General features: G+C 72.1%; 49 protein-coding genes, 1 tRNA gene and 1 pseudogene (1 of these 51 running past the window's edge). 17 read left to right on the top strand and 34 right to left on the bottom strand.

Translation table 11 applies throughout. The features are described from left to right. The 4 genes from ACIQOW_RS07370 to ACIQOW_RS07355 form a co-directional block, all read right to left on the bottom strand. A protein-coding gene (locus tag ACIQOW_RS07370) for an SDR family NAD(P)-dependent oxidoreductase (RefSeq protein ID WP_401080654.1) crosses the window boundary here: on the bottom strand, window positions 1-419 show its 5' end (the start). 574 nt of this gene lie to the left of the window's left edge; only the first 419 of its 993 coding nucleotides appear in the window; its start codon is at window positions 417-419; the stop codon falls past the left edge of the window. Between the two features lie 136 nt (window positions 420-555). Then, on the bottom strand, window positions 556-2088 hold the full coding sequence (locus tag ACIQOW_RS07365; protein ID WP_401080651.1) for a hypothetical protein: 1533 nt from the start codon (window positions 2086-2088) through the stop codon (window positions 556-558). A 177-nt stretch (window positions 2089-2265) separates the two neighbouring features. Further along, entirely contained in the window at window positions 2266-3780 is a 1515-nt protein-coding gene (gene pelF, locus ACIQOW_RS07360) for a GT4 family glycosyltransferase PelF (RefSeq protein ID WP_401080648.1), read from the bottom strand. Between the two features lie 111 nt (window positions 3781-3891). Then, window positions 3892-6246, bottom strand: a complete 2355-nt coding sequence (locus tag ACIQOW_RS07355) for a hypothetical protein (RefSeq protein ID WP_401080645.1) — start codon at window positions 6244-6246, stop codon at window positions 3892-3894. A 355-nt stretch (window positions 6247-6601) separates the two neighbouring features. On the opposite strand from ACIQOW_RS07355, the gene ACIQOW_RS07350 reads away from it, so the two are divergent. Next, window positions 6602-7606 (top strand): tyrosine-protein phosphatase, encoded by a 1005-nt coding sequence (locus ACIQOW_RS07350; RefSeq protein ID WP_401081351.1) that lies wholly within the window; start codon window positions 6602-6604, stop codon window positions 7604-7606. 14 nt (window positions 7607-7620) lie between these two features. On the opposite strand, the gene ACIQOW_RS07345 is transcribed toward ACIQOW_RS07350, so the two are convergent. From ACIQOW_RS07345 to ACIQOW_RS07310, 8 genes are all read right to left on the bottom strand, one after another. Beyond that, a complete protein-coding gene (locus tag ACIQOW_RS07345) occupies window positions 7621-8526 on the bottom strand; it encodes an RNA polymerase sigma factor SigF (protein WP_188301706.1) in 906 nt (301 codons plus the stop codon). Between the two features lie 144 nt (window positions 8527-8670). Then, on the bottom strand, window positions 8671-9516 hold the full coding sequence (locus tag ACIQOW_RS07340; protein WP_317620522.1) for an RNA polymerase sigma factor SigF: 846 nt from the start codon (window positions 9514-9516) through the stop codon (window positions 8671-8673). A 351-nt stretch (window positions 9517-9867) separates the two neighbouring features. Beyond that, window positions 9868-10161 (bottom strand): Dabb family protein, encoded by a 294-nt coding sequence (locus tag ACIQOW_RS07335; RefSeq protein ID WP_401080641.1) that lies wholly within the window; start codon window positions 10159-10161, stop codon window positions 9868-9870. 79 nt (window positions 10162-10240) lie between these two features. After that, the gene (locus tag ACIQOW_RS07330; protein WP_401081387.1) at window positions 10241-10477 is read right to left on the bottom strand and encodes a hypothetical protein; all 237 of its coding nucleotides are present in this window, start codon (window positions 10475-10477) and stop codon (window positions 10241-10243) included. A gap of 404 nt (window positions 10478-10881) precedes the next feature. Further along, window positions 10882-10968 (bottom strand) — tRNA-Ser (locus ACIQOW_RS07325). Between the two features lie 67 nt (window positions 10969-11035). Then, the gene (gene tadA, locus ACIQOW_RS07320; protein WP_188301708.1) at window positions 11036-11563 is read right to left on the bottom strand and encodes a tRNA adenosine(34) deaminase TadA; all 528 of its coding nucleotides are present in this window, start codon (window positions 11561-11563) and stop codon (window positions 11036-11038) included. A 50-nt stretch (window positions 11564-11613) separates the two neighbouring features. Continuing rightward, window positions 11614-12171, bottom strand: a complete 558-nt coding sequence (locus tag ACIQOW_RS07315) for a tRNA adenosine deaminase-associated protein (RefSeq protein ID WP_188301709.1) — start codon at window positions 12169-12171, stop codon at window positions 11614-11616. A 329-nt stretch (window positions 12172-12500) separates the two neighbouring features. Further along, window positions 12501-12737 (bottom strand): hypothetical protein, encoded by a 237-nt coding sequence (locus tag ACIQOW_RS07310; RefSeq protein ID WP_223245586.1) that lies wholly within the window; start codon window positions 12735-12737, stop codon window positions 12501-12503. A gap of 163 nt (window positions 12738-12900) precedes the next feature. On the opposite strand from ACIQOW_RS07310, the gene upp reads away from it, so the two are divergent. Next, window positions 12901-13536, top strand: a complete 636-nt coding sequence (upp, locus tag ACIQOW_RS07305; RefSeq protein ID WP_188301710.1) for a uracil phosphoribosyltransferase — start codon at window positions 12901-12903, stop codon at window positions 13534-13536. Between the two features lie 147 nt (window positions 13537-13683). On the opposite strand, the gene ACIQOW_RS07300 is transcribed toward upp, so the two are convergent. Continuing rightward, window positions 13684-14355, bottom strand: a complete 672-nt coding sequence (locus ACIQOW_RS07300) for a LytR C-terminal domain-containing protein (protein WP_401080635.1) — start codon at window positions 14353-14355, stop codon at window positions 13684-13686. A 274-nt stretch (window positions 14356-14629) separates the two neighbouring features. After that, window positions 14630-14926, bottom strand: a complete 297-nt coding sequence (locus ACIQOW_RS07295; RefSeq protein ID WP_030061387.1) for a type II toxin-antitoxin system VapB family antitoxin — start codon at window positions 14924-14926, stop codon at window positions 14630-14632. Window positions 14927-15119: 193 nt separating this feature from the next. Here ACIQOW_RS07295 and ACIQOW_RS07290 point away from each other — a divergent pair, with 193 nt between their 5' ends. Further along, window positions 15120-16709, top strand: coding sequence for a helicase HerA-like domain-containing protein (locus ACIQOW_RS07290; protein ID WP_401080632.1), 1590 nt, complete (start codon window positions 15120-15122; stop codon window positions 16707-16709). Window positions 16710-16713: 4 nt separating this feature from the next. On the opposite strand, the gene ACIQOW_RS07285 is transcribed toward ACIQOW_RS07290, so the two are convergent. Together ACIQOW_RS07285 and ACIQOW_RS07280 are read right to left on the bottom strand one after the other, a co-directional pair. Then, a complete protein-coding gene (locus ACIQOW_RS07285) occupies window positions 16714-17880 on the bottom strand; it encodes a hypothetical protein (RefSeq protein WP_401080629.1) in 1167 nt (388 codons plus the stop codon). A gap of 119 nt (window positions 17881-17999) precedes the next feature. Then, window positions 18000-18683 carry a rhomboid family intramembrane serine protease gene (locus ACIQOW_RS07280; RefSeq protein ID WP_401080627.1) on the bottom strand — a complete coding sequence of 228 codons (684 nt, stop codon included), beginning with the start codon at window positions 18681-18683 and terminating at the stop codon, window positions 18000-18002. A gap of 95 nt (window positions 18684-18778) precedes the next feature. On the opposite strand from ACIQOW_RS07280, the gene ACIQOW_RS07275 reads away from it, so the two are divergent. Beyond that, window positions 18779-19297, top strand: a complete 519-nt coding sequence (locus tag ACIQOW_RS07275) for a YbhB/YbcL family Raf kinase inhibitor-like protein (RefSeq protein WP_401080625.1) — start codon at window positions 18779-18781, stop codon at window positions 19295-19297. A gap of 48 nt (window positions 19298-19345) precedes the next feature. Here the strand turns inward: ACIQOW_RS07275 and ACIQOW_RS07270 are convergent, their stop codons facing one another. After that, entirely contained in the window at window positions 19346-20311 is a 966-nt protein-coding gene (locus tag ACIQOW_RS07270; RefSeq protein ID WP_188301715.1) for a YafY family protein, read from the bottom strand. A gap of 109 nt (window positions 20312-20420) precedes the next feature. Here ACIQOW_RS07270 and ACIQOW_RS07265 point away from each other — a divergent pair, with 109 nt between their 5' ends. Beyond that, window positions 20421-21899: an MFS transporter gene (locus ACIQOW_RS07265; RefSeq protein WP_401081348.1), complete on the top strand. Its 1479-nt coding sequence runs from the start codon at window positions 20421-20423 to the stop codon at window positions 21897-21899. Between the two features lie 120 nt (window positions 21900-22019). Here ACIQOW_RS07265 and ACIQOW_RS07260 read toward each other — a convergent pair whose 3' ends face one another. Continuing rightward, window positions 22020-22706, bottom strand: a complete 687-nt coding sequence (locus tag ACIQOW_RS07260; protein ID WP_401080622.1) for an HhH-GPD-type base excision DNA repair protein — start codon at window positions 22704-22706, stop codon at window positions 22020-22022. 467 nt (window positions 22707-23173) lie between these two features. Here ACIQOW_RS07260 and ACIQOW_RS07255 point away from each other — a divergent pair, with 467 nt between their 5' ends. From ACIQOW_RS07255 to ACIQOW_RS07245, 3 genes are all read left to right on the top strand, one after another. Beyond that, window positions 23174-25678 (top strand): germacradienol/geosmin synthase, encoded by a 2505-nt coding sequence (locus ACIQOW_RS07255; protein ID WP_401080620.1) that lies wholly within the window; start codon window positions 23174-23176, stop codon window positions 25676-25678. A gap of 148 nt (window positions 25679-25826) precedes the next feature. Further along, window positions 25827-26624 carry a VOC family protein gene (locus tag ACIQOW_RS07250; protein ID WP_401080618.1) on the top strand — a complete coding sequence of 266 codons (798 nt, stop codon included), beginning with the start codon at window positions 25827-25829 and terminating at the stop codon, window positions 26622-26624. A gap of 45 nt (window positions 26625-26669) precedes the next feature. After that, complete coding sequence (locus ACIQOW_RS07245; RefSeq protein WP_401080616.1) at window positions 26670-27179, top strand: DinB family protein; 510 nt, start codon at window positions 26670-26672, stop codon at window positions 27177-27179. Between the two features lie 80 nt (window positions 27180-27259). Here the strand turns inward: ACIQOW_RS07245 and ACIQOW_RS07240 are convergent, their stop codons facing one another. Further along, the gene (locus tag ACIQOW_RS07240; protein ID WP_401080614.1) at window positions 27260-27955 is read right to left on the bottom strand and encodes an ArsR/SmtB family transcription factor; all 696 of its coding nucleotides are present in this window, start codon (window positions 27953-27955) and stop codon (window positions 27260-27262) included. Window positions 27956-28160: 205 nt separating this feature from the next. Here ACIQOW_RS07240 and ACIQOW_RS07235 point away from each other — a divergent pair, with 205 nt between their 5' ends. Next, a complete protein-coding gene (locus ACIQOW_RS07235) occupies window positions 28161-29516 on the top strand; it encodes a hypothetical protein (protein ID WP_401080612.1) in 1356 nt (451 codons plus the stop codon). Next, entirely contained in the window at window positions 29513-30286 is a 774-nt protein-coding gene (locus ACIQOW_RS07230) for an isocitrate lyase/phosphoenolpyruvate mutase family protein (protein ID WP_401080610.1), read from the top strand. The genes ACIQOW_RS07235 and ACIQOW_RS07230 overlap by 4 nt, the downstream gene beginning before the upstream one ends. 72 nt (window positions 30287-30358) lie before the next feature. Here ACIQOW_RS07230 and ACIQOW_RS07225 read toward each other — a convergent pair whose 3' ends face one another. Continuing rightward, entirely contained in the window at window positions 30359-31132 is a 774-nt protein-coding gene (locus ACIQOW_RS07225) for a TetR/AcrR family transcriptional regulator C-terminal domain-containing protein (protein ID WP_401080608.1), read from the bottom strand. 289 nt (window positions 31133-31421) lie between these two features. Here ACIQOW_RS07225 and ACIQOW_RS07220 point away from each other — a divergent pair, with 289 nt between their 5' ends. Together ACIQOW_RS07220 and ACIQOW_RS07215 are read left to right on the top strand one after the other, a co-directional pair. After that, window positions 31422-32936, top strand: coding sequence for an MFS transporter (locus ACIQOW_RS07220; protein ID WP_401080606.1), 1515 nt, complete (start codon window positions 31422-31424; stop codon window positions 32934-32936). A gap of 178 nt (window positions 32937-33114) precedes the next feature. Further along, window positions 33115-33822, top strand: a complete 708-nt coding sequence (locus tag ACIQOW_RS07215) for a helix-turn-helix domain-containing protein (RefSeq protein ID WP_401080604.1) — start codon at window positions 33115-33117, stop codon at window positions 33820-33822. 5 nt (window positions 33823-33827) lie between these two features. Here the strand turns inward: ACIQOW_RS07215 and ACIQOW_RS07210 are convergent, their stop codons facing one another. After that, window positions 33828-34229, bottom strand: a complete 402-nt coding sequence (locus ACIQOW_RS07210; protein WP_401080602.1) for a VOC family protein — start codon at window positions 34227-34229, stop codon at window positions 33828-33830. A gap of 145 nt (window positions 34230-34374) precedes the next feature. Further along, entirely contained in the window at window positions 34375-35703 is a 1329-nt protein-coding gene (locus tag ACIQOW_RS07205; protein ID WP_401080600.1) for a S28 family serine protease, read from the bottom strand. A gap of 370 nt (window positions 35704-36073) precedes the next feature. Here ACIQOW_RS07205 and ACIQOW_RS07200 point away from each other — a divergent pair, with 370 nt between their 5' ends. The 3 genes and pseudogenes from ACIQOW_RS07200 to ACIQOW_RS07190 form a co-directional block, all read left to right on the top strand. Further along, on the top strand, window positions 36074-36934 hold the full coding sequence (locus tag ACIQOW_RS07200; protein ID WP_401080598.1) for a choice-of-anchor K domain-containing protein: 861 nt from the start codon (window positions 36074-36076) through the stop codon (window positions 36932-36934). 577 nt (window positions 36935-37511) lie between these two features. Next, a complete protein-coding gene (locus tag ACIQOW_RS07195; protein ID WP_401080596.1) occupies window positions 37512-39137 on the top strand; it encodes an integrase in 1626 nt (541 codons plus the stop codon). Between the two features lie 2 nt (window positions 39138-39139). Then, window positions 39140-39238: pseudogene (locus ACIQOW_RS07190) on the top strand (integrase); the annotation flags it as partial. 6 nt (window positions 39239-39244) lie between these two features. Here ACIQOW_RS07190 and ACIQOW_RS07185 read toward each other — a convergent pair. Further along, on the bottom strand, window positions 39245-41614 hold the full coding sequence (locus tag ACIQOW_RS07185) for a helicase C-terminal domain-containing protein (RefSeq protein WP_401080594.1): 2370 nt from the start codon (window positions 41612-41614) through the stop codon (window positions 39245-39247). 529 nt (window positions 41615-42143) lie between these two features. Here ACIQOW_RS07185 and ACIQOW_RS07180 point away from each other — a divergent pair. Beyond that, complete coding sequence (locus ACIQOW_RS07180) at window positions 42144-42869, top strand: hypothetical protein (RefSeq protein ID WP_401080592.1); 726 nt, start codon at window positions 42144-42146, stop codon at window positions 42867-42869. A gap of 59 nt (window positions 42870-42928) precedes the next feature. On the opposite strand, the gene ACIQOW_RS07175 is transcribed toward ACIQOW_RS07180, so the two are convergent. From ACIQOW_RS07175 to ACIQOW_RS07125, 11 genes are all read right to left on the bottom strand, one after another. Continuing rightward, window positions 42929-43963 (bottom strand): UDP-N-acetylmuramate dehydrogenase, encoded by a 1035-nt coding sequence (locus ACIQOW_RS07175; protein ID WP_401080590.1) that lies wholly within the window; start codon window positions 43961-43963, stop codon window positions 42929-42931. Between the two features lie 11 nt (window positions 43964-43974). Next, window positions 43975-45018, bottom strand: a complete 1044-nt coding sequence (locus tag ACIQOW_RS07170) for a serine hydrolase domain-containing protein (RefSeq protein ID WP_401080588.1) — start codon at window positions 45016-45018, stop codon at window positions 43975-43977. Window positions 45019-45020: 2 nt separating this feature from the next. Further along, entirely contained in the window at window positions 45021-46325 is a 1305-nt protein-coding gene (locus tag ACIQOW_RS07165; protein WP_401080586.1) for a UDP-N-acetylglucosamine 1-carboxyvinyltransferase, read from the bottom strand. Window positions 46326-46327: 2 nt separating this feature from the next. After that, entirely contained in the window at window positions 46328-47068 is a 741-nt protein-coding gene (locus tag ACIQOW_RS07160) for a hypothetical protein (RefSeq protein ID WP_401080584.1), read from the bottom strand. A gap of 68 nt (window positions 47069-47136) precedes the next feature. After that, the gene (locus tag ACIQOW_RS07155) at window positions 47137-47343 is read right to left on the bottom strand and encodes a hypothetical protein (RefSeq protein ID WP_401080582.1); all 207 of its coding nucleotides are present in this window, start codon (window positions 47341-47343) and stop codon (window positions 47137-47139) included. A gap of 104 nt (window positions 47344-47447) precedes the next feature. Beyond that, window positions 47448-48764, bottom strand: coding sequence for a helix-turn-helix domain-containing protein (locus tag ACIQOW_RS07150; RefSeq protein WP_401080580.1), 1317 nt, complete (start codon window positions 48762-48764; stop codon window positions 47448-47450). A gap of 381 nt (window positions 48765-49145) precedes the next feature. Then, the gene (locus ACIQOW_RS07145; RefSeq protein ID WP_401080578.1) at window positions 49146-49889 is read right to left on the bottom strand and encodes a ParB N-terminal domain-containing protein; all 744 of its coding nucleotides are present in this window, start codon (window positions 49887-49889) and stop codon (window positions 49146-49148) included. A 110-nt stretch (window positions 49890-49999) separates the two neighbouring features. After that, window positions 50000-51751 (bottom strand): relaxase/mobilization nuclease domain-containing protein, encoded by a 1752-nt coding sequence (locus ACIQOW_RS07140; protein WP_401080576.1) that lies wholly within the window; start codon window positions 51749-51751, stop codon window positions 50000-50002. Continuing rightward, window positions 51748-52401, bottom strand: coding sequence for a plasmid mobilization relaxosome protein MobC (gene mobC, locus ACIQOW_RS07135; RefSeq protein ID WP_401080574.1), 654 nt, complete (start codon window positions 52399-52401; stop codon window positions 51748-51750). The genes ACIQOW_RS07140 and mobC overlap by 4 nt, the downstream gene beginning before the upstream one ends. Before the next feature lie 421 nt (window positions 52402-52822). Then, window positions 52823-53620, bottom strand: coding sequence for a DUF2637 domain-containing protein (locus ACIQOW_RS07130; RefSeq protein ID WP_401080572.1), 798 nt, complete (start codon window positions 53618-53620; stop codon window positions 52823-52825). A 442-nt stretch (window positions 53621-54062) separates the two neighbouring features. Further along, complete coding sequence (locus ACIQOW_RS07125; RefSeq protein WP_401080570.1) at window positions 54063-55406, bottom strand: DUF3631 domain-containing protein; 1344 nt, start codon at window positions 55404-55406, stop codon at window positions 54063-54065. A gap of 399 nt (window positions 55407-55805) precedes the next feature. Here ACIQOW_RS07125 and ACIQOW_RS07120 point away from each other — a divergent pair, with 399 nt between their 5' ends. After that, a complete protein-coding gene (locus ACIQOW_RS07120) occupies window positions 55806-56327 on the top strand; it encodes a helix-turn-helix domain-containing protein (RefSeq protein ID WP_401080568.1) in 522 nt (173 codons plus the stop codon). Window positions 56328-56364: the final 37 nt, after the last annotated feature.

Below are 56364 nucleotides of genomic sequence, written 5' to 3'. Positions count from 1 at the left end.
TGGTCCTCGGTGATCGGCACGGTCTGCGCGGTGCCGTAGGTCTCGCTGGTGGAGGTGTGCACCATGCGCGGGATCTCCAGGTGGCGCACCGCCTCCAGCACGTTCAGGGTGCCGGTGACGTTGGTGTCCACGTACGAGTGGGGAGCGCGGTAGGAGTACGGGATCGCGATCAGGGCGGCCAGGTGGTAGACCGCCTCGGTGCCCTTGACCAGGCCGTTGACCGAGCCCGGGTCCCGGACGTCGCCGAGGACGATCTCGACGGACTCCAGCACCTCCTCGGAGAGGGTCTCCAGCCAGCCGAAGGACGAGAACGAGTTGTACTGGACCATCGCGCGGACGTGGTGCCCGTCGGCGACCAGGGTCTCGACGAGGTGGGAGCCGATGAAGCCCTCGGCTCCGGTAACCGCGACGCTGCTCATGCGGATTTTCGCTTTCTCGATCTGCCTGGGCGGACCGACGCTCTGTGGTGGCCGGCCGCCGTGGCCCGGTGGGTGTCTCAGGTGGAGCGGGTACGACGGTGCACGCGGATCGGGGCGTGCGGGATATTCGGTGTGTTCAGCGGTGCTGGGTGGTGCGGCCGAGCGCGGGCCCGGCGATTGAGGTGAGGACGAGGGCGGCCGCCCCGCAGCCGATCAGCTGCAGGGCGATCGGGTCCGCACCCGCCAGCAGCCCGGCGCTCTCGGCGACCGCGGCGGCCAGACAGATGAGGGCGGTGCTCCAGCTGAACCCGAAGGCGTTCAGCAGCAGCGCCAGCCAGAGCGAGCCGCCGAGGAGCAGCATCGCGGCGAGCTGCGGCACACCGAGCGCGGGGGCGCCGGGCCACAGCACGGTCGCGGCGGCGTCCAGCGCGGCCACGGTGGTGAGGTAGATGAACAGGCAGCCGAGCAGGATGCCGCCGGTGCGGCGGGTGAACTGGCCGCTGGTGTGACTGGTGCGCAGCGCGCCCACCGCCATCGCCCGGTAGCGGAAGAGCAGCCACTCGGCGAGGCCCAGGCTGAGCGTCAGCGCGATCATGGCCGGGCCGGTCGGGGTGGTCGAGGCCCCCCGTACGGCGTCGCCGCCGGTCCGCACGGCCTGGTGGATGGTCTCGCCGAGGCCCGCGATCAGCGTGAGCGTGCCGCAGGCCAGGCCGAACAGCAGGTGCGGGACCTCCTGGCGGACCGGCAGCTTCAGGGAGACGGACTCGCGTTCGCCGCCGCGGATGCAGACCAGCAGCTCCCGGACGCAGAGCCCGACCGCCAGCAGCAGCGAGGCGAGCAGCACGACCGTACGGACCACCTGCGGGACGTCGACCGCCAGCACCACGCCCGCGCCGACCGAGGCCGGGGCCAGCGCCAGCAGCAGGAACTTCTCCCGTCCCAGCACCAGCAGCACGGTGGCCGCGGCCAGGTAGCAGGACTGTCCGGCGGCGAAGCACAGCGCGCCGAGCGGCCCGCCGACCAGGTACGCGGTGGCCGCCGCGACCAGGGCGCCGGCCGGGGCGCCGACGGCCAGGCAGATCGCGGCCTCGCGGCGGCGCAGCCGGCCCAGCCAGCGGTAGGAGCGGTGCGCCAGCGCCTGGTTGAAGCCCCAGCTGACCAGCGTGGCGACGGACAGCGCGAGCATGCCCGAGGGCAGGCCGAAGCGCATCCGGGTGGTCGCGAACAGGTTGGCGCCGAGCAGGTAGCCGAGCCCGGGCAGGGCGAACACCAGGCCGCGCACCACGCAGCGCCAGGGGTCGGCCCGCCAGGGGTTGGCGAACTCGGAGCTCGGGCCCGGGTAGCGGCGGGCGACCTTCTCGAACAGCTCCTCGGCGACGGTGAACGCGTCGGGGCGGCCGTACAGCAGGGCGGCCTGCTCGTCCGAGAGGCCGTCGGACTCCAGGAAGGCCGCGATCTCGTACGGGTGGACGGCGTCGGCGCAGACGTCGCGCAGGCGCTCGGCGAGTTCGTCCAGCGGGTCCGCGGAGAGGTGGAGCGACTCCTCCGGCTCCGCCTCCGGCTCGGGCTCCGGCGGGGCGGGCCGGCGGCGCTTGAGCGGCAGCGTGCGCAGCTGCACGGTGTGCTCGGGGCCGGCCTCGTCGGGCACCAGCCGCAGTGGGCCGCTCATGCGCCCACCTCGTTGCACTCGGTGGCCGCTTCGCGGGACGCGCACCTTTCGATGATGTGCTCGCTGCGCTCGCTCATGCGCCCACCCCGCCGCACTCGGTGGCCGCTTCGCGGGACGCGCGCCCTTCGATGACTCTCCCCCGGCCTTCGGCCGGGGGGACCCCCATACTGCGCTCGCTCATGCCCCGACCTCGCTCGGCTCGGGGCGGGCGGCGGCCAACTGCTGGTCCCAGTCGGGGCTGGGGACCTGGTCGGTGACGGCGACCATGCCGCCGGGCATCCAGCGGGCGGTGCCCAGGAGTTCGGTGTAGATGCCGCGGAAGCCGTCGATGTTCTGGCGGAGGGTGAACTGCTCGATCACCCGCAGCCGGGCGCCCTCGCCGAGCCGGGCGCGCCGTTCGGTGTCGCGCAGCAGCTCGATCGCGGCGGCCGCCATCGGCTCGGGCTCGCGCGGGGGGACGACCAGGCCGGTGTCGCCGACCGCCTCGCGCACGCCGCCGACGTCGGTGGAGACGGTCGCGCGGCCGCAGGACATCGCCTCGATCAGGGTGAACGGGAAGCCCTCGCTGATGCTGGAGAGCATGACCACGTTGCCCGCCGCGTAGGCGTCGGTGATGTCGGCGACGCGGCCCTCGAAGGCCACCGAGTCGGCTATGCCGAGCTCGGCGGCCAGGGCTATGCAGCGGTCCCGGTACGCCTCGCCGCCCTTGGGAGTGCCGCCGAAGAGCCGCAGCCGCGCCTCGGGGATCTCACGCTGGACGATGGCGAAGGCCTGGATCAGCGTCTCCAGGTCCTTGATCGGGTCGACCCGGCCGGCCCAGCTGAGGGTCGGCGTCTCGGGCTCGGGGCCGGCCGGCGGGAAGGCCGCCGGGTCCACCCCGTTGTAGACGGTGCGGATGTGCGAGGACGGCGTGCCGCCGCGCTCCTCCCAGCGCCGGTTGTACCGGTTGCCGGGGGTGACCAGCGCGGCCTGCCGGTAGCTCTCCTCGGCGAGCATCCGGTAGAAGCCGAGCAGCAGTGCCTTGACCGGCCAGCGGTACGGGCCAGTGCGGTAGCCGAGGTAGCGCTCGCGCAGGTAGATGCCGTGCTCGGTCAGCAGAAACGGTACGCCGTACTGCTGTGCGGCGATCAGCCCGGGCAGGGTGGCGAGCCCGCCGCTGGCCGCGTGCGCCACGCCGTCCTTGGGCGGCTCGACCGAGAGCGGCCGCAGGGCGTGCTCCAGCAGGTCGGTGGCGTTGAGGGCGTCGTGCAGGGTGGGCCTGGAGACGGCGGTCGGCAGGTAGTCGCGGGTCCAGACGTGCTGGAGGGTGCGCAGCGCCCGCTCGCTGCGCAGCGCCGGGCTGAGCAGCCCGGCCCGGCCGAGGTCGGCGAAGTTGTACAGCTCGGTCCCGAAGTGGGTGGTGTAGACCGGGTCGAGGATGGAGTGCAGGAAGCGCTCGTACGCGTTGAGGAAGCGCCGCATCTCCTTGCCACGGGGCGGCCGGGCATCGGAGGCCGGCCCCCACAGCGGTGCGGTGGTGACCGACCGCATGTTGGCGGGCAGCTCCCAGGCCAGTGGTTCGTGCCCGGTTCCGGTGACGGCGATGACGTCGAAGTCGACGTCGGGCATGCCCTGAACGAGCTGGTCGCACCAGACGCTCACGCCGCCGTGCTGGTGCGGATACGTCCCCTCGGTGAGCAGGGTGACGCGCATTCCTGTCCCCCCTCCTGTTCTTGCGTCGGTTCCGGCCTGGATGACCGGAACGGGAGCCGTGGCGGGGCCGGGCCGGGCGACCGGCCCGGCCCCACCAGCGGGTGTTGCCGGTTACCGGTTGCCGGAGTGTCCGGTGGTGCTGCTCGGCGAGGCCGTCCCCCCAGAGGCCTTGCCGTGCTTCGCCGCGACCCCGTCGCGGTGGCTGTCCTGACCGATGGTGCCAGCGGTCACGTCCTTGCCGGGCACCGGGGTTCCGCTACCCGGGACCAGGGACGGCGCGGGCTGGCGGGTGTTGTCGCTCGGGCCCACCGGGACCGGGGTGGCGACACCCTGCGGCACGACCTTCTTGTCCGTCGGCACCGGGGCCGGGACGGAGCCGGCCGCGACGTTCGGCGCGACGGGGGCCGGGGCGACCGGCGCGGACGGCAGCTGCAGGGTGACGCTGCTCTGCAGCGCGCCCGGGGACACCCAACCCGAGAGCGTACCGGCGTAGGCGGAACCGAACGCGGCCGTTCCGATGGACAGCTTCTGAGCAGTTCCGGTCGGCACGGTGGCCTGGACCTGAACGCCGGCCGGCGCGTTCACCGTGACGGTGTCGCCGACCCGGTAGGCGGTGACCTGGCCGGAGGCGAGAGCCGTGTTCCAGGCTGCCCGGCGCTGGAACTCCAGGCCGACCTCGCGCTGGCTCAGGTTCACGATCGGGGTGTTGTCCGCGTGCAGCGAGCGGTAGGTGCCGAGGATCTTCTCCAGCACCGGGAAGAGGATGCGGTCCTCGGAGATGTTCGACTGGTGCACGAAGTGCGGCCGGGGGTCGTTGCTCAGCACGTGGCCGAGGTCGATCCGGGCCTCCAGCGGCACGATGTACGACTGGTAACCGGTGTTGACGTCCAGCGGCTGGGTCAGGCAGGTCGAGTTGGCGTTGTTCTCGCAGATGCCGCTGCCGCCGTTGGCCGCGCTGGTGTAGATCCAGTTGTACTCGTCGGCCTCTTCCTTCGCCGTGCCGGCGTTGTAGAAGATGTTCATCGGGTACCGCGGCACGGTCAGCACGTTCGAGCCGATGTTCCGCTGGCCGGTCTCCCGGGAGGCGTCGCTGGCCGTGAACTTGATGCCGTTGGCGGCCAGCACCGGCGCCAGGTTCGGGTTGTCGGTGGTCTCCTGCGGTGCGGTCATCAGGCCGGAGTGCTCACCGGTGACCAGGGTCTGCGGGTCGAAGCCGAGGCCGTGTGCGGCGGCCCAGGCGACGTTGTTCGTGATCTCGGTGGAGATCGTGCTCTGGTCGGTCCAGACCGTGTTGCCCGCGCTGTTCTTGGTGCAGCGCCACGGCACCACCGTGACGTCCTGCACGCAGCCCAGGTACGGGTGGGTGTAGGTGTGGTTGACCCACCGGTAGCTGTTCTGGTCGGCGATCATGCGGTCCGCCGTGGGGTCCACGGTGGTCGAGTGGTCGGACTTCCAGTCCTCGCTGCCGGCACCGTTGAACACCATGTCCAGCGTGAAGTTGTTGGCGGTCTGCCACTGCTTCAGGTGGTTGGCGTCGTCGACGGTCATCCGGATCGGGTTGGCCGTCTCCGGGGTGCCGGGCGGGCAGGTGACGTCGCCGGGGGTGCACTTCAGCACGGTGTCCCAGCGGTCGTCGGCCAGGAAGACGTCGTCCACGTGGGTGGCGAAGTAGTTCCGGTCGTAGCCGAGGTGGACGCCCTGGGTGAGCCACTCGACCATGCCGCGGGCCAGCAGGCGGTACTGCTGCTGGTACTGGTTGTAGACGAACGTGACGACAAGTTCCTTGCGGCCGCCGTGGGTGTACTCGCCGACCAGCGAACCGCGGGAGGTCGTGTTGGGTATCGGCGCGTCTACCAGCGGGACGAAGGAGCTGCCGGACGGAAGGCCGGCGTACGGGGTGGCCAGGTAGCCGTAGCTCTCGCTGACGTCGGGAGCGTTGTCCTCGAACGGGACGCTGCCCTTGAGGTACCCGAACGGTCCCGAAGTTCCGGATGCCGTGGTCGCGCCCTGGAATCCGTCGAGGCTGCCGACGAATCCGGGATTCTGGGCGTAGTTCAGACCCACCGCCGGACTGGCCCAGGTGTACGCGTCGATCTGGCGGACGTTGAATGCGGCTTCGTAGCTCGCGATCGCGGTCATCTCGGCGGCACTGCTGGGGAAGGGGTTTTCGTTGGGCAGCACGATGCCCTGGAACTTCCCCCGGGGCTGGCCGTTCACCGTGTCACTCAGGAAAGCCGAGTTGATGACGGGACGGTTGGGGTCATTGAGACTGACGACCTTGAAGGGCGTGCCCTGGCTCTTCAGCTCGGCCGCGATGGCGGCGACGGACGGGCCACCGTCGTCGACGACCAGGACGGTGAGGTCGATCCTGGGCGGCGTGTCGCCGTGGGCCAGGGTGATCTGCAGGCCGCTGGCCAGCAGGACTGCCGCGGCGCACGCGGCGACTCTTCGGGTCGCTCGACCCATGGTGATCCTCCCCTTGGGGCTGGCGCGCCGCTGCTCGGCGCTCGCCTGCCCGTGTCTCTGTTCGCGGGCAGCCGGGCTGCCCGGGCCCATCCTGGTCGAGTGACGGCGGTGCGAGGGACCAATTGGGCGAGAGTGCAGCGAACCTGTTACCAACGTTCATGGTGAGGCCATGAAGGCGCTGATTGTGACCGGAACCGTACCGGCGGCGCAAATAATGAATTGGAAATGAAAAACCGGAAGCCGAGTGCTACGCGCGGTTACTGACGGTGTGGGTCCGTGGGGCGGGCGGGACACCTACACTGTCGTCGTTGCGCATGACACTCTTGCACATCTCGCCGCCCCGTTGGGCAGGTTCATGCAATATCGGGCACGGCTGTGCCATGTGACAGTCCGAATATGCAATGGAGGTGCTCGCGTGGTCGATCAGCATACCGAGTCGGGGGGATTCCGGAACGTACGGAATGCGTCACCGGAGAGCCGCGGAACGTCGCTGGTCGGACGCAGTCTCGGTTTGCGCGGCGCGATCAACGCGCGGGATCTGGGCGGGTACCGTGCGGCTGACGGCCGGATTCTCCGGCGCGGGGTGGCACTGCGCAGCGATGGCCTGAACCATGTCACCGCCGAGGACCTCGCCCCGCTCGGCGCGCTCGGCCTGCGCAGCGTGGTGGACCTGCGGAGCATGGGGGAAGTCCGCCAGGCCGGCCTCGACCGGCTGCCCGGCGGTGTGACGCTCCATCATCTTCCGCTGCTGGCAGCGGACTTCGACATCTTCCTGCTGATCCGCGACGCGCTGGCCGACCACAGTCCGCAGCGCCAGCAGGCCCTGCTCGGCGACGGCAGGGCGGCCGCCCTGATGACCGGCCTCTACCGGTGGTTCGTCACGGATCCGGTGGCGCGCGAGCGCTTCGCCGCCCTGCTCCGCCTGCTGGCCGCCCCGGACGGGCCGCCGTTGCTGTTCCACTGTTCGGCCGGCAAGGACCGCACCGGCTGGGCCGCCGCACTGCTGCTGACCGCCCTCGGGGTGGACCGCGGGACCGTCCTGGCCGACTACCTGCTCACCAACGAGCGCTCAGCCCCGGTCGTGCGCCGGGCGCTGGACGACTTCGGCGCCCGCGGCCTGATGAGCGAGCCCGAGCTGCTCCTGCCGGTCTTCCGGGCCGACCACGGCTACCTGGACGCGGCGTTCGCGGAGGTGGAGACGGGCTGGGGCGGCTTCGGGGCGTTCTGGCGGGAGGGGCTGGGGCTGGACGACGAGGTGCTGGCCGGGCTGCGCGCCAACCTGCTGGACGAGCCCGGGGCCGAGCACGCGGCCGAGCACCCGGCCGGCCCGGCCCGGGCCGACGGGCTCAGCCCGTGTTGATCAGCGCGCGCTGATCAACCCTCGTTGATCAGCCCTTCGCGCAGCTGGGTCAGCGTCCGGGTGAGCAGCCGGGAGACGTGCATCTGGGAGATCCCGATCTCCTCGCCGATCTGTGACTGGGTGAGGTTGCCGAAGAACCGCAGCATGATGATCCGGCGCTCCCGCGGCGGCAGCTTGGCCAGCAGCGGCTTGAGCGACTCCCGGTACTCGACGCCCTCCAGCGCGAGGTCCTCGTAGCCGAGCCGGTCGGCCAGCGGCCCGTCGCTGTCCTCCTCGCCGGTGCCGGAGTCGAGCGAGCTGGCGGTGTACGCGTTGCCGACCGCGAGGCCCTCGACCACGTCCTCCTCGCTGACCCCCAGGCAGACCGCGAGCTCGGCGACGGTGGGGGAGCGGTCCAGCCGCTGGGAGAGCTCGTCGCCGGCCTTGGTGAGCGCCAGCCGCAGCTCCTGGAGCCGGCGGGGCACCCGGACCGACCAGCTGGTGTCCCGGAAGAAGCGCTTGATCTCGCCGACCACGGTGGGCATCGCGAAGGTGGGGAACTCGACCCCGCGCTCCGGGTCGAACCGGTCGATCGCCTTGATCAGGCCGATCGTGCCGACCTGGACGATGTCCTCCATCGGCTCGTTGCGGCTGCGGAAGCGCGCCGAGGCGTACCGGACCAGCGGCAGGTTGAGCTCGATCAGGGTGTCGCGGACGTAGGTGTGCTCCGTGCTGCCGGGGTCCAGCGCGGCCAGCCGCAGGAACAGCGAGCGGGAGAGCGTCCGGGTGTCGATCCCGGCGCCGGGCGGCGTCTCGGATCCCGCGACGGGGCCGGGCGGCGCGACCGGTTCGGCCCGCTGCCGCGGGACGAGGTCCTCGGCGACGGCCGTGCCGTTGGCCTGACCAGCGTGGATCTCCGCAGTGCCCAGCTCTCCGGACATGCACCCACCCCCTCGTGACTGACAGTTGAACGGGGGCCTTCGCGCGGAGGTTCCCGGCGAGGGCCTTCCCCCTGCATACCGGAACACGGTCCACGGCAAACCCGAACGTCGCAAGATGTCACGCACGGGTAACTCGCTGCAATCTCACTCTTCCCAGGAGTTGCCGGTCCGAAGCCTGGTCAGGATCCGCGAGAGCAGCCGGGAGACGTGCATCTGGGACATCCCCAGCTCGGTGCTGATCTGGGACTGGGTCAGGTTGGCGAAGAACCGCAGCATCACGATCCGGCGCTCCCGCTCGGGGAGTTGGACCAGCAGGTGGCGGACCATGTCGCGGTGTTCGACCTCGGCCAGCGCCGAGTCCTCGTAGCCGAGCCGGTCGAGCAGGGCGAGCCCGCCCTCGTGCTCCTGCGCGGCCTCCAGGGACGCCGCGTTGTAGGCCCGTCCGGCGTCCAGGCAGGCCCGCACGTCCTCCTCGGGGATCCGCAGGCTGGCGGCGATCTCGGGCACCTTGGGAGCCCTCCCGTGCAGCACCGTCAGCTCCTCCATCGCGCCGCTGACCTGGACCCACAGCTCCTGGAGCCGGCGCGGGACGTGCATGGTGCGGACGTTGTCCCGGAAGTAGCGCTTGATCTCGCCCAGGATGGTCGGCAGCGCGTAGGTGGGGAACTGGACGCCGCGGTCGGGGTCGAACCGGTCGATCGCGTTGATCAGGCCGATCGTGCCGACCTGGACGACGTCCTCCATGGGCTCGCTGCGGCTGCGGAAGCGGGTGGCCGCGTAGCGGACCAGCGGGATGTTCACCTCGATCAGGGCGGCCCGGACCCGTTCCCGCTCGGGGGCGTCAGGGGGCAGCTCGGCGAGCCGTTCGAACAGCACCCGGGTCAGCGTCCGGACATCCACGGCCGGCCGGCCGCCGGGGCCGCGCAGCCGGTCCGGGCGGAGCTCGCCGGCCGGGCTGGTGATCGCAGCCAGCACTTCGTCCACGGACACCTCACCCCTCCCAAAGTCGTCGAACGGCGGGCCCTGCGGATCGGGTGTCGGGGCTGGCTCACTACCTCGCCATGTCCGGCAAAACCGGTCATAGCATCACAAGGTGGGCACAGGTCGGGCAAGCACCCGACGGAGGTGTGTTGGTGGGGCGTTCAACCTTTCCCCGGCCGGCCGGCCGGCGGGGTGGGGCCCGGATCGTTCCCGGACGGAGCAGAACGCCCCGCCCGGACACCGGGCGGGGCGCAGCGGTCCGTCCGGGGTACGGCCCTGGTACGGGCTCCGGGCGGAAAGGGGTCGGACCGGGGCCGGAAAGGGGCCGGACCGGGTGGGGCGGGTGGGCCGGACGGGTGCTCAGACCTCGATGTCGGCGATCACCCAGGTGGCGAACTCGCGCCAGAGGCCGGCCGCGGCCTGGTGGTCCGGGTGGGTCAGGTAGGCCTGGAGGGCCTCGCCGTCCTCGACCAGGCTGTTGATCGCGTAGTCGTACGCGATGTCCCGCTCGGTGGTGTTCCAGCCGCACTCCCACTGGCGCAGCTCGGGGATCACCGCGCCGAGCGCGTCGAAGGCCTTGGCGCCGGCGAGCACGCGCTCTTCGTCCTTGCTGACGCCTTCGTTGAGCTTGAACAGGACCAGGTGCCGGATCACGATTGCCGCTCCTCGCGGACGGGGACTGAGGGTCCCGCTCACCGTAGCCGGTGGCCCGGGACCGGTCGCCGGCCGACCACTACTTGATCAGCCCGGTCATGAAGGTGCCGACCGCCTTGGCCGCGTTGGAGATGCCCTCGAACCCGAGCTGGACCAGCTCGGCGGAGCGGGAGGGCGAGGTGATGATCGAGTAGAGCACGAAGACGAGCAGGAGGGCGATGCCGATCTTCTTCGCCTGCGCCATCAGGTGACCTTCCTCGGAGCCGTCGGCCGCCGTCATCCGGTCCCCGAACGGCCTGCAAGGCAGCTTATCCACCCGGACGGGCTATCAAGTGTGCGACGCGTTCGGCCGCCGGGACGAAGGTCCCCGCGAGTGGGGCCTTTCTCCGGGTGCCCGGTCGCGGCCCGGGCGGCAGGATGGATGACGTACCGAGGATCTGGCAGGAATCTCCGGTACATGGATCCGGAGCTCCCCGCTGTGGGACCGGTCGCCGCGACTTCCCCCCGACGCGGCTCCGGTTGTGGGACTCCGTCGGGGGAGCGGTCAGTCCCCCCGAGCCGCTCCCCCCTCCAGGCTCCGTACGGACCGGGCACCGGTGGTCATCGGCCCGGGGTACGGAGCCGTTTTTTCGTGCCCGCGCCCGGGTTGTGCCGTCGGCGCGGAGGCGGGGACAAACGCCGAGGGCCCGTCCGGATCGGACGGGCCCTCGGGCTTTCGAGCGGTAGCGGTGGGATTCGAACCCACGGTGGAGTTGCCCCCACACACGCTTTCGAGGCGTGCTCCTTTGGCCGCTCGGACACGCTACCGAGAGGAACTCTACCGGAGGGTCGGCGCAGTCACGAAATCCGTATCGGTACGGCGGCCGGCGGGCCCTCAGCGGTGGGTGTCGAAGAAGGCGCGCAGCTGCTCGCCGCACTCGTCGGCGAGGACGCCCCAGACCACCTCGGGGCGGTGGTTGAGCCGGCGGTCGCGCATCACGTCGAAGAGCGAGCCGGCCGCGCCGGCCTTCTCGTCGAGGGCGCCGTAGACCACCCGGTCGATCCTGGACAGCACGATGGCGCCGGCGCACATCGTGCACGGCTCCAGCGTGACGACCAGCGTGCAGCCGCTCAGCCGCCACTCTCCGACCTTCGCCGCCGCCTGCCGGATCGCGACCACCTCGGCGTGCCCGGTCGGGTCGCCGACGGCCTCGCGCTCGTTGTGGCCGCGTCCGATCACCTCGCCGTCCGGGCCCAGGACGAGCGCCCCGACCGGTACGTCCCCGGTGGCCGGCGCCAGCGCGGCCTCGGCCATGGCGAGGCGCATCGGCGCCGCCCAGCGGTCGCGGACCGGGTCGGGGCGGACGGGTGCGGGCAGCGGAGGGACGTGCGGGACGGTCAACGGGGCGGATGCGGGCTGCATGGCATCCAGTGTCGGGCATCCGGTGGCGGACACCGGCCTGACCGGCCCCGCTACCGGACGGCCTCCAGGACCTCGCCGCAGCCCAGGGCCTCGGCGATCTCCTCCAGGGCGTCGCCCGGGACCGCGCCCTCGCCGCTGAGGGCGAGCAGTTCGTCGGAGGCGAGGCCGAACTCGGTGAGCAGGTGGGCGTCGCCCAGCGGACCGACCGGGACGCCGCCGCGGGCGTCGGCGTCCTCCTCGTCCTGCTCCTCGGCCTCCTCGGCCTCGTCCAGCAGGTGCTCCAGATCGCCGAACTCGCTCTCGCCGGCCTGGTCGACCAGTTCGTCGGTGAGGACGGAGCCGTAGGAGCTGCGGGCGGCCGCGGCGCCGTCCGACACGAAGATCCGAGGGTCCTCCTCGCCGTCCACGCGGACGATGGCGAACCAGGCGTCCTCCTGTTCGATGAAGATCAGGACGCTGTCGTCGTCCTGGGCCGAGTCGCGGGCCAGGTCGGTCAGATCGGCCAGGGTCTCGACGTCGTCGAGCTCCGTCTCGCTCACATCCCACCCGTCCTCGGAGCGAGCAAGCACTGCAGCGAAGTACGCCACCAGGGACACTCCCAAGATCATCGGTATCGGCTGTCGGCACGCCCGGGCGACGCGAAAATCCGGCCGCCCCCGCGCCGGAGACGGTCCGCTTGTTCGGACCGTCCCCTCGGAATCGTGACAGAAAGCCCGCCCTCGCGGGGGGTGTTCGGCAGCGCGTCTTTGCAGGTCGTGTCGGAAGGACCGGGTGGCGGACGGCGAAGTCGGGCCGGGACGGTGGGAGGCCGGTCGAAATTTGCTCCGAACGCCCGCAGGGCCGCCGCGGGTCGCTTTTCGGTGCGTCCGCCGGGTGCGCACGGTTCGTGCCGGGAGCGCGTCAGGACGGTGTGGGGCCGGGGCGGGGCCGGGGCCGGTCAGGTCCGGAAGGTTCGCATCCGCATCGCCTCGCGCATCCGCCGCTCCTTGGTCCGCCGGGGCTGGACCCGCTCCCGCAGCTCGCGGGCCTCGGTGAGCTCACGCAGGAAGACGGCCCGCCGTTTGCGGCGCTCCGCCTCGGTCTCCGGGAGGTCGTGCGGCGGGCCCGGGCTCCGGCCCTCCCCGCCGACGGGCTCGTCCACCGAGCCGTCCCCGGCCTTCGGGTTGCTCGTCATAAGACGTGACATTCCCAGAACGGCCCGGTTGATACCACAGGAGGTGCTTCCGTCCGGACAGGCGCGGTGGGTCACGGCGTGTCACGAAGGCGTCACCCGGTCCGGCACCCGGGTGGGGCACGGCGGGTCGTACACCCGTCCAGGAGCGGGCTAACCTCGATACATGCGTCTCCACGTCGTCGACCACCCCCTGGTCGCCCACAAGCTCTCCACCCTGCGCGACGAGCGCACCGACTCGCCGACCTTCCGTCGCCTGACCGACGAGCTGGTGACCCTCCTCGCCTACGAGGCCACCCGGGACGTCCGCACCGACGAAGTGGAGATCACCACCCCGGTGGCGGTCACGCTGGGTACCCGGCTCAGCTACCCGCGTCCGCTGGTCGTGCCGATCCTGCGGGCCGGCCTCGGCATGCTGGACGGGATGACCCGCCTGCTGCCGACCGCCGAGGTGGGCTTCCTCGGCATGGTCCGCAACGAGGAGACCCTGGAGGCCTCCACGTACGCCACCCGGATGCCGGACGACCTCTCCGGCCGCCAGGTCTACGTGCTCGACCCGATGCTGGCCACCGGCGGCACCCTGGTCGCCGCGATCAGGACGCTGATCGAGCGCGGTGCCACCGACGTCACCGCCGTCGTGCTGCTGGCCGCCCCCGAGGGCGTCGAGGTGGTGCAGCGGGAGCTGGCGGACCTGCCGGTCACCGTGGTCACCGCCGCCCTGGACGAGCGGCTCAACGAGAACGGCTACATCGTTCCCGGCCTCGGCGACGCGGGCGACCGGCTCTACGGCACGGCCGGCTGAGCCTCCCCCGGACCGGACCACGGGACCACGGGACCACCGAAGCAGTACCGGAGCAGCACCGGGCCACCGGAGCGGCACCGGACCACCGAACACCGAGAGCCCCCCGGCACTGCGTCTGCCGGGGGGCTCTTCGCGGTCCTTGACGCCTCAGCAGCTGCCGGTGGCGGTCGGGGTGGGGGAGGGCTTGGTGGCCAGGGCGAGGGCGGCGGCCGCCTGGGTCTCGTCCAGCAGGGTGTTGTAGCTGTCGCCGATCACGAAGTCCACGCTGCCGTCGGTGCGGGCGTCGGCGGTGACGGCGGCCCCGGCGATCTGCGAGCCGACCAGGGTGCCGGCGCCGGCACCGGCCGGGCCGGCGATCACCTGGGCGGTGCCGGGCACCTTCTTGTCCAGCTCCGCCGGGGCGTTGCCGACCTTGCCGATGACGAAGCCGCGCTTCTTGAACTCCTCGGCCGTCCGGCCGGCCAGGCCGCCCTTGGTGGTGGCGTTGTAGACGTTCACGGTGACGGCGGAGGGCTGCGGGACCGCGTGCGGGTCGCCCTGCGCGCCGGCGGGCGCGCCGGCGGCGTCGGGGGCGCCCGGCGTCGGGGCGGCCAGCGGCTTGCCGGACGGGGTCGCGCAGGCCTGGGCCGAGGCGTTCTTGCCCTTGCCGGTGAAGATGTCGTACAGCTGGAGGCCGCCGAGCGAGATCAGGGCCAGGACGAGCAGGCCGACGAGCGCGGCGACCACCTTGCGGCTCTTCTTGGGGGGCCGGCCCAGCCGCGGGTAGGTGTTGCCGGTGACGCGGTACTGCTTCCCCTTGAGCCCTTGGGGAGTCAACATGCTCACGGTCTGTCTCCCCCTCGTGCCGGGGCGGGGTCGGGATGACGGATCGGCCGGGTGGGTGCTTCCCCCGGTGCGGGCGGAATCCCCTGGTCGCGGCCGTAGTCAGCAGCGTAGTGCCGTACGGCCTCGAAGGTACTAAACGATCATCATCTGGCGTACCCCGGTACCCGAAAGGGGGTACCGGGGTACGCGCGGACCGCCCTCCGCCGGGTGGCGAGGGGGCGGTCCGGAGAGCCTGTGGCGGGTCCGAAGGTCCCGGTGGCCGGGGCCGTCATTCCATCTCGAGGACGCGGGCGTGCAGCACCTGGCGCTGCTGCAGCGCGGCCCGGACGGCCCGGTGCAGGCCGTCCTCCAGGTAGAGGTCGCCGTGCCACTTCACCACGTGGGCGAAGAGGTCCCCGTAGAAGGTCGAGTCCTCGGCCAGGAGGGTTTCGAGGTCGAGTTGACCCTTGGTGGTCACCAGCTGGTCGAGCCGCACCGGGCGCGGGGCGACGTCAGCCCACTGGCGGGTGCTCGTCCGGCCGTGATCCGGGTACGGCCGCCCATTGCCGATGCGCTTGAAGATCACACGGAAAGCCTACCGTTTGGGCGGCGGATGGCGCAGCAGCCGCGGCGCCGCCACGCGTGCCGGTGTGAACTGCGCGTGGACGAATGCGGCTGTTTGATGGGAAATGTCGCGAACATCGCCTCGGGGCCGACGGGTTCCGGTGCCGATGCCGAAGCGTTCCGAAGCGTTCCGATCCGCTCAGGAGTGTGCACCGATGTCCTCCGACCTCACCCCGTCGGCCGTCCGGGAGATCGCCGACGGGTACGCCTTCACCGGTCCCGCCCTCGACCTCGGAGCGGTGCTGCTGGACGGCACCGCGTACCCGGACGCCCAGGTCCGCATCCCGCTGGGCGTGCTCAACCGGCACGGGCTGGTCGCCGGGGCCACCGGCACCGGCAAGACCAAGACCCTCCAGCTGATCGCCGAACAGCTCTCCGGACAGGGCGTGCCGGTGTTCCTGGCCGACGTCAAGGGGGACGTCTCCGGCGTCGCCGCGCCGGGGACGCCGAGCGAGCGGACCGGCGCCCGGGCCGCCGAGGTGGGGCAGCAGTGGGCGCCGCGGGGATGCCCGGCCGAGTTCTACTCGCTCGGCGGGCAGGGCGCCGGCATCCCGGTCCGGGCCACCGTCACCAGCTTCGGGCCGCTGCTGCTGTCCAAGGTGCTCGACCTGAACGAGACCCAGGAGTCCTCGCTCAGCCTGGTGTTCCACTACGCCGACGGCAAGGGCCTGGAGCTCTACGACCTCAAGGACCTCACCGCGGTGATCGCCTTCCTCGCCTCACCCGAGGGCAAGGAGGAACTGCGGACCATCGGCGGGCTCTCGGCGGCCACCGCAGGGGTGATCCTGCGGGCGCTCACCGTGCTGGAGAACGAGGGCGCCGGGGCGTTCTTCGGCGAGCCCGAGTTCGACACCGCCGAGCTGCTGCGGAGCACCCAGGACGGCAGGGGGATGGTCTCGGTGCTGGAACTGCCCGCCGTGCAGGACCGGCCGCGGCTGTTCTCCACCTTCCTGATGTGGCTGCTCGCCGACCTCTACCAGGAACTGCCCGAGGTGGGCGACCTCGACAAGCCCAAGCTGGTGTTCTTCTTCGACGAGGCGCACCTGCTGTTCAAGGGCGCCTCCAAGGCCTTCCTGGAGGCGATCACCCAGACCGTGCGGCTGATCCGGTCCAAGGGGGTCGGCATCTTCTTCGTGACCCAGACGCCGCGGGACGTCCCGTCCGACGTGCTGGCGCAGTTGGGCAACCGGGTGCAGCACGCGCTGCGCGCCTTCACCCCGGACGACGCCAAGGCGCTCAAGGCCACCGTCTCGACCTTCCCGCGCTCCTCGTACGACCTCGGTGCGGTGCTGACCTCGCTGGGCACCGGCGAGGCCGTGGTCACCGTCCTCTCCGAGAAGGGCGCGCCGACGCCGGTCGCGGCGACCAGGCTGCGGGCGCCGCAGTCGCTGATGGGGCCGATCGAGGCGGGCGCGCTGCGGGCGATGGTGGAGGCCTCGCCGCTGACCGCGCGCTACCGGGACCCGATCGACCGGGAGTCGGCGTACGAGAAGCTGGCGGCGCGCGCCCCCAGGCCGGAGGCGGCGCCGGCCGGGGCCGAGCCGTCGAAGCCGTCGGAGTCGTCGGAGTCGCCCGTGCCCCGCGAGCGGGCGAAGGAGCGGGCGAAGGAGCAGGCCGGCGCGGGCGGGCTGCTCGGGTCGCTGCTGAGCAACCCGACCGTGAAGTCCTTCGCGCGCTCGGCCGGGCGCCAGCTCGGACAGGAGATCTCGCGCAGCCTGTTCGGGACGTCCAAGCGGCGGCGGTGACCGGTCAGCCGGAGAGCGCGGCGCCGATCCGGTCCAGGGAGGACAGCCGCATCAGGCCGTAGTTGTAGAACTCGACCTCGGGGACGCCGAGTTCGCGCAGGATGGCGATCTTGGCGGCGAGGTTCTCCGGGCCGTCGCAGTCGGAGGACATCGGGCGCAGGATCACCGCCATGTCCTGCGGGCGGACGCCGTGCAGGGCGAAGGCGGCGATCTTCTCCCGGACCGCCTCCGGGGTCCTCGCGTAGCCGAGGGTCTCGATCCCGTCGACGGCCCTGGCGAGGGCCGGCAGGTCGATGCCGGAGAGCCAGCCCGTGCCGGGGCCGCCGCCGTCCATGAAGCTCAGCCGCATGCCGTGGCGGCGGGCCTGCTCGGAGAGGTCGGCGGCCAGCGAGGTGACGGTGGCGGCGGAGGCGTCCACGTAGGCGGCGAAGGCGCCGTCGGCGAGGGCGCTCAGGTCGGCGGGCCCGGCGGCGGCGGACTCGTCGGCCAGCCGGCGGCGCAGCTCGGTCCGGACGGCTTCGGCGACCAGGTCGGCCGGGACACCGGCCCCGGTGGCGGCGGCGCGGCAGTGCGGGCAGAAGCAGACGCCGAGCAGGGCCTCGGCGGTCGGGCCGAGTTCCTCGAAGTAGCGCTCGTGGTGGTAGCCGTGGCGCAGGCCGTGGAAGTGCAGGGACTCGGCGCGGATCGCGTCCACGCCGTACCTGGCCAGTTCGGCGACCAGGGTCAGCGCGTACTCCCTGACCTCCGGGTTCGCCGGGCAGAGTTCGGTGAGGTGGCGGTCGCCGAAGGCGTTGGCCGGGGCGCAGTCGGGGTGGGCGAAGCCGAGCCGGTCGTTGTGGCAGAAGACCGTCCAGGCGTGCAGCTTCAGCCCGCGGCGGCCGGCCTCCTCGGCGGCCTCGGCGAAGGGGTCGCGGTCACCGATCGCGGTGGACGGCACGGGGGCCAGCCGGCGGCCCCGCCAGGCGGCAGGATCGGGGCGGAAGTACGCGGCGCCGGGCTCCAGGTAGCGGATCACCCGGCGGGGGTTGTGCGGGAAGACGTCGCGGGCCTCGTGGTAGACCGAGGCGAGGGTGACGCCACCGACCCCGGCGCGGCCGGTGAGGTTGCCGAAGAAGGTGTCGGTGCCCTCGTCGAGCAGATCGGTGGCGAAGGCGAGGACGGACGACTCCACGGTGCGGCTCCGGAGCTGGGGGAGGGTGAGCCGTCCACGCTATCCGCAGGGGTGGGAATGGTCTATACCTGATGCTCCGGGTGGCCCTGCGGGCCGATGACGTCGCCGGCCGGCACGTCTCACAGGCCGAGGTCGTCCAGCTGCTTGAGCAGGGCGGATCCGGGGCTGCTCGGGGCACCCGAGCCCTGGGGTGCGGCCTGCGGGGCCCGCGCCCCGGCCTGCTGCTCGGCGGGCCGGTTGCGGAGCAGGACGGCGGCGGCCAGTCCGCCGATCAGCCCGCCGAGGTGGCCCAGCCAGCTGACGCCCTGGGCGAGCGGCAGCACCCCGACCAGGATGGTCGAGTAGACCGCCGCGATGACGATGCCGACCACCGCGTCCAGCACGTTGCGGTCCAGCACCCCGCGCAGCACCACGTAGCCGAGGTAGCCGTAGACCATGCCGCTGGCGCCGGCCGTCACGGTGTTCGGGCCCTCCAGCAGCCAGACCGTCAGCCCGCCGGACACCACGATCACCAGGCTGGCCAGCAGGAACTTCCGCATGCCCCGGTAGGCCGACAGGAAGCCGAGCACGAACAGCGGCCAGGAGTTGGCCTCGATGTGGCTCCAACTGAAGTGCAGGAAGGGCATGGTGAACATCTCGGGCAGATCGCCGAGCTGCCCCGAGCGCAGGCCGAACTCCCGCGACAGCCCGTAGTCGCCCAGCCAGTTGACGACCTGGACCGACCAGATGACGGCCTGGACGCCGAGCATGGTGAACAGCGCGCGGCGGGAGTCGGCGAACAACTGGGCGAATTTGGCGGCCATGCTCCGACTGTAGGGCTTGTCGTCCGGCGGCGGGAGCGGATGCGCACCCGATTACAGTGACCCGTGTCATTCCGACCGTGAGAGGTGACCAGCCCATGAGCAAGCGCCCGCCGCTGCCGTACGAGTTCCTGCCGCAGGTGCCGTCCTTCGAGCTGAGCAGCCAGGACATCACCGAAGGCGGCACGCTGGGAGAGGAGTTCGTCCACGCCGGCGGCAACCTCTCGCCGCAGCTGGCCTGGTCCGGCCTGCCCGAGGGCACCCGGAGCATCGCGGTCACCTGCTACGACCCGGACGCGCCGACCGGCTCCGGCTGGTGGCACTGGCTCGCGCTCGACCTCCCCGCCGACACCACCGGGCTGCCGCGCGGCGCCGGCTCCTCGGACGGGAGCCTGCCGGGCGGGGCCTCCTTCCACGGCCGCAACGACTTCCCCGGCAACCGGTACGACGGCGCCGCCCCGCCGCCCGGTGCTCCGCACCGCTACGTCTTCGCGGTGCACGCGCTGGGCGTGGAGAAGCTCGGCGTCGCCGCCGACATCCCGCCGGCCCAGGTGGGCTTCAACCTGACCTTCCACACCCTGGGCCGGGCGCTGCTGACCGCCGAGTACGGGGTCTGAGCGGGCCGTGCCGACGACCGATCGTCCGGCCGGGGCCTGACCTGCGGTCTAATCCTCCGGGCCCGCCGCGTGGCGGGCCCGGGCGGCGAGTCCGCGCAGGTGCTCGCGCAGCGCCGGCGGCTCGTGCACCTCGAAGGCGCAGTCCAGCGACAGCAGCCGCATCGCCGTCCACTCCAGGGAGTCGGAGCGGGAGCGGAGCCGGCAGCTGTGCCCGTCGATCGGCTCGACCTCGCAGTCGCCGTGCCTGAGGCCGTGGCGGACCCGCTCGGCCGGGGCGTGCACGGTGGCGACCACGGTGCCGCTCGGTGACGGGCGGCGCAGCTTGCCCGCCACGTACGCGGCGGCGTCCTCGGCGGGGAGCTGGCGCGGGGTGAAGCGGACGCCGGTGGTGGCCGGGGCGATCAGCCGGTCGACCCGGAAGAGCCGCCAGTCCGCGCGGTCCAGGTCGTAGCCGACCAGGTACCAGCGGCGGCCGACCGAGACCAGCCGCTCGGGCTCGACCTGCCGCCTGGTCTCGGCGCCGTCGTACGCCCGGTAGCCGAAGCGCAGCCGTTCCCTGGCGGTGACGGCGCTGGCGAGCACCGTGAGGTCCTCCGGGTCGACGGTCGGGCCGTCCCCGGTGAGCAGGGGCACGGTCGCGGAGTTGAGCGTCCCGACCCGCTGCCGCAGCCGGCCCGGCAGCACCTGGAGCAGCTTGCCGAGCGCCCGTACCGAGGCCTCCTCGATGCCGACCACGGCGTGCCCGGCCGCCGCGCGCAGCCCGACCGCGATGGCCACCGCCTCCTCGTCGTCCAGCAGCAGCGGGGGCATCGCGGTGCCCGCGACCAGCCGGTAGCCGCCGACCGCGCCCATGCTGGCCCGCACCGGGTAGCCGAGCTCGCGCAGCCGGTCGATGTCGCGCCGGATGGTGCGGGGGCTGACGCCGAGCCGCTCGGCGAGCTCGCTGCCGGGCCACTCGCGCGGGGTCTGGAGCAGGGAGAGCAGGCTCAGCAGCCGGGCCGGGGTGTCGGTCATACCACCCAGCATGCCGGAACGACTGGGACAGGTTCTGACCTACATGACCCGTACTGTCCCGGACGTGGAGAAGAGCGTCGTGGACGTGGAGAAGGAAGAGGAGTACGCAATGGGCACCGCGCAAGCGGACCGGCGGAGGTGGATCGCGCTGACGATCGTGATGGTCGCCTCCTTCATGGACCTGGTGGACGTCACCATCGTCAACATCGCCATCCCGAGCATCCGGGCGGACACCGGCGCCTCCTTCAGCGCCGTCCAGTGGGTCACCGGCGGCTACGCGCTGGCCTTCGCGATCGGCCTGATCACCGGCGGCCGGCTGGGCGACATCCACGGCCGCAAGCGGCTGTTCCTGATCGGGATAGGCGGCTTCACGGTGGCCTCGGCGCTGTGCGGGCTGGCCACCGGCCCGGAGATGCTGATCGCGACCCGGCTGCTCCAGGGCGGCACGGCTGCGCTGATGGTGCCGCAGGTGCTGTCGATCATCCACGCGACCTTCCCGGCGGAGGAGCGCGGCAAGGTGTTCGGCCTGTTCGGCGCGGTGGTCGGGCTCGGCGCCGTCTCCGGTCCGCTGATCGGCGCGCTGCTCACCGAGTGGGACCTGTTCGGCCTGGCCTGGCGGCCGATCTTCCTGATCAACCTGCCGGTCGGCATCGCCGGTCTGCTGCTGGGCCGCCGCTTCATCGACGAGTCGAAGGCAGACCAGGCGCTGAAGCTGGACCTGGTGGGCGTGGCGCTGGCCAGCCTCGGCCTGCTGATGCTGATCTACCCGCTGACGCACGGCAGGGAGGCCGGCTGGCCGCTGTGGGGCCACCTGTCGATGGCCGGGAGCCTGCCGGTGTTCGCGCTGTTCGTGGCGTACGAGAAGGTCAAGACGCGGCGGGACGGCTCGCCGCTGGTGGAGCTGGCGCTGTTCCGGGTGAAGTCCTTCGCGGCCGGGATCTGCGTGCAGCTGGCCTTCGGCGTGGCGATCGGCATCTACTTCCTGGTCTGGACCCTCTACCTGCAGATGGGCCTGGGCTGGAGCGCGCTCAAGGCCGGTGCGACCGGCATCCCGTTCTCGATCGCGGTCTCCGTGGCGGCCGGGCTCTCGGTGCAGAAGCTGGTGCCGCGCTTCGGGCGGAAGGTGCTCCAGACCGGTGCGCTGGTGATGGCGGTGGGCGTGCTCGTCTACCTCTGGGAGGCGGACCGGTACGGGACGGCCATCACGGCCTGGCAGATGGTGCTGCCGCTGGTGGTGATGGGTCTCGGGATGGGCCTGATCGTCGCGCCGATCACCGACGCGGTGCTGGCGGAGGTGCCGCGCGAGCACGCCGGTTCGGCGTCCGGGCTGATCAACACCGTGCAGCAGGTGGGCAACGCGCTCGGGCTCGGCCTGGTGTCGGTCGCCTTCTTCGGGGCGATGGACGACGTGGTCGCGCCGGAGGCGGCCGGGGCGGCGTTCAGCGGGGCCTTCGTGCACGCCATGTGGTGGGTCGCCGGGGTGCTGTTCGCCGTCTTCCTGCTGATGTTCGCGCTGCCGAAGCGGCGCAAGGCGGTCGGGCCGGTCGCCGGCTCCACCGCGGAGGAGCGGGAGCCCGTCCTGGCCTGACGGAACGCTCCCGTTCGCGGGCCCCGGTCGCGCGGTGCGGCCGGGGCCCGCTTCGCGTGCTGGGACGGTGGACCGTACGGCGGTGGACTCCTCCGGCGGGACCGGCGGGGGCGACCGGTCTCAGCGCGCACCGGTCGGGGCGTGGGCGTGAGCGGGGGTGTGGGCGGGAGAGTGCGCGGGGGGCTGGGCAGCGGTCGTACGGGTGGTGGTGCGCGGCTTGGCCGCGGCCTTGGCCTCCTTCGCGGCGCGCTTCACCTCCTGCTTGAACTCCCGTACCAGAGTGAGGGATTCGGGCCCGGTGATGTCGGCGACCGAGCGGTGCGCGCCCTCCTCGCCGTACACTCCGGCGGCCTCCTGCCAGCCCTCGGGCCGCACCCCGTACTGCTTGCCTAGCAGGGCCAGGAAGATCTGCGACTTCTGCTTGCCGAAGCCGGGCAGGGCGTTGAGCCGGCTGAGAAGTTCCTTGCCGGTGCGGACGTTCTTCCACAGCGCGGCGGCCTCGCCGTCGTACTGCGCGACGAGGAACTGGCAGAGCTGCTGCACCCGTTTGGCCATCGCGGCCGGATAGCGGTGCACCGCGGGTTTCGCGGAGAGGAGGGCGACGAACTCCTCCGGGTTGTAGGTGGCGATCTCGTGGGCGTCCAGGTCGTCGTGGCCGAGGCGCTGGGCGATGGTCAGCGGGCCGGTGAACGCCCACTCCATCGGGACCTGCTGGTCCAGCAGCATGCCGACGAGCGCGGCGAGCGCACTCCGTCCGAGCAGTTCGTCGGCCTCGGGCTGCTGTGCGAGCCGAACGGTGACGTTCATGGGCTTGCGCTCCTCGGAGTTGACGTCGGGTCGGCGCCCAGTCTGGTGGACGCGACGTTGGCGCAGGCGGTCAACACGCCCGTAGCCGGGGAAGTCTTGTCTGTTCAAGGCCTTGTCAGAGCTGCATTGTTCGTTGGCGGAGCGGTTGCCGGGGGTGGCGAACGGGGTAGCGCGGAATATTTTTTGCCCGCGCCCCTGCCCGTCCGAGTCCGTCCTCCTTCCTCCTCGTCCGCGGGACTCCCGCCGCCGCCTCCCCCGCCCTCGCGGCCCGGCCCGTCACCGCGGGATCGGTGTGCGGGGGCGGGCATTGGGGGTGTGCGGGAGGTGGGAGGGCGCTCGGCCGGGCGGGCGGTTTTGAGTGGGGGCAATGGGTCATTTCATATGACTAATTCTGTTGTATCGGTGCGCCGAGCTGACGGCGGGTCATCCTTGGTCCACATCGACGCGTCCAGAAAGGCCAGACCGCCGTGACCCAGCCGTTCGAACTGCCGTCCTTCTACCTGCCGCACCCGGCACGCCTCAACCCCCACCTGGACGAGGCGCGGTCCCATTCCACCGGCTGGGCCCGGGAGATGGGGATGCTGGAGGGCTCTGGAATCTGGGATCAGGCCGACCTGGAGGCCCACGACTACGGCCTGCTCTGCGCGTACACCCACCCCGACGCCTCCGCCGAGGCGCTGTCGCTGGTCACCGACTGGTACGTGTGGGTCTTCTTCTTCGACGACCACTTCCTCGACATGTACAAGCGCACCAACGACCGCGGGGCGGGCAAGGCCCACCTCGACCGGCTGCCGCTGTTCATGCCCGCCGACCCGGCCGCCGAGCTGCCCGAGCCGGAGAACCCGGTCGAGGCCGGGCTGGCCGACCTGTGGCGGCGCACCGTGCCGGCGATGGGCGAGGACTGGCGGATCCGGTTCGCCGAGAGCACCAGGAACCTGCTCAACGAGTCGCTGTGGGAGCTCGCCAACATCAACGAGGGCCGGGTGGCCAACCCGGTCGAGTACATCGAGATGCGCCGCAAGGTCGGTGGCGCGCCCTGGTCCGCGCAGCTGGTCGAGTACGCGGCCGGGGCCGAGGTGCCGAAGGAGGTGTCGGGTTCGCGGGCGCTGCGGGTGCTGATGGACGCCTTCTCGGACGGGGTGCACCTGCGCAACGACATCTTCTCGTACCAGCGGGAGGTGGAGGACGAGGGCGAGCTGAGCAACGGCATCCTGGTGCTGGAACGATTCCTCGAATGCTCCACCCAGGAAGCCGCCGAGGCGGTCAACGACCTGCTCACCTCACGGCTCCAGCAGTTCGAGAACACCGTGTTCACCGAACTGCCGGTGCTGTTCGCGGAGACCGGGCTCGATCCGGCGGGCCGCGCCCGGGTGACGGCGTACGTCAAGGGCCTCCAGGACTGGCAGTCCGGCGGGCACGAGTGGCACCTGCGCTCCAGCCGGTACATGAACGGCGGTGGGGCGGCGGCGGGTTCGGGCAGGCAGGGCAGGACGGGCGGGACGGGCGGCTCGGGTGGCTCGGGCGGCTCGGGCGGTGAGGCGGTGCCCGGCTCGGGCGGTGCGCCGGCGGGGCTGCCGGGGCTCCCGGGCGGGTCCGGGGGTGGGAACTGGTGGGACCAGTACGCGATCGGCGGCATCGGCACCTCGGCGCTGGACATCCTGCGCAAGGGGGTCGTCGGCACCGAGTCGCCCGCGCCGCCGGCGGTCGAGAGCGCGGCGGGCCCGGCTGTGCGGCGGGCGCGGTCGTTCGGGTACGTTCCGTACCAGGCCGTCGGCCCGTCCCGGCTGCCCGAGTTCGAGCTGCCGTACGACCTCAGGCTGAGCCCGCACCTGGACGGCGCCAGGGAGCGGGTGATCGAGTGGGCCGGGCGGATGGGACTGCTGGCGGCCGAGCCCGGCGTCCCCGCGTCCGGGGTCTGGGACGCCGGGTCGATGCGCGACTACGACCTCCCGCTCTGCGCGGCCGGCATCCATCCGGACGCCACGGCCGGTCAACTGGACATCGCCTCGGCCTGGTTGGCCTGGGGCACCTGGGCCGACGACTACTACCCCCGGGCCTTCGGGCGCACCCGTGACCTGGGCGGCGCCAAGGCCTCCAACGCGCGGCTGTCGCTGTTCATGCCGGTGGACGGCAGCCCCGCGCCGGAGCCCGTCAACGCGCTGGAGCGCGGCCTCGCCGACCTCTGGGAGCGGACGGCCGGTCCGATGACCGTCGAGGCCAGGGGCCGGTTCCGGGTGGCGGTCGAGGCCATGCTGGACAGCTGGATCTGGGAGCTGGGCAACCAGATCCAGAACCGGATCCCGGACCCGGTGGACTACCTGGAGATGCGCCGCTCCACCTTCGGCTCCGAGCTCACCACGAGTCTCTCCCGCCTCGGCCACGGGAGGACCGTGCCGCAGGAGGTGTACGACCACGGCTCGATGCGCGCGCTGGAGAACTCCGCGATGGACTACGCGTGCATGATGAACGACCTCTTCTCGTACCAGAAGGAGGTCGAGTACGAGGGCGAGCTGCACAACGCCGTCCTGGTGGTGCAGAACTTCTTCAACTGCGACTACGCGTCGGGGGTCCGGATCGTCGACGACCTGATGCGCTCGCGGCTGGACCAGTTCCAGCACGTCGCGCGGAAGGAACTCCCGGTCATGTACGAGGACTTCGGGCTGGAGCCGGCGGCCCGCGAGCTGCTCGACGGGTACGTGGTGGAGCTGGAGAACTGGCTCGCGGGCATTCTGAGCTGGCACGAAGGGTGCCTGCGGTACGGCACGGCCGACCTGGAGCGGCACTTCGGCGCCGAGCGGGACCTGGCGGAGGCCTCGCAGGCCCGACGGGCGGCCACGGCGGGGGCCGCGGAGGCCCCGTCCACGGCGACGCCGACCATGGCGGTCCCGACCGGTGCGGTGCCGCTCGGTCCGACCGGGCTGGGCACGGCCTCGCTGCGGCTGCTGCCGGGCGGGGCGGTGCCGGAGCACTGAGCGGCTGACGCCGGGGAACCGGGAAAACAGGAGGGCGCACCCGCGCGGGTCATCCCGCGCGGGTGCGTCGCGTCGTGGCTAGGCTGGCGAACCGGGGGTCGGCGTGCGCCCTCCCGGCGCGCGCTTCGCCACACACGAAGGCAGAGAGATGGCTGCGCTACCTGAGGGCACACCCTGTTGGGCCGACGCGATGTTCACCGACCTGGAGGGCGCGAAGGCCTTCTACGGCGACGTGCTGGGCTGGACCTTCGGCGAGAGCTCGTCGGAGTACGGCAACTACACCCAGGCGTACTCGGACGGCAAGGCGGTCGCCGCGATCGTGCCGCCGATGCCCGGGGCCGAGGCCAAGTCCGCCTGGTGCCTGTACCTGGCCTCGCCGGACGCCGGCGCCACCGCGGCCCGGATCCGGGCCAACGGCGGCGAGGTGGTCATGGGGCCGATGCAGATCGGCGACTTCGGTACGTCGGTGATCGCCAGGGACCCGGCCGGCGTGGCGTTCGGCGTCTGGCAGGCCGGCCGGCACGAGGGCTTCGAGAAGCAGGGCGAGCCCGGCGCCTACAGCTGGGCCGAGGTGGTGACCCGCGAGCCGGCCCAGGCCGACGCCTTCTTCCCCGCGGTCTTCCCGTACGGCGTGAAGACGATGGCGGGCGGGGAGTACGACTACCGGATGTTCCAGGTCGGCGAGCGGGTCGTGCTGGGCCGGATGGCGGCGGAGGGCGACTTCCTGCCGCCCCAGGCGCCCTCGTACATCAGCGTCTACTTCGCGGTGGACGACACCGACGCCGCGATCGCACGTCTGACGGCGCGCGGCGGCAAGGTGTACTTCGGCCCGATGGACAGCCCGTTCGGCCGGTTCGCGGCGGTCGGCGACCAGCAGGGCGCGGCCTTCGGGCTGATCGACCTGGGGCGGACGGTCGGCGAGCAGCCGGAGACGGCGGACGTCTGATGGAACGGCGAGCGACGGGGCGGCGAGCGACGGGGACGGCCGCCGGTGGGTGAGCGCGAGGAACTCGTCGAGACGTTGGACAAGCACCGCGGACTGCTGCGGCGCACCACCCGTGACCTCACCGACGCGCAGGCGGCGGAGCGCACCACGGTCAGCGAGCTGACCCTCGGCGGTCTGGTCAAGCACGTGGCGGCGGCCGAGGCGCGCTGGGCGCGGTTCATGACCGGTGGTGCGGAGGGGATACGGGGCCGGGACGGGGAGCACGGCCCCGACAACCAGGAGGCCTGGGCGGCCCAGTTCAGGATGGTGGAGGGCGACACACTGGCCGGGCTGCTCGCCGAGTACGAACGGGTGGCGCGCGGGACGGACGAACTGGTCGGGAGCCTGCCCGACCTCGACCTCGCCCACGAACTGCCGCGTGCGCCCTGGTTCCCGCCGGGCACGGCCTGGTCGGCCCGGCGGGTGCTGCTGCACCTGATCGCCGAGACGGCGCAGCACGCCGGACACGCGGACATCATCCGCGAGTCGCTGGACGGGGCGAAGTCGATGGGCTGAGCGGTGCCGGCGGGCTGCGGGGCTGCGGCCGGCTGCGGGGTGTCGGCGGGCTGAGCGGTGTCGAGGGTGCGGGACCGCCGTCAGGGCAGTTCCACACCGAGGAGTCCGCGCAGCGCCAGGTCGCCGTCCGGGGTGACCCGCAGGGCCCGGCCGGAGCCGATCCGCTCCACCCAGGCGCGGTCCAGGGCGGCCCGGCAGAGCGCCGCGCCCAGCGCCCCGCCCAGGTGGTTGCGGCGCTCCGTCCAGTCCAGGCAGCTGCGCACCACCGGCCGTCCGCCCCGGTGGCCCGCGCGCGGCGGCAGCTCGATCCCCTGCGCGGCCAGCCAGTCCCGGCCGAGCCCGGTGACGGCGATCCCGCCCTCCTCGGTGACCAGGCCGCGGGCGAGCAGCGCGTCCGAGACGGCCACGCCGAGGCGCCCGGCCAGGTGGTCGTAGCAGGTGCGGGCACGGGCCTCGGCGCTCAGCCGGGTGGCCTCGCCCAGGTTGCGGGGTGCGCTCGCGGGGCCGGGGCGGGACTCGGCGAAGACGGTGAGGTCCTCGATCAGGGTGGCCACCGCGGGGGTGGCCAGCCGGACGTACCGGTGCCGGCCCTGCCGCTCCTCGGCCAGCAGCCCGCCCGCGATCAGCCGGGACAGGTGCTCGCTTGCCGTGGACGGTGCGACGCGTGCGTGCCGGGCCAGTTCGCCGGCCGTCCAGGCGCGGCCGTCGAGCAGCGCGGTGCAGATGGCGGCGCGGGTGGGATCGGCGAGCAGGGCGGCGAAGGCGGCGAGCGTCATGCCTCCATGGTCGGGGCACGGGGGCTCGGACGGAGGCGGGGGCCTGTGCGGAGGCTGGAGCGGGTGCGGAGGCGGGGCCGCGTGGGGAGTCGTGGGCGGTCGCAGCGGCGGGGCCGCGTGGGGAGGCGGGGCCGGGGACATGCCTCCAGGGTCGCCCCGGCACGGTTCGGCCGGGGCCGAAACGACCCGGGACCACGATGACGGCATGAGCGAAACCACGGTGGTCCCCGGCCCGGCGACCCTGACCTTCTCCCGCTACGACGACGTGACGGCGGCCCTGGCCGACCCGGCGCTGGTCCCGCTGCCCGCCGCCCCCGGCGCCGCCCCAGGCACGGTGGCCTGGCTGCGCTCCGCCGTCGCCCGGTTCAGTTCGGGCGAGCCGCACGCCCGGCGCCGGGCGCTGGTGCTGGCCGACCTGGAACGGCTGGATCCGGCCCGGCTGCGGGTGGCCGCGGCCGGTGGCTTCGAGCCCGACGTACGGCTGCGGGTCGTCCGGGTGCTCGCGGCGGAGCTCGGCCTGGCCGACCCGGAGGCGGTGGCGCGGGACGTCGCGACGGTGGCGCGGGCGTACTTCGCCGACGAGCCGGCCGACCCGGAGGCGGACTCGGCGGTGGCCCGGCTGCTGCCCGCGATGGGGGACCGGGACGAGGAGACGGCCGCGAACCGGATCGGCCTGCTCGTCCAGGCCTGCGACGCCACCGCCGCGCTGGTGGAGTCCGCCCGCCGGCACCGGGACGGGCTGAACGGCGTGCTGCGCGCGGACCCGCCGCTGCGGACGATGCGCCGGCTCGCCGCCCGGGCGACCGAGGTCGGTGGCGTCCCGGTACCGGCCGGGAGCAGGGTCCTGCTCGACATCGGGGCCGCCCAGGCCGGTGCGCCGGAGGGCGTCGCGCTCACCTTCGGCGCTCCGCCCCGGGGCTGCCCCGGCCGCTCGCAGGCCCTGGTCATCGCGGAGGGCGTCCTGTACGGCGCCTCCGACCCGGCGGACACCGGGACGTCCGCCGACACGCCGCCGAAGCAGGGCCTGGCAAAGGCCGAACTCGCCGCGCTGGTACCGGAGATGGTCGACTATGTACTCGCGTCGGCGGCCGGCTGGACGGCCTGGGACGGCCGTCCGGTCGTCAACGGTGACGGCCGAACCTATGCTCCGCACAAGGTGGTTCGCCGCATCGCCGACCATCTCGTCGACCATCTGGCGGAGTTGGAGGCCAGGCTGGCCGGAGAGCCGACCGAGCCGGACCACTGGCACGCCTCCGGCATCACCACCCCGGCCGACCTCGCCCCGTTCACCGCCGCCGACCTGGACGAGGCCCGCAGCCGGCTGACCAGGCTGGCCGGGATCTGGTCCCGGCGGGTCGCCGCGCTCCCCGACGAGTGGCTGGACGACTCGCCGGGTACGGGCTGGAGTTTCCGGCAGATCGTCTGCCACGTCTCCGGGGCCGGGTACTACTACGCGGACTCGGTCGGGAGCCTGACGGACCCGGTCGGGAGCCTGACGGACGGCCCGAGTGACCCGAGTGATCCGAGTGACCCGAACGAGCCGGAGGAGACGACCCGATGACCCCCTTCACCGCCCTGCACCACCGGCCCGGCCACCCGCTGCTGCTCCCCAACGCCTGGGACCACGCCTCGGCCGTCGCCCTCGCCGCCCAGGGCCACCCCGCGATCGGCACCACCAGCCTGGGCGTGGCGGCCGTCGCCGGCCTGCCCGACGGCGCCGCCGCCACCCGCGCGGAGACCGTACGGCTGGCGCGCCGGCTCGGGCGCCGCGGCTTCCTGCTCAGCGTCGACGCGGAGTCCGGGTTCAGCGACGACCCGGACGAAGTCGCCCGGCTGGCAGTCGAGTTGGCGAAGGCCGGCGCGGTCGGCATCAATTTGGAGGACGGCCGGGCGGACGGCACGCTGACCCCGTCCGACCGCCACGCCGCGAAGATCGCGGCGGTGAAGCAGGCCGCGCCGGAGCTGTTCGTGAACGCCCGCACCGACCCGTACTGGTGCGGGCAGGACGCCCCCGAGGCGGAGACGCTCCGGCGCCTGGCGGCCTACCAACAGGCGGGCGCGGACGGCGTGTTCGTCCCCGGGCTGACCGATCCCGTGGTCATCGCCCGGTTGGTCGGCGAGCTCGCCGTCCCGCTCAACATCCTCTGGTCGCCGGCCGGCCCCGGCCTCCCCGAGCTGGCCTCGCTCGGGGTGGCCCGGGTCAGTCTGGGCTCGCTGCTGTACCGCGCGGCGCTGGCGGCGGCGCTGGCCACGGCGGCGGCCGTCGCGGCGGACGAGCCGGTCGCCCCGGTACCCGGGTACGCGGAGGTGCAGGCGCTCAGCGGGAGTTGAGCGGGGTGCTCGGCGGGCGCCGGTCGGAGTGTCCGGCCGTCATCGGGGTCCGGGGCGGGGGCTGAGGGGTGCTCAGCTCTTGCGCCGGGCCGTCAGGGACGCCTCGATCCCGTTCAGGATGACGGTGATGCCGCGGGTGAAGCTGGTGTCCCGGCCCGCGGCGACCTCCTCCGGCACCTCGGTGGTGTACAGCCGGTGCAGCCGCGGGAACTCCTTGGTGGCCTCGATGACTGCGGGCAGCAGCTGGTCCATCCACTCCTGCTCGTCCTGGCCGCTGCGGGCCAGTGCGCTCACCCAGGAGGCTTCCACGCAGGCCGTCCCGATGGTGTAGCCCATCACCGCGCTCATCGCGTCGCTCGCCTCGCCGGTTTCGAAGCCGTCCGTCTCCAGTACGACCAGGAAGGCCTCGGAGAGCCGCATCCAGTTGGGGCCGAGGTAGATCATCCCGACGTCGCCGATCACCGAGACCATCCACGGGTGTCGCATGATCGCGGCGCGCATGCTCTCGGCCAGCTCCATGACCGTCGCGCGCCAGGCCCCGGGCTGCTCGGAGCCCTCGGCCCCGGGCAGCGGGAGGCTGCCGAAGACCTGGTCGACGACCAGGGCGAGCAGTTCGTCCTTGTTGGAGACGTGGGTGTACAGCGAGGTCGCGCCGGCGTTCAGGCGGGCGGCGAGCTTGCGCATGCTCAGCGCCTCGATGCCGTCGGAGTCCAGCAGCGCGAAGGCCTCGGCGACGATCTGCTCCCGGCTGAGGGTGGGCTGTTCCCGTCGCCGCTGGGGGCGGTTCCACGGCGTGGGGATGCCTGCTGTCGTACCTGTCGTACCGCCCTCTGATGTGGCCGCCATCGGGCCCTCCTCACCAATCGTCCGGACCCGGTCCGGTTCGGCGCAGCTCGCCGCAGGTTGCTGCGAACAGTGTACGGCGAGGAGAACAGTGTGCGGAGTGCGAACGGTGTACGGCATTGCGAACAGTGTTCGGAGTCCGTACAGTGTTCGGAGTGGCGCACACCGTTCCCCTGGGGACGGAGGGCGGTGTGTGCCGCGACGACTTCTGCGCGGCACCGGTCACAGTCACGGCTACGGCCACGGCCGCCACCGCCTGCGCGTCATTCCGAAGCTCGAAGGGGGAAACGCCGTGGAACGTCATCCGCAGCGCTGGCTCATTCTGATCGTGCTCTGTCTCAGCAGCCTGGTGCTGGTGATCGACAACATGGTGCTCACGGTGTCCATCCCGCCGATCGCGGAGGACCTCAAGGCCGGGGCACAGGACATCCAGTGGATCATCGACTCGTACATCCTGGTCTTCGCCGGCCTGCTGCTCACCTCGGGCAGCCTCTCCGACCGCTTCGGACGGCGGAAGGTGATGATCGTCGGACTGGCACTGTTCGGCGCCGCCTCGCTGGTCGCGGCGTACGCCGGCAGCCCCGGTGAACTGATCGCCGGGCGCGTCCTGATGGGCGTCGGCGGCGCGCTGGTCATGCCGAGCACGCTCTCGATCCTGATCACCGTCTTCGACGACGAGGAGCGCCCGAAGGCGATCGCCGCCTGGACCGCGGTGGCCATGGTCGGCCTGGTCGGCGGTCCGGTGCTGGGCGGCGCGCTGATCGCGCACTTCTGGTGGGGCGCGGTCTTCCTGCTCAACGTGCCGATCGCGGCGGTCGCCATCCTCGCCGCGGTGCTGCTGATGCCGGAGTCCAAGGGACCGTGGCGCCGGCCCGACCTGCCGGGCATGGTGCTGTCGATGGTCGGCATGACGGCGCTGGTCTGGTCGATCATCGTGCTGCCCCGGGACGGCTTCACCAGCGCCGGCACCCTCGGCGGGTTCGTCCTCGCCGCAGCTGCGCTGACCGGGTTCGCCGTCCGCCAGGTCCGCACCGGCTCGCCGATGGTTCCGCTCAAGCTGTTCCGCAACCGGGTCTTCACCGGCGCCAGCTTCTCGCTCGTCCTGCTGACCTTCGCCACCGGCGGACTGATGCTGGTCCTCACCCAGTACCTCCAGTTCGTGCTGGAGTTCTCGCCCACCGACACCGGCCTCGCCTTCATCCCGCTGGCCATCGCCTCGCTGGTGTTCAACGCGATCGGCGCGGTGATCGGCAAGAAGGTCCCGGCGCGGGTGCTCACCTCGATCGGCATGCTGGTCATCGCGGCCGGCTTCGGGCTGCTGGCCACCCTCTCGGTCGGCGACGGCTTCACCAAGGTCGGCCTGGCCATGCTGGTGCTCGGCATCGGCTCCGGCCTCGGCATGCCGGCCGCCGCCAACGCGCTCATGGGCGCCATCCCCGGTGAGCACGCGGGCGTCGGCTCCGCGCTCAACGACACCATCCAGCAGTCCGGCGCGGCACTCGGTGTGGCCATCCTCGGCACCGTGCTCTCCGGCACCTACACCGGCGCGATGCCCGACTCCGCCCCCGCCGCCGCCCGCCACGACATCACCGGCGCCCTCGCGCTGGGCGGCTCCACCGGGGACGGCGGACTGGTCGCGGCGGCCCGGGAGGCGTTCAACACCGCCACCTCCACCACCTTCACGGTGGGCGGCATCGCGGTCCTCGCGGCCGCGGCGCTCACCCTGGTACTGATGCGCGACCCGCGGAAGGCCACCGGAGGCGGGGCCGAGGCTCCGGCGGTGCCGGACGTCGAGCCGGTCGCCTGACCCCGGCCTCGGTCCTTGGTCTTCGGCCTTGGCCCGATGGCCCGATCCATGGCCCTGACCGCCCCCCGCCCCGACCGCCCCGACCGCCCCGACCGCCCCGACCGCCCCGACCGCCCCGTGCGGCCGGGGCGGTCGGCGTCCGCGCGCCTCCGGCCCGCCCGGCGCGTAGCCTCGCGTCATGTCCTCCGAGTACCTGGAGCGCGCGTCCCGGCTGCCCGGCGCGGTCGTCTGGACGAAGCAGGCCCTCGGGCGTACGGGCGCCGACGGGGCCGGCCCCGTCCTGCCCGACGGCTGCATGGACCTGCTGTGGACGCGGGGGCGGCTGCTGGTCGCGGGGCCGGACACCCGGGCCTTCCGCCCAGGCCCCGGACTGCGCGGCCCCTGGGCCGGGGTGCGCTTCCGCCCCGGCGCGGCTCCCGCCCTGCTCGGCGTCCCCGCGCACGAACTGCTGGACCACCGCGTCGAGTTGGCCGATCTGCGGCCTGCCGCCGAGGTGCGTCGCCTCACCGAGCGGATCGACGCGGCCCCCGACCCGGCCGCCGCGCTGGAGTCCCTGGCCCTGCACCTGGCGGCCGGAGCGCGGCCCGAGGACCCGCGGATCCGGGCGGTGGCCGACTCGCTCGCCGCCGGACGGTCCGTCGCCGCCACGGCCGAGGCGGTCGGCCTCGGAGCCCGCCAGCTGCACCGCCGCTCACTGACCGCCTTCGGCTACGGTCCCAAGACCCTCGCCCGCATCCTGCGCATGCAGCGCGCCCTCGCCCTGGCCCGCTCCGGCGTCCCGCTGGCCGACACGGCGGCTCGGGCCGGCTACGCGGACCAGGCCCACCTGGCCCGCGACGTACGGGAGTTGGCGGGCATGCCGGTGACCGCCCTGCTGCTCGGATAGTCCCGCTACAGCGGCGCGAGCAGGTCCACCCCGTTGCCGTCCGGGTCGTGCACCACGGCGTACCGCTGCCCCCAGAAGGCGTCCCACGGCTCCAGCTCCCCGTGGTACCCGGCGCCGGTCAGCTCCTCGTACAGCGCGTCCACCTGCGCGGGGCCCGCACAGCGGAACGCCAGCGCGGCCCGCGTGCCGCCGCTCGGCGGCTGCCAGGAGGGATGGAACGACCGGATGGTGGACTCGGCGTCGAGCACCAGGAGCAGCCCGCCGGGCAACTCGGCCTCGACGTGCGGCTCGCGTTCGGCCCCCTCGGGGAACTCGATCCCCAGCCGCCGGTAGAAGGCGACCGAGGCGGCCACGTCCGAGACGGCGAGACCGATGAAGGCGAACTGCGGTGCGGAAGTGCTGTTCATGCCCGCCACGCTAGGCGCTCCCGCCCGCCCGGTCTTGAACGAATCGGACACCGGGCGGCTGCCCCTGCCCCTGCCCCTGCCCCTGCCCTTGCCCCGGCCCCGGCCCTGCCCGCCGGGTCCGGGACCGGTGCGCGGCGCGGGGGCGCTACACCGCCGCCCACCGTCGCAGCGTGGCCGACGCCGTCGCGGCGTCGGCGGCGGGCAGCTTGGCGATGCGTGCCGCGTGGGTGCCCCCCGGCACCTGGAACAGGTAGGAGTCCCGGGAGCCCCGGCCCAGCCGGAACGGCTCGGCCACCGACGGGTCGGCGCCGCCGTTGACGAACATCAGCCGGTCACCGTGGGTGCGGACCCACCGGTCCACGTCGCGCATCGCCTGCGGCTGGTAGCGCAGCGGGACGTCACGGGGGACGAAGGTGCGCGGCTCGGTGGCGCCGGGGTAGCGGAGCAGGCCGTCCAGGTGGGCCGTCTCGACCGGGAAGTACCCCAGCTGGGTGCCCAACTGGTAGAAGTACGGGACGAACTCGTTCGCCACCGAGTCCGCGTAGACCTGGAGTTGGGCGACGTCGGAGAGCCAGCCGTACAGCGTGTCGTCGGAGGCGTCCGGAGCCGGCACGGCCGGGCAGGCGGCCTGTCCGCGGCCCTGCCAGAACATGAACGGTGCCCGCAGCACGGCGATCTCGAAGGCCTTGTCGGCACTGCCGACCAGCCGGAAGCCGTCGCCCCGGGAGTCCGCCCACGCCTGGTACCCGGCGACCAGGGCGGTGCGGCGCTCCAGCAGGGCACGCTGGGCGGCCTGGAGGGCGCCGCGGCATTCGGGGGTGCCGACGGTGCGCAGGAAGTCGAGGTAGGCGGAGTCCTCGTGGTCGTCGACGTTGTTCGGCGCGGAGTAGGCGACCGAGCCGGCCACGTCCTGCGGGTAGAAGCGACGGTGGTAGACGGTGGTCATGCCGCCCTTGCTGCCGCCGGTGGAGATCCAGGCCGCCCGGTAGACCGCGCGCAACGCCTCGACCACGCGGTGGTGGTCGGCCGCGGCCTGCCGGATGTCGAGGTCGGTCCAGTCCGCGGACTCGGGCCGGGAGGTGCCGAAGAACCGCTGCTCCGTGCTCACCTGGTTGGCGTCCAGCAACTCGGTGGGCTCCACGCGGAACTGGGCGGTGGAGACGGCGTAGCCGCTGGTGTACAGCACGGTCGGCCGGTCCGTGCCCCGGTGCAGGAGCGTGAGGCGCTGCTCGAAACCGCCCTTCTCCGGGTGCCGGTGGTCGGTGGGCTGGTGCAGCGTCAGGACGAAGAAGCGGAACCCGCTCGCGGCCTGCTGCTCCTCCACGACGCGCAGACCCGGCACCGCCTCGATGGCCGCCCGGATGTCGGCCGGTCCCGTCTCCTGCGCGGCCGCGGCGGGCCCCGCGGCCACACCGGCCAGCAGCACCGCCACGGTGGCCTGCGCCAGCACCTGCCCGATACGCCTGAACAACATGGTCGCCTCCCCGGTCGTGATGCCCCGAGTCAACCGGGCCGACGACGGCCACGGATCCCGCCCCGGCGGGTCCGCGGCTCCCTCCCGGGAGGGAGCCGCAGCAGGTCGAGATGCCTTTCTCCGGGCCGGCGCACCGTGAAGTCGCGGCTTCGATGGCGGGGCCGCCATGCCGCCCCTGCCGCGAAGTGACCCCATCACTCGGACGAGTGGTACGTGGGCATCCTTGCGCAGGATTCGCCTGAGCAGTTGCGACAGTGGGATGTCAGTCGGCTCCGACCCTCTCGCGGTCTGCCGCAGTGTCGGCTGCCGATGAAACGTACGCACCGTTCACGCGGGCGGCGTGCCCGTCAGATCGAGGAGTTGTCCGAGTATGTCCGAAGTCACGACGTCGGGAACCTGGACTGCCATCACCCCGACCCCGCCCAACGTCTCCGGCCTCAACACCGGCCACATCGCCTGGGGCACCCCCGCGGGTGGGGGCGGCAAGAGCGGCTACTCGTTCTCCGGCCGCACGATCGAGGTGAAGAGTGACGGCACGGAGGTGACACTGGGCACCTTCACCCACCAGAACTTCCCTATCTACGGCGGTGGCGTCGACCAGTTCGATGTCGATCTCGTGGTGCGTATTCGCTTCGAAGAGGACGTCGAGGACCGAGAGTTCAGCTTCAGGTTCCACCACTTCGAGACCCCCAACGACGGCCCCACGCCCGACGACGAGGTCGACCTGCCCACCCGGGTGTCCCCGGAGAGCGTGACCATCGACGGCGAGGAGTACGCCGCCGTGATCACCGGCTTCAAGCGCAACGGCGAGATCGTCAACAAGTTCCACAGCCCCGAGAACGGCTCCAACAGCGCCGACATCGTCGCCGTGCTCTCCCGCGTGGGCGCCCCGGACGTGGTCATCACCGGCGTCTGCCACAAGGGCGGGGTCAAGTACACCCAGGCCGACGAGTACGTCGAGATCGTCAACCAGGGCACGGCGCACGCGGACATCTCCGGCTGGCTCCTCCACGCCGACGACCCCGGCCAGAACTTCACCTTCCCTCCCGCTACCACCCTCAGGGCCGGCCAGCGGATCCGGGTCTACACCAACGAAGTCCATGCCGAGTGGGGCGGCTACTCCTATGGCAGTGGACGCGCCGTCTGGAACGACAAGGGCGACACCGCGTACCTCGTCGACGCCGAGGGCGCGGCCGTCTTCGACTACGGCTACGGCACCGAGGCTCCCTGAACCACCGCCCCGGCCGAACGGGGGGCTGGCCACCTTCGGCGAGGAGCCCGACGCCGGAGCGATCTCGGCGACCCCAACCACGAGACGACGAAGGCCCGGACCGCAGTGCGGTCCGGGCCTTCTGCCGGCGGAGGATACGAGATTCGAACTCGTGCGAGGGTGAACCCGACACGCTTTCCAATTCTCCTCGGAAGTGTCCGGTCGGGTATGTCACCGTCCTGACCTGTGGTGAAGCGAATCCGGGGCCATCGACTGAACCCCAGCGGACGGCAGTGAATGAGACCAGAGCTGAGACCACGATCCTGTTCTGGGGCCTCCGTCATCGCAGTTGCTCGTCGGGCGGCGATTTGTGTCCTCGGGCCCCACGGGTCGCGGGCCGCGCGTCCTGAGGGAGCGGGGCTGTGCTGCGGCGGGAGCGGCAGGTCGCCGTCTGATCCAGGAGGCAGCAGAAGGGGTCGGAAAAAATAAAGGAGCAGTGGCCACAATGTGGCGAGTGCTCCTTTAAGTCTGTCTAGAGAGTAGCACACCAGCATGGAACGCGCGGGAAGGCGATCCATGGCCCCGTTAGAGTGCTGCGGTGAGTTCTCCAGCAGTGGATACGGTTGCCCAGCACGTCCTGGCACGTATGGTCGACTACTTTCAGGATGCGGGAACGCCATGGCCGCGGCGTCTGTGGGATGTCGGCTCCGTCCTGGCGCTGGAGGAGCTGTGGGAAGCCTGCCGCTGGCAGGCCCGCAACGTGCTGTCGTCCACGGCCTGTGACTGGCAGCGCAACGAGCTGAGCGCGCTGATCGGCCCGGACCGCGGGCTCGGTGCGAAGGACCTGCGCAAGGAGATCACCGAGCTGCTGAAACGCTCGCTGGTGGACCCGAGCCCTGAGCACCGCCGCCTGAAGGTCATCATCGAATACGCCCGGGAGGGTTACCTGGAGCGGTGGGCCGACGCCGTCAAGGCGGGCTCGGTCAAGCCGGAGCGGCTGTCCCGCACCGTGGCCGCGCACCTGCTGGACATCGGATACAGCAGCAGCTACCTGCTGGCCTGGGCTCGGCAGACCGCCCGGTCCGGTCCGACGACGGTGGACGTCGTTCTCGCGGCCGCCGAGCTGGCGGCTCAGGGTCGGCGCGACTTCGAGGTGCTGATCGCCTTGGACAAGGTGCCCCGCCGCGACCTGGCCGAGCCACTGCCGAGCTGGCGCAGCAAGGGCGCGGTCGTTGCGTGGCTTCGGGAGAACGGACACGACACGACCGGTTTCCGGGCCGGAGGCGGGTTCGTCTACACGGTGCCCGCCTGGGATGCCTATGGCGCGGCCGGCCAGGCTCGGCAGTTGTTGGAGCGGATGACGGCACGGGCAGAGTTCCTGCGCAAGGACCGCGGAGGGGTCTCGCCCTTGCCGTCGATCTGGGTCGCCGGCCACCGCGCCCCGGTGCCGCTCAGTCCTCCCGCCCGCGGGGCGGACGTACTGTCCCTGGTCCACGAAGGCCACCTCTACAAGGTGGAAGGCCACCGGACCCGCATCGATGACGCCCTGGAGCTGGCGGCTGCGGTCAATCGCGGTGCGCTAACCCCGGCCGTCGCCGGCGGCTGGGCCGCCGTCGAGTCGTTGCTGTCACACCCGGACGACCCGAAGGGCGAGGAACGCTCCGGGAAGGCGGTCGCAGCCGACCGGCTGGCCGCCATACTCGCCTGCTCCTGGCCCCGAGCTGAACTCACCACCCTTGCTCACCGGCACGCCCCTGTCCAACCCGACGCCCTTTCCACAGCAGTTGCTGCGGCCGACACCAACCTGCGCTGCTGCCAGCTCATCGTGGAGGCGCTCATGACCGGTGGCGCCGACGCCCTCGCGCTGACCAAGAGCACCAAGCTCTCCGACCGTGCTGCCGCGGACCGAATGGCCGCCTTGATCGTTGCCCCCACGCAGCAGCTGCAGCAGGTCAACAAGGCTTTCCGGATTGCGCTGCGGCGGCTGTACCGGACGCGCAACATCATCCTGCACGGCGGCTCCATCGACGGAGTCGCACTGGAGGCGTCGCTGCGCACCGCCGCGCCCTTGATCGGCGCGGGGCTGGACCGTGTCGTTCACGCCTACTACACCGAGGGGCTTGAACCCCTTGACCTTGCCGCCCGTGCCGAGGTCGCCCTCCAACTCGTCAACGGCGAGACCGGCCTGAGCCTCGTGGAGCTGCTGGAGCCTCGCCGCCGCTGACTGGGAAGGTCCGTTTACTGCTCGGTTTTCCCGACCGCGTCATCGATCAGCTCGGGGGCTGGGATCCGGGCACCTCCGCGCGCATGCGCGCCAGGTACCTCCGTGCGCTACGCGGGCATCACCCCGTGGATGCGGGAGAGGGTGAACACCCGCTCGTCGTTCCGCAGGTGGCACCAGGCATGGAGGTAGGGGGCGTCCAGTTCGAGCCGGCTGAGGGTGCGGACCGTCGTGTTGCCCGACGTCGCGACGTACTCGATCGTGATGGCCTGGCCGTCGTTGACGGCATGGGCCAGCTGACGGACATCGGTGAAGAGCAGGTTGCGCGCGTATCCTGCGATGATCTCCTCGGTGTCGCTGTCGTAGGGGCGGTTGTCCCACGGGTCGGGCTCTGGGATGTCCTGCGGGGCGCCCCGAAGCCGGGCGGCGAGGGAGGGCAGGTCGACGGTCGTCCGGGCGTTCGTGGTGTGGGCGTCCGCGTGCTGTGCGCGGGATCTGCCGGCGGATGGGCGCGGGGGTGGGAGGGGGTTCGCCGCGCGGGGGCGTTGGGCCCGCTCGATGCGGACGGACCCGTCGGGTTTCTCGGCGACAGGGGCGTAGCCCGCGGACCGCAGTGCCGCGAGCGTCTTGTCCAGTGGGGTCCGGCTGATCAGCACCGTCGGTGCCAGCAGCCGCAGGCCGAGCTGGGTGAGCTTGCGGTGCGCGGCCAGTTCGGCCAGGAGGGCGGGCTCCTCGCCGTGGATCACACAGGCCGCGGAGACGACGCGCATCCGACCGTGGCTGCGCGCGGTGTCGTGGATCAGGTACGAGAGCGGCTGGGGAAGCGGTTCGACGGCGACGGCGGCCAGGTCGGCCGTGAGGGCGTCGGGGGTGAGACCGGCGTCGAGGGCGCGGCGGACGCTTCCCGGGCTGAACCGCCACACGGACGCCGCACCGGCGGTCTCCCGGTCCGCGACGGAGTCCAGCAGCGCGAGGAGGTGGGCCGACGGCGTGCCGGAGACCACGGCGGTGAGGTCGCTGCCGAAGCGGGCGGTCCCGCTGGCGGCGGGCAGCAGTCGTCGGCAGGCGTCGGTCAGGGCTTCGGCGTCGCCGGCGAGCAGGGCGGCCCCGATCGGGGACACGGACCCGAGGGCGAGTGCGCCGAGCAGTTCCGCCTCCCGGATCAGGGTGGCGAACGGCGTGGTGTCCTGGGGGAGTTCGTCGACGAGCGGGCGGAGCCACACGAGCAGCACCCCCAGGTCCGCCGAGTTCGCCGCGCCTTCGCCGGAGGGGAGCTGCGACGCGGCTGTGAGCAGCCCGTGTCGGGCTTGTACGCAGCCTCCGCAGGGCGGTGCCCCGGCGAGTGCCGGCAGAGCCTTCCCGTCCTCGTCGCGGCTTCCGCCGGGGGTCAGCGGGAGCGCCCACCACGCCTGGAGCAGCACGGCGAGTTGGCCGGTCGGTTCCTGCTCGGCCCAGGTGTCGTAGGACGCGGTCGCCGCGACCCGGTCGCCGTCCCGGGCCAGCAGTCCGGCCGCGCTCGCCGTCTCCAGCACGAGGCGTACCAGGATCTCGTCGCACCGCGCAGCTTTGCCGATCCGGGACAGCTCGCGGGCGCCGATCCCGCCGGCCTTGAGCCGGGCCGGTGGAGCGGCGGCGCACACCCCGAGGACGGACACGGCGTGGGCGGCGAACGCCATCGAGGCGGCCGCGGCTTCCCGGTCGACGTCCGCGACGGTGGCGGGCACCGACCGTACGCCGGGCGGGACGGGTGTGAACAGGGCGTGCCAGTCGGAGCCGCGCAGTGCGAGTGCCACCTCCGCGGGCATGCGGGCCGGCCCGTACCGGTGCTGGTCCCGGATCAGCAGCCCCCGTTCCACCGCCCACTGTTCGCCGGGCGTGGAGTCGGTCCGCGGAGCCCCGAACATGGTGAAGCCCAGTTGCTCCGGAGCCTCATGCGCCCGCCGTTCAAGGAGCTTCCGAGTGGCTGCGGGCGCCGTGGCCACCAGCGCGGCGACCCGAGCCGGGTCGCTGTGGTGGTCGATCAGCGCCGTCAGTCGCATCTCTTTCCTGTTGGCGGCAGGTTTGACGTCGAGTTTCGCCAACATGCGGGCCAGTTCGTCGGAGTTCGAGCCCGCGAGTAGTCGCGCGAGCGGCGCGTCGAGCCCCAGCGGTGCGTCCCACGCGTTCCGCAGCGGCGCGGCCATGTGCAGCAGGCCGTTGCCGTCGGGCCACACCAGAGCGCGATCGGCCAGTACTTCCAGGACGGCGGCCAATCCGTGGGCGCGTTCACCGTGCGTCGCGTCCAGGAGGCCCGCCAGATCGTCCCCTGACACACCCGTCAGCGCGGCGACGACCTCCGCCACCTGTAGGCACGGCAGCGCGAGCCGGGGCAGGACCAGCGCCACCGACGCCGGGCGCTGGAGCCGGTCCGCCAGTTCACCGACCGACCGCGGCTCCGGAGCCGACGCGGCGTCCGGGCGCGCAGCCAGGACCCGCTCCAACCCGGCCGCGTCCCGACCGCGCAGCCATGCGGTCAGTGCCGATCCGCTCTTCTTGCCGATGGGGACACCTCGCCACGTAGAAGGACGGCCTGCCCTGCCGGAGCCGACCCGGAGCACAAGGATGACCTACCAACGAGGGTGAGTGCGACGAAGGCCCGGACCGCTGAGCGGTCCGGGCCTTCGTGAAGGCGGAGGATACGAGATTCGAACTCGTGAGGGGGTGAACCCAACACGCTTTCCAATTCTCCCGAACGCCGTCCGCCGGGGTTCACGCCCGTCCTGACCTGCAGCGGAGTGGGCGGTGGGGCGACGGCTGAACCTGGCCGGACCAGGGTGAATGAGACCAAAACTGAGACCAGCAATGGCTCTCGAAGCGGTTGCGCTGTTCCGTTCGACGGGCTGGCCGCGGTCAGGTGAGCACGTATGCGTCGGGGGTCGGTGGTTACAGAGATCTGTCGGATCGGCTGCCCCTGTTCGGCCTCCGGAGTGTCCCGTGCCGTCGAGTCCGGGCGCGGATAGTATCCACGCCATGACGCAGAGTTATGGGCCGGTGCAGCGCAAAATCCTCGCCGCGCTGACCTCGGCACGGACTGTTGAGCCGTACCCGATCTGGATGACGTGGCGGGGCCTGGCAGCGCGCGTCTACGGTCGTACCTACGCGGTGGCCAGCGACATCGCGAACGTTCGTCGGGCAGCTCGCGATATGCGCGGCACGGTCACTTGTTTCAACTACACCAATGGGAAGCTGGCTGGTGCTGGTCTGAGGCTCACCCCAGAGCACCAGTGGCTACTTGACCAGGTGACTGCGCTGGCTCCTCAGCTTGGGTGGGCCGTCGACTCCCGTAACTATCGTCCACCGACCGCAGCCGAAGTGCAGGAAGCTTTCAGGCGAGGCTGCCTCGCCGATGGGGAAGTCAGAGTCGACCTCACCAAGGTCACCGGGATGGTCAACGCAGCATGCAAGTCCGCCTTCGATCCGTCTGAAATCGCCTGGCAACGGCTCGGCCGTGAAGAGCTCAACAAGCAGAAAAAGGCTCAGGAGCTGTCTCGCCTTGCTGCGGCTCTCAGACAACATGCGTCCAGGCAGAAACGGTTGGAGGCCGAGGCTCGGATGATCACGCTCGGCCCCTTCCGCGTTGATCCCACCGCGATCGAGTTCTGCCCCTGCTGCCAGCAAGGTGTTTCAGCCGACAGGATGCCGGAGCTGAGGGCGAACCTGCTCGGCGTGCGGCGTCCGTCGTTGATCCCGACCTGAGCCCTCGCGTTCGGAGCTTGCTGGGCGCGCAACATCGGTGCGCCGTCGATGGGCTGGTCTCACGACCAGGTGCCGACCAACACCGGCTCGGGCTGCAGTGCGATCCCGGTCGCGATCTCGACCTGGGCCGAAAGCTCGGCGAGGGCCCGGGCGAAGCCCGTCGCGGTCGCTCCGTCGTGGGCGGTGAGCGTGAGGGTGCGACGTTCTGAGCAGCGGATGCCGTCTGCGATCTTGTAGCCGGGGCGGTAGCCGATGTGTTCCAGCAGCCAGCCGGCGCTGGCTCGGAGCTGTCCGTCGCTGTCGGTGTGGGTGGGGCATCCGGCGGCGGACAGGCGGGTGGCCTGGGTGGCGGTGACGGGCGGGTTGACGAAGACCGATCCGGCCTGGCGGGCGGCGGGGCCGTGCGGGTTGAGGAGAAGTCCGCGGCGGTGGCGGTTGGCGAGAACGGCGGCCGTCACCTCGGCTACGGGCGGCCGGGTGCCGATGGATGTGCCGAGTTCGTCCGCGAGCGGCTGGTAGGTGACGGGGGCGGCCGGTGAGCGGGTGAGGTGGAACGTCGCGGTGAGGAGGGTCCAGCGGCCGGGGTTGCTCTTGAACCTGCTGCCACGGTGGCGCAGGCGGCATGCCTCGGCGGGCAGGGTCCGCATGCGGCCCATCTCCCAGTCCCACACCGTCAGGTGGTCGAGGGTGTCGGAGATCTGCTGGCCGTAGGCTCCGGCGTTCTGAACGGGGGCGGCGCCGACAGTGCCGGGTATCCCGGCCAGGCACTCGATCCCGGCCAGGTGCTCGGCGGCGGCCCAGGCGGTGAGGTCGGTGAGCGGGTGTCCGGCCTGCACGGTGACGTCGACCGTGGTGTCGTCCACGCGGCTGGCGGTGATGCCTCGGGTGTTCATGACTACGACGGTGCCGGGGTGTCCGGTGTCGGAGGCGATGACGTTGCTGCCGTGGCCCAGCACCACGGGTTCCTGTTCGTGGCGCTGCCCGATCGTCCTGACGGCGTCGGCCCAGTCGGCGGGGGTGGAGATCGTCAGAACGTGCTCGGCGGGTCCCCCGAGTCGCAGGGTGGTGAGGGACGCGAACGTGGTGCTGGGCACGGTAGGCCCTCCTAGGGTTCGTCGGTGATCGCCTTGAGGGCGAGGGTCCGCAGCGGGGCGAGGCGGGTGCGGTTGTCCTGGTGGTGGTAGACGGCGTTGGTGCAGATGGCCAGGTAGCGGCCGGTGGCCGGGGCGAGGTAGAGGCTGGTTCCGGTGAAGCCGTGGTGGTAGGCGACCCTGCCTTCGTCGGCGAGAATCCAGGCCAGGCCACGGTCGAGACCCGGCTCGATCTCGGCCTGCGGCTGCATGCTGTGGACGAGCCAGCGGCCCAGGGGCCCGCTGGTGGCGTGTGAGGTCAGCAGGCAGGTGGCGAAGGTGGCGAGGTCGGCCGGGGTGGTGAACACCCCGGCGTGGCTGGCGACTCCGCCGAGCAGGGTGGCGTTGTCGTCGTGCGGCATCCCCCACAACCGGGGCCCGCCGGCCAACCGCTGCTCGGTCGGGGCGACCTGAGCGGAGCGGGGCACCGATCCGTAGGTCGTGCTGGTCATGCCGAGGTCCTGCCAGAGCTCGGCCGCCAGCTCGTCCAGGCGCCGGCTGCGGTAGTGGGCCAGAGCCAGGCCGAGGAGGATGAAGCCGCGGTTGATGTAGCGGTGTGCGGCTCCGGGCTCGGCGATCAGGTCCTCGGCGCAGATCAGCTCGGCCAGCGGCTCGGGGCGGCCCCGGTACCGGTCGAGGCGGGTGTCGGCCCGCAGGCCGGAGGTGTGCGACAGAATCTGGCTGACCGTCACTTGGCTGCCGGGTGCCTCGGCCGGGATGCCGGGCAGCAGCTCGCGCATCGTGGTGTCCAGGGTGAAGCCGTCCATGTGGGAGGCGCCGGCCAGCAACCAGGTGGCCAGAACCTTGGTCAGCGACGCCACGTCGTACACCGTGTCCGGGCCCGGCCGGACGTCGCCGCACTCAGGGGCGACGACGCCGGAGGCCAGGTAGCCGGGCTCGGTGTCGAAGGTGCCGTGGGCGATGACTCCGCCGGGCACGGTGCCGTCTGCGGTCATCAGGTCCAGGCACTCGCGCAGGTCGGCGAGCGCGTTCGGCTTCCACGGCACGGTGTTGGTCACGGCTACTCCTGGTCGATCGTCAGGTGGGCACCGAGCGCGGCCAACTTCGGCAGCAGGCTGCCGTATCCGCGCCGCAGGTGGTACATCCCTCGGATCGTAGAGGTGCCCTCGGCGGCCAGGGCGGCGATCACGAGAGCGGTCACCGCCCGGATGTCCTCCCCGGCCACGTCGGCGCCGGTGAGGGCGGACCGGCCCCGGACGGTGATCACCGATCCGGTCGCGTTGACGGCGGCGCCGAACGCGGCCAAGGCCGGCAGGTGGGTGTCGCGCTGGGTGTAGATCCGCTCGTCGATGCGGGAGGCGCCCTCAGCCTGGGTGAGGAAGGCGGTCAGCTGCGGCTGCACGTCGGTCGGAAAGCCCGGGTGCGGGCCGGTGGCCATCTGTACCGGCCGTGGCCCGGCCGGGGTGCTGACGGCCGTTCCGGCGTCCAGCGGGTCGAGCTGGATTCCGGCGTCGGCGAACACCGACACCAGCCCGTCCGGGAACGCGGCCGGCGGGAAGCCGTCCAGGTGGACCGTGCCGCCGGTGATGGCGGCGGCCAGCGCGAGGGTGGCGGCCTCCAGCCGGTCCGGCGGCACTGTGAACACCCCGCCCCGGATGCGGTCGGTGCCGGTGACGTTCAGGGCCTTCCTGCCGCGCCACTCGATGCCGACGCCGGCCTGCGCGAGCAGGGCAGCGGTGTGGGTGACCTCGGGTTCCACACTGGGGTTGAGGATCGAGGAGGTACCCGGGATGCGGGCGGCCAGCAGCATCGCAGTGACCGTCGCGCCCAGGCTCGGCCCCCATGAGCGGGTCTCGGCGTCGGTGATGAACGGCAGCCGCTTGCCGGTGAAGCGGGCCCGAACCCGGCCCCGGTTCACCTCGACCTCGGCCCCGGCGGCTTCCATCGCGGCCAGATGCCGGTCAATGTAGCGGGCGCAGAAGGCGTCCCCGCCAGGGGTGGGGAAGGTGACCTTGCCGGTGCGGGCCAGCAGGGCGCCAGCCATCACGGCGGTGGTGCGGATGCGCCGTCCGAGGTCGTCGGGGATGACGGGGAAGTAGGAGTCGGCCGGGCGGGTGGCGAACTCGTCGCCGGTCACGGTGGCGCGGGTGCCGGTGCGGTGCAGGATGTCTGCGACGACCAGGGTGTCCAGGATCTCGGGTGCACCGGCCAGGGTGAGCGGGTCGTCGGCGAGGATCGCGGCAGCGTACAGGTGCAGGGCGATGTTCTTGCTGCCCTGGACGGTGGCGGTGCCGGTGAGGCGGCGGCCGCCGGTGATCCGCACGGCCCGCTCGTCGGTCGTCGTGGTGGTGGCGGTGGTGGGCACGGTCACCTTCCCTGGCTTCCGGCCGGGAAGAAGCCCCCGACCTGGGTCTTCGGGTAGAGCAGGGTGTGCGCGCCGATCAGGGTGGCGGGCTGGAGGACGGTTCCGGCGGGGACGATCACCCCGTCGCCGATCACGGCGCCGAACTTGGTCTGGCCGGTGGCGACCCGGTGGCCGTCGAGGTGGGCGCAGACCTCTTCGGTGGCCGGTTCGGTGACCGGTCCGGAGGTGACCCTCAGGCCGGTGGTGGAGACGAAAGCGCCGATGTTGACGCCGAGCCCGAGCACGGAGTCGCCGACGAAGCTGGTGTGCTTCATGAACACTCCGCCGGTCAGCAGCGAGCGGGTGACCTCGGCGCCGAAGCCGATGCGGCAGCCGGGGCCGACGACGGTGTTGTCGCGTACCCGGGCGCCGGCCTCGATCACCGCGCCGGGGCAGACCAGCACCGGGCCGGTGACGATCGCGCCTTCGGCGACGACGGCCCCGGGCGCCACGATCACGTGGCCCCGGACGCTGGCACCGGGCTCGATGATCCCGGTCGCCTCCGGCAGCGGGATGTCCAGGTTGCCGGCGAGCAGGTCGGTGATCGCCTTCTTGATGCCGAAGACGGTCGGGCAGCAGTTCAGCAGCTCCAGCACGACCGGGTCGGTGACGTGTTCGGTGTCGAAGTAGTACTCGGGGGTGGTGCGGTAGTCGATGCGCTGCAGCTCGGTGTGCAGTGCGGGCGCGTCGGTCAGCCGGTGCATGGCTGGATCTCCTCTCGGGCGAGCGAGTGGAAGAAAGGGGCGGGGCCGTCACGGCGGCCCCCGGGGCCTCAGGAGGCAGGAAGGTCGGGCACGGTCGCCGCCGCCTGGGGGCTGGCCTCGGCCGGGTGGTTGTGGACAGCCAGGCCGAGCAGGGCAAGCACGGGTAGGTGCAGGGCGGCCCAGGAGGCGGTGAGGAAGGTGCCGAGCCGGTCGCGGTCCGGCGGGGCGGCGTGCCGCCGACTGGCGGGCGGCGGGGAGGTGCTGGGCGTTGGCATGGAAGGGCCTTCGGCAGCAGGGGGAAGGGTGGACGTTCCCCAGTGAACCGCCGGGCGAAAGGCCGGATCCGTAGCCGGGCTACGGGCCGTAGTCCGGCTACGGGTCAGATGATCTGGACGCCCGCTCGGGCGGCGAAGTCCCGTACGCCGGGCAGCTTGCGGTCGTGCCGCAGCAGGGTGGTGGCGAGGTCGCGGACGGCACCCCGGCGGATCTCCTGCGGGGCTGCCTCCTCTGCGGCCAGCAGAGCCCGGTAGCACTGTTCGGGCTTGCCCCACTGGTCGAACGCGCGGGCCACGTCGGTGAAGAAGCGGGCTTGCCGCTCGGCGGTCGGCAGTGCGGTGGGGTCGATCGTGGAGGCCAGCTCGATCGCCCGGCCGGCGTCGCCGAGCTCGTAGTGCACCGACAACTCGTGCAGGGCGACGCCTTGGAGGCCGTCCACGAGGCCGGAGGTCCGGCCGGCAGCAGCGGCGCTGTCGGCGGCTTCGCGGATCAGCGAGTGCGCGTAAGCGCGGTCGCCGGTCTTCGCGGCGGTGTAGGCCGCGGTGGCGTACAGGTCGCCGCGGACGGCCAGGCGGGGGGACTCGGGCACCGCGGTGTCTGCGAGGAGGTCCTCGGCGGCGACCACCACGATGTCGGTTGCCCGCGCCAGGCTGCCCTGGCGGCGCCAGGCGCTGGAGACCATGCGCTGTGCTTCGGCGACCACCAGCGGGTCGCCACCGTCCCGGGCGGCGGTGAGCGCGCGGTCGGCGGTGATGGCCACCAGGTTGTTGTCGCCGATCTTGATGCACAGCCGAGCCGCGAGGTTGTAGAGCCGGGCGACGTTGCGCGCTCGCTCCTCGGTGCTGCCGACCATCTGGGCGGCGGCGATCCGGCTCGGCAGGGCCTCAGCGAGCGCGTCGTACTTGGCTGCCTTGAACTCACGACGGGACGTCAGGAGGGAAGCGGCAACCGTCTCGTGGGTGGGCCCGCTGCGGGGCGCCGGAACCCGCCCTGTCCCGTAGAGCAGCAGGTCTTCCAGGCCGGCCAGTGGTGAGGCTGTCTCGGCGTGCGCGGCCTGCTGGCCGGCGACCGGGGTGAACAGGGCGGCAGCCGCCAGGGTCAGGAACGGGCGGCGTCGCACATCGTCCTCCTCGGCAGCGGAACTGCTCGTCAGCGTAGCCGAGGTGGACTTGCGGGGGCGGGACCTCGGCCTGTCGGAGGCCGGTTGCGGTAAGGCCATCAGCTCGCTGAGCTCGCAGCTCAGTACCTCCGCAAGGCGCCGGAGCAGGGTCAGGTCCTTCACCTGCTGCAAGTCCCGTTCGACCAGCGACATCCAGACCTCGCTGCGGTCGAGCTCAGTGGCGAGGCGGAGCTGGGTCCACTCCATCTCGGCGCGACGGAGCGCAATGAACTTGCCGAACGTGATGCCGTTGCCCCCCACGCTGGCCCCCGGTGCCGTGTTGAAGCCACTACGGATCGCTACCGTACCGATGCTGGGGGCCACGGCGTAGTGCTTTCGGACCGGAGCTGGCATTGACCGCGTTGTTCGGGAAGGTGTGGCGCTGCTGGTTCGTGGGCTGGCCCTGGAAAGCCTGAGGCCCGCCGTGTAGGCGAGCCTCAGGCTGTGGATCACGACCATGTGGTGCCGGCGAGCAGGCCGTCGAAGGCGAGTGCCCGCATGGCCGTGTCGTAGTCGTCCCATTCGTGTTCAGGGGCGGTGAAGTGCAGGTCGAAGTACGCGCGGGTGAGGTCGGGCTCGTGCCACTCGGCCGCGCAGCGGCATCGGACGAAGACCTGGTGGCGAACGTTGGGGAAGGGCCGGTCAGCTGTGCTGGCGTGCCTCTTGAGGCTGGGCTTCGACGGCGATGAGGCGGTTGGCGAGAGTGCGTGCCTCGGCGGTGAGGCCGTCGAGGACCTGGCGGGTGTGGAGGCTGTCGGGATGGCGGGCGAGGTCCAGGAGGGCGCCCCAGCGTTCGGCGATGGCGGTCAGCTGCTGCTGGTCGCGGCGGACGGCTTCCTGCCGCTGGCCGAGAGCCTCGGTCGCGATGTCGAGGGTGAGGTGGCCTTCGGTGACCTGGACGGCGAGGTCGGGAGCAAGCAGGCGCAACTGGTCGTGCTTGGCCTGGGCGGCCTCGGTCGCGGCCTTCCGCCGGCGGACGATGTCGGCGGCGGCATCGAGGCCGACCTTGCCATCGAGGACCTTCTCGGCGAGGTCGGGGGCGTTCTTGAGCACGGTGTTGGCGAGGGACAGACGGGTGCGGCTGAGGTCGTGGAGTTGGGCGTGGCTGCGCAGGGAGTGTCCCGAAAGTGAACGCGCCATGGCGTGGATCATGGCGCGCTGGCCCTCGCTGAGGTGCCGGCGCCGGACGTTGGCGGCGATGATGTACGCGGTCTGGTCGGTGCCGGTGTAGGTGGTGAAGCGGGGTCCGACGCCGGCGAGTTCGCAGGCGGCGAGGCGGTTGCGGCCGTCGAGGAGGACGCCGTCGGGGTCGAGGACGATGGGCATCTTCAGGCCGAATTCCTTGATGGATTCGGCGAGGTCGTGCATCTCGTGCTCGGGAACCATCGGGAAGTTGGCGGCGAGCGGGTGGACCTTCAGAGGTAGCTCCGTGGTGAGTAGGGTGCCGGGGCACCGGGTCGGTGCCCCGGCGTGAGGAGTCGGTCGGGTGCGTGGGCTCAGCGGGTTCGGTGCTGAGAGCCGGCGGGTCGTGCAGCGGCCGGGGGAACCGGATTGACCGGGTCGGTGGGGGTGGCGTGTGCGGCGGTTCGGGCGGTGGCGGCGCGCACACGGGCGGCTTCGGCTGCGGGGTTGTGGTTGGGGTTGCGGCCGGTGTGCTGGATGCGGCCGAGCAGGACCTTGGCGGGCAGGCGGGCGGTGGTGAGTTCGCGTTGGGCGGCGGCCTCCTGGAGGAGCTGTCGGGGTTGGTGGCCGAGGGCGGTGGCGTCAGCGAGGACGGTGGCCAGGGCAGGCCAGTTGGGGTCGGTGAGGATCCGGGTGGCGTGGTTGGGGACGGCGGAGCGGACGTCCCCGGCGAGGGTGTTGGTGACCTCCGGCTTGGGCTGGCGGTGGGTGAGGGCGGCGAGCTGGCCGGCGGCGGCCTGGTCGTAGGCGGTCTGGAGGTGCTGGACGGCCTGCTGGGCGGCTTGGGCCTGCTGGGCGTGGCCTCGGGCGGCGTGCCAGCGGCTGGTGAGGATCGCCGCCCACACGAGGGCCGCGATCATCACGGTGAGGGCGTTGCCGTCGGGCCCGTCGCCGGCGTGGAGGATGTCGCGGGCGGCCCGGCGCAGGTCTGCGGCGCTCTGGTGGTCGGCGCGGACCTGGGAGCGCTGGGCGCGGGCGAACGCCCGGGTGGCGGCTCGCAGTTCGGCCCGCAGTTCGGCGGAAGCCTGCTGGGCGGTGGCGTTGATGATGTCGCCCAGCGCGGTGATCTGCGCCTGCGCGAGCGCGCCGCCGTCCTCGCCGCCGGTTTCGCCGGTGGTGTCCTCGGTGAGGTGCCGATGGACGGTGTCGAGGGTGTCGGTGGCGCGCTGCCAGCTGGTGGTGGGCCGGTTGCGCCGGGCGGTGGGGTGCTCCTCCGGTGCGGTGGCGGCGAGGCGGGCCTGGAGCTTGGGCAGGGAGAGGTCGGGGGCGATCTTGCCGCCGGGGATGTAGATCTGCTCGCCCTTGGCGTTGGTGTCGCCGGGGCGACCGACCGCGTAGCCCTGGAGGTCTCCGGAGGGCAGGCGTCGGGGCTTGACCTCGACGCCGTCTGCCTGGAGGTAAGCGAGGAGTTCCTCCACGTTGCCGGCGTGGGGGATGGCGTCGCGGATGCGGTCCTGCAGCCAGGCGCGGCTGGTCTGCTGCCAGCCGAGGCGCTCGGCCTTGTGCATCTCGGCCTGGGTGGGGCGGCGCTCGCCGGTGCGATCACCCGGCTTCACCTGGTGGAGGCCGAGTTCCTTCTCGATGTTGCGGGCTTCGGCCTGGGCGTGCTTACCGCTGTTGTGCTGCTTGGGGCGGCGGCCGTCCTGGCGGACGGTGGTGGCGAGGATGTGGATGTGGTCGTCGGCGTGGCGTACGGCGATCCAGCGGCAGCCGTGCGGGTCGTGGTCGGGGGCGATGCCGGCGGCGTGGACGATGCGGCGGGCGATCTCGCCCCACTCGGCGTCGGAGAGGTAGCGGTCGCTCTTCGCGGCGCGGACGGGGCAGTGCCAGACGTGGTCGGTGACCTTCTTGCCGAAGCCGCTGTTGTGCAGGTTGACCGGTTCGTCGAGGATCCGGGCGAGCTGGGTGAGGGTGGCGGCCGGGTCGCGGCCGGGGTCGCGCAGGCCGAGCGGGCTGAAGGAGGCGACGATGTGCGGGTCGCTGTGCTCGTCGTGGCGACCGGGCCCGTACAGGTAGGCGAGCAGGCCACGGGTGTTGCCGCCGGGGGCCTTGATGGAGGGGATCACGCGCTGGCACCTCCTTCGTCGAGGCCGGTCGGGGGCGTGGGTATGAGCAGGGCTCGGGCGATGTCGGTCAGCAGCCCTTCGAGGCGTTCCAGGCGTTCACCGATGTCGGGTTCGACGCGGTCGTCGCGATGCAGCACGTGGACCATCTGGTTGATGTTGTTGCCGATGCGGCCGATCTGGTGCAGGACCTCCGCGCGGAACTCCTGGAGGGCGAGGCGGTCGGTGTGCAGGGGCAGGTCGACGGTGAACTCGCCCCGGATTAACGCCAGCGAGATGTCACCGACGTATCCGGAGACCGTGTTCCCGTATCCGTGGCGGTCGGCGGCGTCCAGCAGTTCGGCGTGTTCCGGCGGCGTGTAGCTGACCGGGCCGACCCGCTTGCGGCGGCGCTTGCCGGTGTGCTTCCGGATCTTGCCCCTGGGCATCGGCTGGGCGCCCTCGTGGGCGTTCAGTTTCGGGACGTCGAGGGCTGCGGTGTTCTCGTGCAGGAATGCGGCACGGGCGGCGCGAACGCTCTCGTCGTCGACGGCGGCGGGCGTCTCGTCGGCGCGGGCACGGGCGAGGATGTCGAGCTGCAGCGTGTTGAGTTCGTCCGGGCCGAGGGCCTTTGCCTGGCCTGGCGCGCCCTCGCGCTGGGCCTCCTCCGTCACCCCTGGGGCGGAGGACCCCAGTCCCGCGCGAAGTGTCGGAGACTGGGTACAACTGGCTCCGCCAGGAGCCGAGTTACCGAACGCGCGGAGCAGACGGCCGAGCAGCCTACCGCCCTTGGGTCCCTGTTCGGGAACGGTACGGGCAGGGTCGTGGTGGGGCTGCGGATCGGGCACGGGGGCCTCCGGATTCTCTGTCGGGACAGGCGGGTGCAGGCATGGGGTGCGTGCGGGATGCGGGGAGATGGTCGGGCCGGGAACCCGGTTCGGCGGTGCCGGATATCCGGCGTAGAAGCCGGGGGTTCGGGACTTCCGGAACACCCGGCTGGCGATATGCGGGGGCCCGGTGATCACCGGTCAGCGCCGGTGAGGGGCCGCTCGCCCGGTCCGACAGCGGCCGGTGTCCGGGCGAGCGGCGGGGGCGTCAGGCGGCCGAGAGGCCGGTTTGCGCGTCGCCCTGCCGGGCGGCCTGCTCGTCCTTGAAGCGCTGGGTCAGCTTGCCGAGGCGGTCGCTGGCGATCGGTATGCCGGCCTCGCGCAGGGCGGTCCTGATGACGGCCTGGGTGGGGCCGTGCTTTTCGACGGCGGGGCGGACGGTCTCGGCCAGCTCGTCCATGGAAGCGGCGGGCTTGCGGCCGGTGCGCTTGGTGCCGACCACCGGTTCCCGCGCGTCGGGTCGGAGGGTGTCGTCGGGGCCGAGCACCGGTTCGTCGCCGGGCGGGCCGTCCTGCTCCGTGTCCTCCACCGGTGCGGGCTCTGCCGCCGGGGTGGGCTCGGGGCTTTCACGGAGCGGGCGTTCGCCCTCGGCACGCTTCGGGGCGGTGGTGGTCGCGGTGGTGCTGTGGGCGAGGAGGGTGCCGCCGAAGAAGGCGAGGGCGGGCCATCCGGCGACCAGGATCCGCAGCCAGGCGGGGACGTGGGCGAGGTCGAGTAGCCCGGCGGTGGCGACGTTCGCGCCGAGGGAGGCGGTCAGGGCGATGGCGAACCAGGTCCAGGCGGTGCCGGCCGGGCGGCCGGTGGTGCGCAGGGTCCGCATGCGGTGCCAGGCGGCGACGAGCAGCAGGTCGACCGAGACGGGGTAGGCCCAGGCTTTCCAGTCGTGTTGTCCGGAGGCTTCGGCGATGTCGTGGAGGTGGGCGAAGGACAGGGCGCCCGCGATGGCGGCCTGTACGAGGACGGCGTCCGGGCGGGGCGGACGCCGCGTTGGGGTAGTGGCAGTCATGCGGAAGGTGGTCCTCGCGGGTCGGGGTGGTGGTTTGCGGGCTTGCCGTCTTTGCCGTCTTGCCGTCCCGGCCGCTGCGGGAGGAGCTCCGGCTGGGGCGGGTGCGGCTGGCCGGGGGTGTCACGGCTGCGGCGTGTTCAGGTTCGGGACGGTGTGTGCATCCGTCTTGGGACTCGTATCCGTCCTGGCTTCATGGCCTTTGACCTGCTGTTTTACGGCAGGGACGGCTGGGACGGCACAAGACGGATGTGTTTCCCGTCCCGAGGTGGGCCCGCCGCTCGCGCCGTGGTTCGGGCGGCGGCGGGCCGGTGGAGGCGTGGGCCGGTTGCCGTCCCGCTGCCGTCTTGGCCGGGCGTGGTGCCGTCTTGGCGCGGCGATCAGTCTCGGCGGCAGGTGCTGTGACCTGCGCCGTTACGGCAGGGACGGCAGTTCGGCGATGGGGTCAGCCTCTGCTGCCCGCGCCCGCGTTCTCGTCCGTGGCCGTGGGGGTGCTCGGGTGGACGGTGGGGCAGTAGCGGCGCCAGGCGTCGAGGAACTTGTGGCGCGTGTAGCCCTTGCGCTGGGTTCCGTCGCCGAGGCGCACGTTGCCGGAGGTGATGCCGAACTCGCGGAGCATCGAGCCGAGCCCGCGCGGGGTCAGCCCACCCCGGGCCGACTCGGCCCACGGGGCCTCGTCGAGGCCGTTGAGCTGGTGCAGCAGCTGGTCGGTGGCCATGCTCTCCGGCTCGCTGTTGGCGTGGTAGATCCGGCGGATGTCGGCGAGGATCCGGGCGCCGCCGGGGTTGTCCTCCTCCGTCTGGACCTCGGCGTCGACCATGCGCTTGCACGCCTGGCGGGCGAGGCGGGGCCAGGGGCCTCCGGCGAGGTCGGCGATGATCACCAGGGGCTCCCAGGTGTCGGCGGCCCGGTCCTCGACCGGCATGGCGGGCTCCAGGCGCAGGGCCCGGTCCGTCAGCGGGGCTGTCCAGCGGGCGATCTTGTCGCGGATCGCGTGCAGGGCGGGACGGTCCCGCATCGTCCGGTACGGGCAGACGCTCTCGCCCTCGGCACGGCGGCGCATCCGGATCACGATCGACCGGTCCATGATCGTGTCGGGGAGGTCGCCGATGCCGGCGATGGCCGCCATGGCGAAGGTGTGGAACCTGCGGGGGGTGTGGTCGTTGCCGACCACGCGCAGCACGTACCGGTCGCGCTGGTGCCCGGCGTTGAGCAGGCCACGCATCTCCTCGTTCTTCTCGGCCATCTTCGGGCTGCCGAAGATCGTGTCGGCCTCGTCCACGAGCAGGGTGGGCGGCTCCTCGGTGATCGAGCGGAAGACCGCCGCCGGGGTCGAGTTCACCGTCAGCACCGGCTGGTGCACCGTCTCCGTGAGCACGTCGAGCAGGCGCGACTTGCCGCACCGCTTGGCCGGGCCGACCACGGCCAGGCGCGGCGCGTGCTGCCACGAGCCCTGCAGGTGGGTCGCGGCGACCCACAGCGTCGCGGCGTCCAGCGCCTCCTCGGAGGGCAGGATCACGAACTTCGCGATCAGGGCCCTCAGCTGCGCGAGCAGGTCGGCGCCCTCACTCGCCTCGGTGTCCGGGATCAGGTCGGTCCCGTCAGGGATGGCGGGCTCGGCTGGTGCCGCCTCGGCGTCGTGTCCACAGGCTGTGGACGGCTGCTCGCTCTGCTGGGCGAGCAGGTAGGTGCCGGGCTCGCCGGCCTTGGCGACGGGCGGCCAGCCGCCGGCGGTCGGCGGGGTGGTGGGGGCTGTGGTGGCAGGGCGGGAGGCAGTACTCTCGGTCATGGAGATCCTCACTCGGTGGCTCCGGGGGGCAACCCGGTCCGCCGTAGGTCGACTGTCCTGGGATGGGCGGTGGCGAGGTTTTCGATCAGCCCCCGGTGTTCGTAGCGCCGGGGGCTTCGCGTTTTTTATCGGGACACTCGGGCCGCTGCCCGGCCCGGTGTAACCTCCTCTCGGTTGAGTTCTTCATGCTGTCGAGGAAGAGCGTAGCGGCAGTCGGGACTCCCGATCAAGCGATTCAGGCATAAAGATCTCAACCTTTTGCCGCATGTTTACAGGTGAATGCGACTCGTGGAGGGTTTGTGTAGACCCGCTTCAACCCATTGGTGGTTGGATATTCCATGCTGCTACTGTCGACCCCGTCGCCGCGTCGCGCCCGCTCGCAATCGAAAGGAGGTTGGTATGGTCAACCCCATGGTGCATCGGTACAAGACCCTGGAGGGCGAGGCCCTCGTGGCCCACAACCTGAAGGTCTTGCGCAAGGCGGCCCGCCTCTCCCAGGAGGACGTGGCCGAGCGCATGACCCGGCTCGGCTTCAAGTTCCACCAGACCCAGGTCGCCAAGATCGAGAACGGAACCCGCCCGGTCCGCTTCGACGAGGTGATCGGCCTGGCCAGGGCTCTCAGCGTTCCGGTCGGCAACTTCATGACCGAAGCCGTGGCCGGTCCGGACGAACCGGACTACGAGCTGCAGGAAGCGGGCTTCGCCGTCGAGAAGGCCGAGCAGGAGTGGAGAACCGCTCACGACCTCGAAAAGGCCGCCAAGGCCCGGTACGACGAGGCCCTGCACACCTACGAGGAGATCGCCGAACGCCTCGAAGCCCAAGGCATCGACCTCGGCCCCTCCGGCGCTGAGCCCACGTGGTACCCGGCCCCCAACTCCCAGTGGGACCCGCTCCGCAAGGGCCCCTCGGCCGACCGGTAAGCGAGCCCGCCCAGCTCGCCCAGGGAGCGACGGCGTC

Origin of the sequence: Kitasatospora sp. NPDC091335 (genome assembly GCF_044757205.1) — a bacterium.
Taxonomy (GTDB): Bacteria; Actinomycetota; Actinomycetes; order Streptomycetales; family Streptomycetaceae; genus Kitasatospora.
The sequence above is the reverse complement of the archived record's forward strand: the minus strand, read 5'-3'. Positions and strand labels throughout refer to the sequence as shown.

What these genes read in the sequence shown, in the direction of transcription:
- ACIQOW_RS07365 (WP_401080651.1), bottom strand. Translation starts at nt 2,088, where the DNA reads ATGAGCGGCCCACTGCGGCTGGTGCCCGACGAGGCCGGCCCCGAGCAC.
- pelF (WP_401080648.1), bottom strand. Translation starts at nt 3,780, where the DNA reads ATGCGCGTCACCCTGCTCACCGAGGGGACGTATCCGCACCAGCACGGC.
- ACIQOW_RS07355 (WP_401080645.1), bottom strand. Translation starts at nt 6,246, where the DNA reads ATGGGTCGAGCGACCCGAAGAGTCGCCGCGTGCGCCGCGGCAGTCCTG.
- ACIQOW_RS07350 (WP_401081351.1), top strand. Translation starts at nt 6,602, where the DNA reads ATGCAATATCGGGCACGGCTGTGCCATGTGACAGTCCGAATATGCAAT.
- ACIQOW_RS07345 (WP_188301706.1), bottom strand. Translation starts at nt 8,526, where the DNA reads ATGTCCGGAGAGCTGGGCACTGCGGAGATCCACGCTGGTCAGGCCAAC.
- tadA (WP_188301708.1), bottom strand. Translation starts at nt 11,563, where the DNA reads ATGCAGCCCGCATCCGCCCCGTTGACCGTCCCGCACGTCCCTCCGCTG.
- ACIQOW_RS07315 (WP_188301709.1), bottom strand. Translation starts at nt 12,171, where the DNA reads ATGATCTTGGGAGTGTCCCTGGTGGCGTACTTCGCTGCAGTGCTTGCT.
- ACIQOW_RS07310 (WP_223245586.1), bottom strand. Translation starts at nt 12,737, where the DNA reads ATGACGAGCAACCCGAAGGCCGGGGACGGCTCGGTGGACGAGCCCGTC.
- upp (WP_188301710.1), top strand. Translation starts at nt 12,901, where the DNA reads ATGCGTCTCCACGTCGTCGACCACCCCCTGGTCGCCCACAAGCTCTCC.
- ACIQOW_RS07300 (WP_401080635.1), bottom strand. Translation starts at nt 14,355, where the DNA reads ATGTTGACTCCCCAAGGGCTCAAGGGGAAGCAGTACCGCGTCACCGGC.
- ACIQOW_RS07290 (WP_401080632.1), top strand. Translation starts at nt 15,120, where the DNA reads ATGTCCTCCGACCTCACCCCGTCGGCCGTCCGGGAGATCGCCGACGGG.
- ACIQOW_RS07280 (WP_401080627.1), bottom strand. Translation starts at nt 18,683, where the DNA reads ATGGCCGCCAAATTCGCCCAGTTGTTCGCCGACTCCCGCCGCGCGCTG.
- ACIQOW_RS07275 (WP_401080625.1), top strand. Translation starts at nt 18,779, where the DNA reads ATGAGCAAGCGCCCGCCGCTGCCGTACGAGTTCCTGCCGCAGGTGCCG.
- ACIQOW_RS07270 (WP_188301715.1), bottom strand. Translation starts at nt 20,311, where the DNA reads ATGACCGACACCCCGGCCCGGCTGCTGAGCCTGCTCTCCCTGCTCCAG.
- ACIQOW_RS07265 (WP_401081348.1), top strand. Translation starts at nt 20,421, where the DNA reads ATGGGCACCGCGCAAGCGGACCGGCGGAGGTGGATCGCGCTGACGATC.
- ACIQOW_RS07260 (WP_401080622.1), bottom strand. Translation starts at nt 22,706, where the DNA reads ATGAACGTCACCGTTCGGCTCGCACAGCAGCCCGAGGCCGACGAACTG.
- ACIQOW_RS07250 (WP_401080618.1), top strand. Translation starts at nt 25,827, where the DNA reads ATGGCTGCGCTACCTGAGGGCACACCCTGTTGGGCCGACGCGATGTTC.
- ACIQOW_RS07240 (WP_401080614.1), bottom strand. Translation starts at nt 27,955, where the DNA reads ATGACGCTCGCCGCCTTCGCCGCCCTGCTCGCCGATCCCACCCGCGCC.
- ACIQOW_RS07235 (WP_401080612.1), top strand. Translation starts at nt 28,161, where the DNA reads ATGAGCGAAACCACGGTGGTCCCCGGCCCGGCGACCCTGACCTTCTCC.
- ACIQOW_RS07230 (WP_401080610.1), top strand. Translation starts at nt 29,513, where the DNA reads ATGACCCCCTTCACCGCCCTGCACCACCGGCCCGGCCACCCGCTGCTG.
- ACIQOW_RS07225 (WP_401080608.1), bottom strand. Translation starts at nt 31,132, where the DNA reads ATGGCGGCCACATCAGAGGGCGGTACGACAGGTACGACAGCAGGCATC.
- ACIQOW_RS07215 (WP_401080604.1), top strand. Translation starts at nt 33,115, where the DNA reads ATGTCCTCCGAGTACCTGGAGCGCGCGTCCCGGCTGCCCGGCGCGGTC.
- ACIQOW_RS07210 (WP_401080602.1), bottom strand. Translation starts at nt 34,229, where the DNA reads ATGAACAGCACTTCCGCACCGCAGTTCGCCTTCATCGGTCTCGCCGTC.
- ACIQOW_RS07205 (WP_401080600.1), bottom strand. Translation starts at nt 35,703, where the DNA reads ATGTTGTTCAGGCGTATCGGGCAGGTGCTGGCGCAGGCCACCGTGGCG.
- ACIQOW_RS07200 (WP_401080598.1), top strand. Translation starts at nt 36,074, where the DNA reads ATGTCCGAAGTCACGACGTCGGGAACCTGGACTGCCATCACCCCGACC.
- ACIQOW_RS07180 (WP_401080592.1), top strand. Translation starts at nt 42,144, where the DNA reads ATGACGCAGAGTTATGGGCCGGTGCAGCGCAAAATCCTCGCCGCGCTG.
- ACIQOW_RS07160 (WP_401080584.1), bottom strand. Translation starts at nt 47,068, where the DNA reads ATGCACCGGCTGACCGACGCGCCCGCACTGCACACCGAGCTGCAGCGC.
- ACIQOW_RS07155 (WP_401080582.1), bottom strand. Translation starts at nt 47,343, where the DNA reads ATGCCAACGCCCAGCACCTCCCCGCCGCCCGCCAGTCGGCGGCACGCC.
- ACIQOW_RS07145 (WP_401080578.1), bottom strand. Translation starts at nt 49,889, where the DNA reads ATGGTTCCCGAGCACGAGATGCACGACCTCGCCGAATCCATCAAGGAA.
- ACIQOW_RS07130 (WP_401080572.1), bottom strand. Translation starts at nt 53,620, where the DNA reads ATGACTGCCACTACCCCAACGCGGCGTCCGCCCCGCCCGGACGCCGTC.
- ACIQOW_RS07125 (WP_401080570.1), bottom strand. Translation starts at nt 55,406, where the DNA reads ATGACCGAGAGTACTGCCTCCCGCCCTGCCACCACAGCCCCCACCACC.
- ACIQOW_RS07120 (WP_401080568.1), top strand. Translation starts at nt 55,806, where the DNA reads ATGGTCAACCCCATGGTGCATCGGTACAAGACCCTGGAGGGCGAGGCC.